38 protein-coding genes, 1 pseudogene and 2 riboswitches (1 of these 41 cut by a window edge) are annotated in these 44,293 nt (G+C 64.6%); of the genes and pseudogenes, 29 read left to right on the forward strand and 10 right to left on the reverse strand.

Annotated elements, in window-relative coordinates; genetic code table 11:
* From ACF8R4_RS13185 to ACF8R4_RS13210, 6 genes are all read left to right on the forward strand, one after another.
* On the forward strand, positions 1–980 hold the 3' portion of the coding sequence (locus tag ACF8R4_RS13185; RefSeq protein WP_060498214.1) for an acyl-CoA dehydrogenase family protein. It extends 253 nt beyond the left edge of the window; 980 of the gene's 1,233 nt are visible here — the last part of the coding sequence; the start codon falls outside the window, past its left edge; it ends in the stop codon at positions 978–980.
* Positions 981–1,157: 177 nt separating this feature from the next.
* Complete coding sequence (locus tag ACF8R4_RS13190) at positions 1,158–2,933, forward strand: ABC transporter ATP-binding protein (protein ID WP_060498215.1); 1,776 nt, start codon at positions 1,158–1,160, stop codon at positions 2,931–2,933.
* The gene (locus ACF8R4_RS13195; protein ID WP_392492657.1) at positions 2,926–4,776 is read left to right on the forward strand and encodes an ABC transporter ATP-binding protein; all 1,851 of its coding nucleotides are present in this window, start codon (positions 2,926–2,928) and stop codon (positions 4,774–4,776) included. The genes ACF8R4_RS13190 and ACF8R4_RS13195 overlap by 8 nt, the downstream gene beginning before the upstream one ends.
* Before the next feature lie 189 nt (positions 4,777–4,965).
* Entirely contained in the window at positions 4,966–6,114 is a 1,149-nt protein-coding gene (locus ACF8R4_RS13200; protein ID WP_164524384.1) for an LLM class flavin-dependent oxidoreductase, read from the forward strand.
* A gap of 17 nt (positions 6,115–6,131) precedes the next feature.
* A complete protein-coding gene (locus ACF8R4_RS13205) occupies positions 6,132–7,196 on the forward strand; it encodes an ABC transporter substrate-binding protein (RefSeq protein WP_164524383.1) in 1,065 nt (354 codons plus the stop codon).
* Entirely contained in the window at positions 7,193–8,251 is a 1,059-nt protein-coding gene (locus tag ACF8R4_RS13210; protein ID WP_164524382.1) for an ABC transporter substrate-binding protein, read from the forward strand. Before ACF8R4_RS13205 ends, ACF8R4_RS13210 begins: the two co-directional genes overlap by 4 nt.
* A 54-nt stretch (positions 8,252–8,305) precedes the next feature.
* On the opposite strand, the gene ACF8R4_RS13215 is transcribed toward ACF8R4_RS13210, so the two are convergent.
* On the reverse strand, positions 8,306–9,505 hold the full coding sequence (locus ACF8R4_RS13215) for a sugar transporter (protein ID WP_104835114.1): 1,200 nt from the start codon (positions 9,503–9,505) through the stop codon (positions 8,306–8,308).
* 205 nt (positions 9,506–9,710) lie between these two features.
* Here ACF8R4_RS13215 and ACF8R4_RS13220 point away from each other — a divergent pair, with 205 nt between their 5' ends.
* Positions 9,711–11,027, forward strand: coding sequence for a hypothetical protein (locus tag ACF8R4_RS13220; protein ID WP_060498221.1), 1,317 nt, complete (start codon positions 9,711–9,713; stop codon positions 11,025–11,027).
* Positions 11,028–11,164: 137 nt separating this feature from the next.
* On the opposite strand, the gene calA is transcribed toward ACF8R4_RS13220, so the two are convergent.
* Positions 11,165–12,217 carry a vanillin reductase gene (calA, locus tag ACF8R4_RS13225; RefSeq protein WP_392492660.1) on the reverse strand — a complete coding sequence of 351 codons (1,053 nt, stop codon included), beginning with the start codon at positions 12,215–12,217 and terminating at the stop codon, positions 11,165–11,167.
* 181 nt (positions 12,218–12,398) lie between these two features.
* Between calA and ACF8R4_RS13230 the strand changes: the two genes are divergently transcribed.
* Positions 12,399–13,304: an AraC family transcriptional regulator gene (locus ACF8R4_RS13230; RefSeq protein ID WP_060498223.1), complete on the forward strand. Its 906-nt coding sequence runs from the start codon at positions 12,399–12,401 to the stop codon at positions 13,302–13,304.
* A 64-nt stretch (positions 13,305–13,368) separates the two neighbouring features.
* On the opposite strand, the gene thpR is transcribed toward ACF8R4_RS13230, so the two are convergent.
* A complete protein-coding gene (gene thpR, locus ACF8R4_RS13235; RefSeq protein WP_060498224.1) occupies positions 13,369–13,914 on the reverse strand; it encodes an RNA 2',3'-cyclic phosphodiesterase in 546 nt (181 codons plus the stop codon).
* A 158-nt stretch (positions 13,915–14,072) separates the two neighbouring features.
* Here thpR and lpxO point away from each other — a divergent pair, with 158 nt between their 5' ends.
* From lpxO to ACF8R4_RS13285, 10 genes and pseudogenes are all read left to right on the forward strand, one after another.
* A complete protein-coding gene (lpxO, locus tag ACF8R4_RS13240; RefSeq protein WP_060498225.1) occupies positions 14,073–14,972 on the forward strand; it encodes a lipid A hydroxylase LpxO in 900 nt (299 codons plus the stop codon).
* A gap of 120 nt (positions 14,973–15,092) precedes the next feature.
* The gene (locus ACF8R4_RS13245; protein WP_013973174.1) at positions 15,093–15,437 is read left to right on the forward strand and encodes a carboxymuconolactone decarboxylase family protein; all 345 of its coding nucleotides are present in this window, start codon (positions 15,093–15,095) and stop codon (positions 15,435–15,437) included.
* Positions 15,438–15,515: 78 nt separating this feature from the next.
* Positions 15,516–16,085 carry a GNAT family N-acetyltransferase gene (locus tag ACF8R4_RS13250; protein ID WP_060498226.1) on the forward strand — a complete coding sequence of 190 codons (570 nt, stop codon included), beginning with the start codon at positions 15,516–15,518 and terminating at the stop codon, positions 16,083–16,085.
* 56 nt (positions 16,086–16,141) lie between these two features.
* Positions 16,142–16,350, forward strand: a riboswitch (cobalamin riboswitch).
* Between the two features lie 108 nt (positions 16,351–16,458).
* On the forward strand, positions 16,459–18,585 hold the full coding sequence (locus tag ACF8R4_RS13255) for a TonB-dependent siderophore receptor (protein ID WP_156868029.1): 2,127 nt from the start codon (positions 16,459–16,461) through the stop codon (positions 18,583–18,585).
* 203 nt (positions 18,586–18,788) lie between these two features.
* On the forward strand, positions 18,789–19,955 hold the full coding sequence (locus ACF8R4_RS13260) for a DUF1624 domain-containing protein (protein ID WP_164524380.1): 1,167 nt from the start codon (positions 18,789–18,791) through the stop codon (positions 19,953–19,955).
* Positions 19,956–20,035: 80 nt separating this feature from the next.
* Positions 20,036–20,235, forward strand: a riboswitch (cobalamin riboswitch).
* Between the two features lie 109 nt (positions 20,236–20,344).
* Positions 20,345–21,355: an ABC transporter substrate-binding protein gene (locus ACF8R4_RS13265; RefSeq protein ID WP_060498228.1), complete on the forward strand. Its 1,011-nt coding sequence runs from the start codon at positions 20,345–20,347 to the stop codon at positions 21,353–21,355.
* A complete protein-coding gene (locus tag ACF8R4_RS13270) occupies positions 21,355–22,371 on the forward strand; it encodes an iron ABC transporter permease (protein WP_164524379.1) in 1,017 nt (338 codons plus the stop codon). The genes ACF8R4_RS13265 and ACF8R4_RS13270 overlap by 1 nt, the downstream gene beginning before the upstream one ends.
* On the forward strand, positions 22,368–23,156 hold the full coding sequence (locus ACF8R4_RS13275; protein ID WP_392492666.1) for an ABC transporter ATP-binding protein: 789 nt from the start codon (positions 22,368–22,370) through the stop codon (positions 23,154–23,156). The genes ACF8R4_RS13270 and ACF8R4_RS13275 overlap by 4 nt, the downstream gene beginning before the upstream one ends.
* A 17-nt stretch (positions 23,157–23,173) precedes the next feature.
* Positions 23,174–23,608 (forward strand): pseudoazurin, encoded by a 435-nt coding sequence (locus tag ACF8R4_RS13280; RefSeq protein ID WP_060498231.1) that lies wholly within the window; start codon positions 23,174–23,176, stop codon positions 23,606–23,608.
* Positions 23,605–24,942 (forward strand): annotated as a pseudogene (locus ACF8R4_RS13285) (OprD family porin). The gene ACF8R4_RS13280 and the pseudogene ACF8R4_RS13285 overlap by 4 nt, the downstream one beginning before the upstream one ends.
* 47 nt (positions 24,943–24,989) lie before the next feature.
* Here ACF8R4_RS13285 and ACF8R4_RS13290 read toward each other — a convergent pair.
* Positions 24,990–25,313 (reverse strand): hypothetical protein, encoded by a 324-nt coding sequence (locus ACF8R4_RS13290; protein WP_060498232.1) that lies wholly within the window; start codon positions 25,311–25,313, stop codon positions 24,990–24,992.
* Positions 25,314–25,434: 121 nt separating this feature from the next.
* Positions 25,435–25,932, reverse strand: coding sequence for a GNAT family N-acetyltransferase (locus tag ACF8R4_RS13295; protein ID WP_104835472.1), 498 nt, complete (start codon positions 25,930–25,932; stop codon positions 25,435–25,437).
* 130 nt (positions 25,933–26,062) lie between these two features.
* Here ACF8R4_RS13295 and ACF8R4_RS13300 point away from each other — a divergent pair, with 130 nt between their 5' ends.
* From ACF8R4_RS13300 to ACF8R4_RS13325, 6 genes are all read left to right on the forward strand, one after another.
* A complete protein-coding gene (locus ACF8R4_RS13300) occupies positions 26,063–26,542 on the forward strand; it encodes a hypothetical protein (RefSeq protein ID WP_104835122.1) in 480 nt (159 codons plus the stop codon).
* Between the two features lie 75 nt (positions 26,543–26,617).
* Positions 26,618–28,189 (forward strand): sensor domain-containing diguanylate cyclase, encoded by a 1,572-nt coding sequence (locus ACF8R4_RS13305; RefSeq protein ID WP_060498235.1) that lies wholly within the window; start codon positions 26,618–26,620, stop codon positions 28,187–28,189.
* Between the two features lie 117 nt (positions 28,190–28,306).
* A complete protein-coding gene (locus tag ACF8R4_RS13310; protein WP_392492668.1) occupies positions 28,307–29,083 on the forward strand; it encodes a ParA family protein in 777 nt (258 codons plus the stop codon).
* A gap of 85 nt (positions 29,084–29,168) precedes the next feature.
* A complete protein-coding gene (locus ACF8R4_RS13315) occupies positions 29,169–29,579 on the forward strand; it encodes a DUF2946 family protein (protein WP_164524376.1) in 411 nt (136 codons plus the stop codon).
* Between the two features lie 68 nt (positions 29,580–29,647).
* On the forward strand, positions 29,648–31,798 hold the full coding sequence (locus ACF8R4_RS13320; RefSeq protein WP_200929315.1) for a TonB-dependent siderophore receptor: 2,151 nt from the start codon (positions 29,648–29,650) through the stop codon (positions 31,796–31,798).
* A gap of 211 nt (positions 31,799–32,009) precedes the next feature.
* Complete coding sequence (locus tag ACF8R4_RS13325) at positions 32,010–33,347, forward strand: MFS transporter (protein ID WP_392492670.1); 1,338 nt, start codon at positions 32,010–32,012, stop codon at positions 33,345–33,347.
* Positions 33,348–33,379: 32 nt separating this feature from the next.
* Here ACF8R4_RS13325 and ACF8R4_RS13330 read toward each other — a convergent pair whose 3' ends face one another.
* From ACF8R4_RS13330 to ACF8R4_RS13340, 3 genes are read right to left on the reverse strand one after another with little or no spacing between them, the layout of a single operon-like run.
* Positions 33,380–36,526, reverse strand: a complete 3,147-nt coding sequence (locus ACF8R4_RS13330) for an efflux RND transporter permease subunit (protein ID WP_104835129.1) — start codon at positions 36,524–36,526, stop codon at positions 33,380–33,382.
* Between the two features lie 16 nt (positions 36,527–36,542).
* Positions 36,543–37,757, reverse strand: coding sequence for an efflux RND transporter periplasmic adaptor subunit (locus ACF8R4_RS13335; RefSeq protein ID WP_060498240.1), 1,215 nt, complete (start codon positions 37,755–37,757; stop codon positions 36,543–36,545).
* Positions 37,750–39,003: a TolC family protein gene (locus tag ACF8R4_RS13340; RefSeq protein WP_060498241.1), complete on the reverse strand. Its 1,254-nt coding sequence runs from the start codon at positions 39,001–39,003 to the stop codon at positions 37,750–37,752. Before ACF8R4_RS13340 ends, ACF8R4_RS13335 begins: the two co-directional genes overlap by 8 nt.
* A 205-nt stretch (positions 39,004–39,208) precedes the next feature.
* Between ACF8R4_RS13340 and aroQ the strand changes: the two genes are divergently transcribed.
* Both aroQ and ACF8R4_RS13350 read left to right on the forward strand, forming a co-directional pair.
* Positions 39,209–39,658, forward strand: a complete 450-nt coding sequence (gene aroQ, locus ACF8R4_RS13345; RefSeq protein ID WP_104835132.1) for a type II 3-dehydroquinate dehydratase — start codon at positions 39,209–39,211, stop codon at positions 39,656–39,658.
* A complete protein-coding gene (locus ACF8R4_RS13350; RefSeq protein WP_060498242.1) occupies positions 39,655–40,503 on the forward strand; it encodes a shikimate dehydrogenase in 849 nt (282 codons plus the stop codon). The genes aroQ and ACF8R4_RS13350 overlap by 4 nt, the downstream gene beginning before the upstream one ends.
* A 119-nt stretch (positions 40,504–40,622) precedes the next feature.
* Here the strand turns inward: ACF8R4_RS13350 and ACF8R4_RS13355 are convergent, their stop codons facing one another.
* Both ACF8R4_RS13355 and ACF8R4_RS13360 read right to left on the reverse strand, forming a co-directional pair.
* Entirely contained in the window at positions 40,623–41,138 is a 516-nt protein-coding gene (locus tag ACF8R4_RS13355; RefSeq protein WP_060498243.1) for a thioredoxin family protein, read from the reverse strand.
* A 10-nt stretch (positions 41,139–41,148) separates the two neighbouring features.
* Positions 41,149–41,424: a DUF2790 domain-containing protein gene (locus ACF8R4_RS13360; RefSeq protein ID WP_060498244.1), complete on the reverse strand. Its 276-nt coding sequence runs from the start codon at positions 41,422–41,424 to the stop codon at positions 41,149–41,151.
* A 220-nt stretch (positions 41,425–41,644) separates the two neighbouring features.
* On the opposite strand from ACF8R4_RS13360, the gene ACF8R4_RS13365 reads away from it, so the two are divergent.
* From ACF8R4_RS13365 to ACF8R4_RS13375, 3 genes are all read left to right on the forward strand, one after another.
* Complete coding sequence (locus tag ACF8R4_RS13365) at positions 41,645–42,385, forward strand: response regulator (RefSeq protein ID WP_003250463.1); 741 nt, start codon at positions 41,645–41,647, stop codon at positions 42,383–42,385.
* The gene (locus ACF8R4_RS13370; RefSeq protein WP_392492674.1) at positions 42,382–43,668 is read left to right on the forward strand and encodes a sensor histidine kinase; all 1,287 of its coding nucleotides are present in this window, start codon (positions 42,382–42,384) and stop codon (positions 43,666–43,668) included. The genes ACF8R4_RS13365 and ACF8R4_RS13370 overlap by 4 nt, the downstream gene beginning before the upstream one ends.
* Before the next feature lie 134 nt (positions 43,669–43,802).
* On the forward strand, positions 43,803–44,285 hold the full coding sequence (locus ACF8R4_RS13375) for a DoxX family protein (RefSeq protein ID WP_060498246.1): 483 nt from the start codon (positions 43,803–43,805) through the stop codon (positions 44,283–44,285).
* Positions 44,286–44,293 lie beyond the last annotated feature (8 nt).

Raw genomic sequence — 44,293 nt, forward strand, 5'->3', positions numbered from 1 at the left:
ACGGCGGCGTCGGCCAGCTGCTGCAGATTCACAACGTGATGCTGCGCGGTATCTTTGCCGGCTACCCGGATGACGTGCGCGACCGGCTGATTGCCGACGTGCTGGCCGGCAAGCGCTTCGGCAACGCCTTGGCCGAAGTCGGTGGCAAGAACAAGTTCGCCCTCAAAACCCGCGTCGAGCGCCGCGCCGATGGCCAGTGGGTGCTCAACGGCAGCAAGTTCTACTCCACCGGTTCCTACCTGGCCGAATGGATCTCGCTGACCGCCGCCAGCGAAGACGGTGGCGTGGGCGTGCTGTTGCACCGCGACACCCCAGGGCTGACCCTGGTCGATGACTGGCAGGCCTTTGGCCAGCAGAACTCGGTGAGCGGCACAGTGAACTTCGACGACATCGTGCTCGACGAGCGCTACCTCACCCGCCGCAGCGGGCCGATGAAACGCACCGGCCTGACCTTCCCGCAAATCCTCCACGCCGCCATCGACACCGGCATCGCTGCGGGCGCCTTGCAGGCGGCTGTCGAGTACCTGCGCGAGCATGCCCGGGCCTGGGTGGAGAGCGGCGTCGAACGCGCCAGTGACGAGCCGCATGTGATTCGCCAGATTGGCGAGTATGCCGTGGCGCTACGCGGCGCCGAGTCGGTGTTGCGCGAGGCCGCGCGGGTGTTCGACGACCACGAGCGCGACCCGGAGAACAAGGCGCTGCAGGATGAGCTGATCTTGTCGGTAGCAACGGCCCGGGCACATTCCGATGCCGCATCGCTAAAAATTTCCAGTGATCTGTTTTCGCTGCTGGGGGCCAGCGCTTCGCTGAGCAAGTGGAACCTCGACCGCTTCTGGCGCAATGCCCGGGTACACACCACCCACGACCCGATCCGCTGGCGGCTGCACAACGTGGGCAACTACTACCTGAACGGGGCTGACCCGGGTGAGTACACAGCGGTGCTCAATGCCAAGGAAACCCAGGGCGCTACTCGCCGTTAAAACCCCATGCGGCCCAATCGCCGGCAAGCCAGCTCCCACAGGACCACATCAGGCCCAAGGCCAGCGCTACCTAAGGAAATGCTCTCAGGATGGCAACAGGCTCAAGGGCACTGCTATCACTGTGGGCGCTGGCTTGCCTGCGATGGGCTGCGAAGCAGCCCCCTTTGAGTGATCTACATGAACCACCCGCTCCTTCGGGCATTGGCCATCTACCGCCAAATGCCTTGGCGCTTCGCCTTGGTCACCGCCCTTTATATCGCCGGCAACCTCGGCCTGGCCTGGCAGCAGTGGCTGATCGGCCATGCGGTCGATGATGTCAGCACCGGCCGCGCCGTGCAGCGCCTGGCCGACGGTAGTCTGGACGCCAGCGTGGGCTGGCACTGGCTGTGGTTGCTGCTGGCCATCGCCCTGGGCCGTGGCCTGCTGCAATATGCCGCCGCCGTGCTGTCACTGGTACTCAGCCAGGCCCTGCTCACGCGCCTGCGTGAACGCATCCTCCTGCAGGTGCAGCGCCTGCACCTGGGGTATCACTGGCAACACGGAATGGGCGAACTGGTTACCCGCACCACCCGCGATGCCGACAAGGTGCGCGACGCGCTGATCACCTTCTGGCGGCAGATCATCGAAACGCCGCTGGTGGTGGTCGCTGCCGTTGGCCTGTTGAGCTGGTATGACCCGTTGCTGGGCCTGATACCCCTGCTGCTGACCGGCGCCGGGCTGTGGCTGTTCGTGATACAGACCGATCGCTTGGTCACGCTGGACCGCGCCGTGGCCGCCGCCTACGACCAGGTCAGCCAGGACCTGGCTGAAGGCATCGGCGGGGTGCGGGTGATCAAGGCGTTTGGCCTGGAACAACAACGCATCGCCCGCTTCGCCAGCCAGGTCGACTTATTTAGCGGCCACGCCCGCGCCGCCCTCGCCTACGCCAGTTCACGTATTCCGCTGCCACAGGCCGTAGTGGCGCTGGGGCATGTGTGGATCCTGGTGTACGGCGCCCATCGCGTGGCGGCCGGCGCCCTGGGCATCGGCGAGCTGGTGACCTCGCTGCTGGTGGCGACCACGCTGGTGTTTCGCATCGAGGGCATTGGTCGGGTGATGCAGACCTTCGCCGATGCCCGGGCCAGTGCCGAACGCATCTGGCAACTGCTGGACGAACGCCCGGCCATTGTTGGCGGCCACGCAACTCTGCCTGCCGGGCCGCTGGGGCTGAAGCTGAACCGGGTGCAAGTGGGTGCCGTTGAAGCTGGCCGGCCTGTCCTGCAAGGCTGCTCACTTACCCTGAGGCCCGGTGAAGTGGTGGCACTGGTAGGCGCCACTGGCACCGGCAAGAGCCTGCTGGCCAGCCTGCTGCCGCGACTGACCGATGTGCAGCGCGGCAACGTGCAGGTTGGCAGCGATGCCGGCGGTTGGCACGACGTGCGCGACCTCGACCTGGCCGACCTGCGCCGCCGTGTGCAGGTGCTGCCGCAAGAAAGCTTTCTGTTCTCCGACAGTCTGGCCGCCAACCTGCGCATGGCCGCGCCGCAGGCCAGCGACGCCCAGTTGCGTGAAGCGTTGCGCCTGGCCGCCGCCGAGGACGTGCTGGAGCGCCTGCCCCACGGCCTCGACACGCCACTGGGTGATCGTGGCGTGACGCTTTCTGGCGGCCAGCGCCAACGCCTGTGCCTGGCCCGGGCACTGCTTGGCGCGCCCGACATCCTCTGCCTGGACGACGCCACCAGCGCCCTGGATGCCCTGGGCGAACGCCAGGTGCTGCATAACATCCGCCGCCTGCACAGCACAGGCAGCCAGGGCCCGACCTTGCTGCTGATTACCAGCCGCCTTTCCACGTTGCTGTTGGCCGACCGCGTGCTGATGCTGGAAAACGGCCGCATCAGCGCCAGCGGCAGCCATGCCGAGCTGAGCGCGCACAACGCCCATTACCGCGACCTGCTGGGTATCGACCATGACTGATGTGCAGCACTCCCCTGCCAGCGATATCGACATCGAGCAACGCCTGGCTCGCCAGGCGCTGGACCGGGGCATGTTCCACCGCCTGTTGCCGCTACTGCGGCCCATTCGCCGGCAAATCGTGGCAGTGATCGGCATCGAGCTGCTGCTGGTGTTCACGGTTTTCCTGCGCCCGTGGTTCGTGCGCGAACTGCTGGACCGGGGCCTGGTGCCCAGCGCCGACCACTGGCTGCTCGACGAGCGCCTGGTGCTGTGGCTGGGCCTGGGGCTGGCAGCCAGCTGGCTGGGGCGCTTTCTGTTGGCGGGCGTGTCGCAGTTCATTGCCGGGCGTGCGGCAATCGGCGTGCTCAACAACCTGCGGGTTAATGTGTTCGCCCATGTGCAAGCACTGTCGGTGAGCTACTTCGACCAGACCCGCGCCGGGCGCATTATCGCCCGTGCCGACCGTGACGTGGATGCGCTGGAGCCCTTGCTGGTGCAAGGCCCGCCCGAGCTGCTGGGCGCCCTGCTACGCTGCGGCCTGGCGGCAGTGATGCTTTGGCGCATCGAACCCGGCTTCTTCTACAGCCTGGCGGCCACGGTACCCCTGCTGGCCGTGGCCACCTGGCGCTTCAAGCGGGTGTCGCAGCGCAACTGGGCCAAGGTGGCCGAGCAACGCAGCCGCTTCACCGCGCACCTGGTGGAAAGTGTCAGTGGCGTGCGGCTGATTCAGCAATGCGGCCAGGAGCAGATCAACCAGGCCCGCTATCGCCGTCTGCTGGAAGACTTCAACCAGGCACTGATACGCGGCAGCCTGCGCGCGGGCTGGTTCGCGCCGTTCACCGCGTTGCTGAGCACCGCCGGCATGGCCGTGCTGTTGCTGGTCGGCGCCCATGGCCTGGCGGAGGGCAAGGTTACGGTTGGCCAGGTGGGTGAGAGCCTGTTCTATGTGTTCCTATTCCTTGGCCCACTGCAGGAGCTGTCGGACCTTTTCGAACGCTATTCCACCGGCAGCGCATCCGCCCAGCGCATCTTCCTGCTGCTCGACACGCGGCCACAAGTGCTCGACCCGTCCGCGCCACACCCACTGGCCAGGGCACGTGGCCAGGTGGACTTTGACGCGGTCGGTTTTGCCTATGTGCCGGACAGCCCCCGGCCAGTGATCGACGGGCTGAACCTGCATATCCGCGCCGGTGAAGTGCTGGCCATCGTCGGCCCCTCGGGGCATGGCAAGAGCACCCTGGTGCAGTTGCTGACACGCTTCTACGAAGTGCAGCAGGGCGCCGTGAAACTGGACGGTATCGACCTGCGTGCGCTGGCCCAGCACGACTTGCGGCGCAACGTGGGTGTGGTGCTGCAGGACAATGTGCTGTTCAGCGGCAGCATCCTCGACAACCTGCGCCTGGCGGCACCGGCTGCCGACGATGCGCAGTTGGTAGCTGCAGCCCGCGAGTTGGGCGCCGACGAGGTACTGGAACGGCTGCCGCAGCGCTACCACACCGAAGTCGGCCCGCTGGGCGCGCACCTGAGCCATGGCCAGCGCCAACTCGTGTGCCTGGTGCGGGCGTACCTCGCCGACCCGGCTGTGCTGGTGCTGGACGAAGCCACCTCGGCGGTGGACGTGCACACCGAACGGCGCATAAAGCGTGCGCTGCGCCGGCTGTGCCAGGGGCGCACGGCTATCATCATTGCGCACCGGTTGGCGACTATTCGCGATGCGGACCGGATTGCCGTGGTACGGCACGGGAAGGTGGTCGAGCAGGGGCCGCATGCCGAGTTGATCGGGCAAAGTGGTGCTTATGCGGCGCTGTACGACGCGTATCTGCGCAGTGCCGGAGAAGTTGCATCCGAGGAGGTCGAGATCTGACTTGCCCGCGAAGAGGCCGGGCCTGCTCATGCTGCTCTCCCAGCATCCACTGCTGCCCGATTGCTGCCTCAGCAGCACCCCATCACATGCCGACCCCGCAAACCCCCACCCCACAGGCCCTGCGCCGTCCATGGCATAGCCGTTGCACCACCCTCCCCACTCGCACACTCTCCCCCTTCAGGAGCCCCCATGACCACCGAATTCTTCTGGCGCCTGCCGCTGGGCACCGACGGTCCGCAGCTGTCCACCGATCGCCACAACCGCGGCAACCCCGTGCATCGCCCCGGCAACATTGCCCCCGGCCGGCTGTCGGGTGGCCAGGCCGACGGTTTCACCTACATCGACTACATCGCCCAGGTAGCCAAGGCTACCGAACTGGCCGGCTTCGAAGGCGCACTGCTGCCCACCGGCCCGGAGCCATGGATCGCCGCCGCTGCGCTGGCCCGCGAAACCCGCCGCATCCGCTTCCTGATCGCCTTCCAGGCCACCTGGACGCTGCCCGCCTATGCCGCGCAGCAGGCAGCGATCCTGCAAAACCTCAGCGGTGGCCGCCTGGACTGGAACATCATCACCGGCGGCAACCCGGCCAGCCAACGGGCCAATGGCGACTTCCTGGAACACGACCTGCGTTACAAGCGCACCGGCGAATTCCTCGACGTGATCCAGGGCCTGTGGCAGAACGACACGTTCTCCTACGCAGGCGATATCTACCGTCTGGAAAACGGCAGCCTGCCGCCGGGCCTGCAACACGAACGCAAACCGGGTGTGTACTTCTCCGGCTTTTCCGATGCTGCGTTGGACGTGGCCGCGCGCCATGCCGATGTGTACCTGAACTGGGCCGAGCCGATTGACAAGCTTAAGCCGCACATCGAACGCGTACGCGAGCTGGCCGACAAGCAGGGCCGCACCGTGCGTTTCGGCCTGAGGGTCGACCTGTTCGCCCGCGAGACCGAAGAACAAGCCTGGCGCGAACTGCGCCAACAGTTCGAGCGCCTGGAAGGCAAGGCCAGCGCCTCGGCCAAAGGCTTCATAACCGGCTCGGACTCCGTCGGCGGTGCACGCCAGGCAGCCTATCACCAAGGTTTGCAGGGCTTTGAGGAACTGATCCTGGCACGCAACCTGTGGGCCGGTTTCGCCAAGGCCAAGCCTGGCCCCACCGTAGGCCTGGTGGGCAGCCACCAGCACATTGCCGAACGCCTGGCCGAATACCGCGATGCCGGTTTCAGCACCTTCATCCTCGCCGCCAACCCGCACCTGGAAGAAGCCCTGCGCATCGGCCAGGAAGTGCTGCCGCTGGTGCAGCAAACCACCCCAGCCCCCTTGCAGGCCAGCGCCTGAACCTACCGGAGCACACCATGAGCCAACCCCTCGATACCCTGTGGTACACGCGCTGTCCGGTGCCCACCGGCCTGGGCATCGCCGTGCAGCAAGGCTGGCTGCAGGACGACCTGGCCAGCCTTGGCACCCAGGTGCAGTCCTTGCGCGAAGCCGACCAGCAGGCCGTGCGCGAATCGCACTTCGACCACAGCTTGCTCAATTCGGTACGCCACGGCGGCAGCATCCCGGCCATCTGGGCCCGCGCCCAAGGGCGTGACACCCGTGTGATCGGCCTGTCGTGGGCCGATGAAGCGCAGTTGATCCTGACGCGACCAGACAGCGGCATCCACACCGTAAAAGACCTCAAAGGCCGCCGCTTTGGCCTGCCTGACTGGGCCTCGGCACAGATCGACTTTACCCGCGCCCAGGCCCTGCGCGGGCTGGAAAATGCCCTGAAGCTCGAAGGCCTGCAAGTGGGCGACGTGGAGCTGGTCAACTACCGCTACGACGGCACATTCAGCGACCGCCCGGTGCGCAACGTGGCCGGTACACCGGTGTCCAGCACCCAGAGCGAAGGCCGCAACCTGGAACTGGCCGGCCTGCTGCGCGGCGAGGTGGACGCCATCTTCCTCAAGGGCGCCAGTGCCGCGCAACTGGCCCACGCCTTTGCCCTGCGCACGGTGATCGACACCGGCAGCCACCCCGACCCGCTGATCCGCAGCAACAATGGCACGCCGCGCACGCTGGCGGTAGACAGCCACCTGCTTGAGCAGCATCCGCAGGTGGTGCGTACCTTGCTCGGCTCGGTACTGCGCGCCGAACATTGGGCCCACCAGCACCCGGATGAAACCCGCCGCTACCTGGCGCGGGAAACCAACAGCAGCGAATACTGGGTGCAAGTGGCCTACGGCGCTGACGCCCACCTGCGCCTGAGCACCCGCCTGGACGAGCAGGCCATCGACGCCCTGCAGGACTTCGTCGAGTTTCTCAAGCGCTGGCGCTTCATCCCTGCCCGCTTCGAGGTGCGCGACTGGATCGCCCGCCAACCCCTGGACCAGCTGCTGGCCCCCCTTCCCATGGACAGGAAACCCGCGACCCCATGACCAAGCCCCTGGAAACCCTCTGGTACACCCACAGCCCCGTGCCCACCGGCCTCGGCATTGCCGTGCAGTCAGGGCGACTGGCCGAGGCCTTTACGCCGTTCGGCACCAATATCCAGTCGTTGCGTGAGTCCAGCGAACGCGAAGTACGCGAAGCCCACTACGACCACCACCTGCAGAACTCGGTACGCCATGGCGGCAACATCCCGGCGATCTGGGCCTACGCCAGTGGCGTCGAGACCCGTGTACTGGGGCTGTCGTGGAGCGATGAAGTGCAGCTGATTCTCACCACCGAAGAAAGCGGTGTGCGCAGCATTCGCGACCTGAAGAACCGCCGCTTCGGCCTGCCCAAATGGGCCAATGTGCAGATCGACTTCACCCGCGCCCAGGCCCTGCGAGGGCTGGAGAATGCCCTAAAGCTGGAAGGCCTGGCGGTGGCCGATGTCGAGCTGGTCGACTATCCCTACGGCGGCACTTACAGCGACGATGCCAAGCAGCACCTGTATGGCGCCGAAGTGAGCCTGGACACCAGCCGCTTCAGCCGTCGCAACAACGAGCTGATCGGCCTGCTGCGTGGCGATATCGATGCCATCTTCCTCAAGGGCGCCCATGCGGTGCACCTGGCCCACGAGTTCGGCCTGCGCGTGGTGGTCGACACCGGCAGCCATCCCGACCCGCTGATCCGCAGCAACAACGGCACCCCGCGCACCCTGACCGTGGACCGGCACTTGCTGGAAAACCACTTCGATGCCAGCTGTACCTTGGTCGATACGGTGCTGCGCATCGAACAGTGGGCCTGGGCCAACCCGGAAGAAACCCGGCGCTTTCTGGCGCGCGAGCTGAACACCAGCGAGTACTGGGTGGCGGCGGCCTATGGCGACGATGCGCACCGGCGTTTGCGCACGACGCTGGACAGCCGCTCGATCGAAGCGCTACAGGACTTTACCGAGTTCCTGTTCAGGTGGGGGTTCATACCGCGCCGCTTCGGTGTCCGGGAGTGGATTGATTTTCGGGTGCTGGAGCATGTGATCGGCTCGACGTCCCGGTTGGCGGTTTGAATGCCGGGGCGCGCCTTGCGCCCCTAAGCCACACACGTGCGCGCCAGGCGCGGGTCAGTGCGCCAGTGCCTGGCGGAACCGTCGGGTGCTGGCAACCGCCAGCACCAGCCCGATGACTGCCACGCTACCGCCCACAAGGCCGATATCCGCCACGTCCATCTGGCTGCTGACGATACTGCCCAGCAGCGCGCCACCACCAATACCGATGTTGTAAATGCCCGAGAACAACGCCATGGCCACATCGGTGGCGTCGGATGCCAGCTTCAACGTCTTCGACTGCAACGACAGGCTGAAACTGAGAATCGCCACACCCCAGAACATGCTCAGTACCGCGAACGCATAGAAGTTGCCCGACAGCGGCAGCAACAACAGCAGGCACGCTGCCAACAGGCCGATCGAACCCACCAGGAAACCATGGGGGAAGCGGTCGCTGTAGCGGCTGAACAGCAACGAACCGAACACCCCGGCACCGCCAAACAGCAGCAGCAACAGCGTGGTGCGCTCACCGCCAATCTGCGCCACATGCAGCGCGAACGGCTCAATGTAGCTGTAGGCGGTGAACTGCGCCGTGATCACCAGCGTCACCAGCGCATAGGTAATGACCAGCGCCTGGCGCTTGAACAGGATCGGCAGGCTGCGCAACGAGCCGGAGTTCTGGCTGGGCAGCAGCGGCAGCGATTTCATCAGGCACAGCATGGTGGCCAGCGCCACCCCGGCAATGCTCAGGAAGGTGATGCGCCAGCCCAGCGCCTCACCCACCACGCGGCCCAGCGGAATGCCCAGCACCATGGCCAGGGTGGTGCCAGTGGCCAGCAGGCCCAGCGCCTTGGCCTGCTGGCCCGGTGGTGCCACGCGCACCGCCAGCGAGGCCGTGATGGCCCAGAACACCGCATGCGCCAAGGCAATACCGATACGGCTGACCAGCAGCATGGCAAAGCTCTGCGACAGCCACGACAACAAGTGGCTGACAATGAACACCAGGAACACGCACAGCAACAAGCGCCGCCGTTCGACGTTACGGGTCAGCAGCATCATCGGCAGCGAGGCCAGCGCCACCACCCAGGCATAGATGGTCAGCATCAGGCCGACCTGGGCAGTGCTCATGTCGAAGCTGCGGCCAATGTCACTCAACAACGCCACCGGCACGAACTCGGTGGTGTTGAAGATGAAGGCTGCCAGGGCCAGGGCGATGACGCTCAGCCAGCTGCCGCCGCCCGCCGTGGGTGGCTGGTGGGTGGGTATGGGTCCGTTCATGGGTGCAAACCGCTTCTCCGCAGACAAGGCAACAGGTCGCACGCCAGCCACCCGCTTGCAGGGGCGCCGACGCACGCTTTGTTATTGATAGGAATGCCCGGCATGGTACGCGTCAAGCCGGAGCCTCACAACCGCGTGGTAGGCAGAAGGAGTACCATGCGCGTTTTGTGTGAAACGCGCGTGCAACAAGGAGCCCGATCCGCTCATGGACAAGCAGCACCCCCAGCAGCAGTGGCAGCAGGCGGTAACTGCCTACGCCCAAGCCGTCAACGACTACGTCGCGCAGGGCCGTGCGCAAGGCTGGGATAACCTGGAAGCGCCACAGGCGCCAGCCACCGGGCACTTGCTGGACGCCTGGCTGGCTGCCCTGCAGGCCGCCAATCGCCCTGGCATCGACGAACAGCAGCGCCGAGCGTTTCGCGAGGCCTGGCCACCCGCACACCACCCCTTGGCACCGTTGCTCGATGACCACGGCCAAGGGATCAGCCATGTCCTGCTGCTGGAGGACGGCAGCCTGCTGGCCCGCATCGGCATGCCTTACGACAAGGGCCAGGTCGTGCGTATCGACTGCCATGGGGTGACGCCGGTGATCGGCATCGAGCACTTCGGCCGCTGCCCGGCCCGCCGCTACTTCGCCCTGGCTAATGCCGAGGGCGTGCGTGTGACCGACGGCTGGGGTGGCCCGCAAGTACAGCGGTTGGCATGGCCAAGCGGGCTTGAGGGGTTGCCGTCGGGGTACCCGTTCGAGCCGTTCGACCTGCCGCCCGCGCCAACCGCGCTGGTCCCCTTCCCGGATGGCCAGCGCGTGCTGCTGGTAAGCGCCGAAGGGATCTTCGTGCTGACCACTCAAGGTGCGACTCGCCTGCTGCCGCAACAAACGCGGGTGCTCGACGAGCTGGCCGAAGGCACCGACCCGGACGACATCAGCCTGAGACTGAGCATGGAGCATGGTGCGGTATCGGCGGATGGCCAGCTGATCGTGGTGGGCGAGCAAGGCACCCGCCACCAGGTGCTGGATGCCCAGCTCAGGCCGGTTGCCGAGATCGGCCCAGGCAGCGAGTACCCGCACTTTGCGTTGTTCAACCGCACGGGTGACCAGTTGATCGTCAATGCCTGCCATTTCCATAGCGGTGCAACGCTGGCAGTGAAGGTGGCGGACTTGCCGGGGCTGGATACCGATTACTACAGCCAGGACCCGCGTACCCCGCTGGTGCAGGACGGCGCCAGGGTCTATGCCGGGGTGGCGCGCGATGGCGAGTACATTGTAGGGGATGCCTATGGCTACCTGCGGGCGTTCGGCGAGGATGGTACCGAACACTGGCAGCATTACCTGGGGTCGACCATCAGTGCGATGGATATCAGCGCCGATGGGCAAACGCTGGTGGCGGCGAGCCATGCGGGGGTTGTGTCGGTGATCGCGCTGGACAGCGGGCGGCCTGAATGGCAGATCGGCACCGGGGCGCATGGCGAGGTGCGGCGGTGGTTGTTCTGGAAGGGTTGGGACAAGGCGATGGCCTGGTAACGGCTCCAGCCGCTTTATTGCCTGTACTGGCCTCTTCGCGGGCAAGCCCGCTCCCACAGGGACCGCACAGACTTTGAAAACTGTGCAGTACCTGTGGGCTTGCCCGCGAAGAGGCCGGTACAGACAACCGAAAATAATCAGCCCTGCAAAGTGGCCATGTCGATTACGAACCGGTACTTCACATCACCGGCAATCATACGCTCGTACGCCTGGTTGATATTGCGAATATCCAGCATCTCGATATCGCAACGGATGTTGTGCTCGGCACAGAAGTCCAGCACTTCCTGAGTCTCGGCAATGCCCCCGATCAACGACCCCGCCAGCACCCGGCGCTTCACCACCAGGTTGGCCGCGTGCACCGCCGGGTCGATCGGTTCGATCAGGCCGACCAGAATGTGCACACCGTCGAACTTCAGGGTTTCAAGGTACGGGTTGAGGTCGTGCTGTACCGGAATGGTGTCCAGCAGGAAATCGAACCGGCCGGCAGCAGCGTGCATCTGCTCGGCATCGGTGGACACGATCACGTGGTCGGCGCCTTGGCGGCGGGCTTCTTCGGCCTTGGCCTGGGACCGGGTGAACAGGGTAACTTCGGCACCCAGGGCCTTGGCCAGCTTGATGCCCATGTGGCCAAGCCCACCCATACCGAGGATGCCGATTTTGTGGCCCGGGCCGACGCCGTGGTGCTTGAGCGGCGAATAAGTAGTGATGCCGGCGCACAGGATAGGCGCCGCGCTGGGCAAGTCCATGCCAGCCGGAATGCGCACCACGAAGTGCTCGCTGACCACGATGCTGCTGGAATAACCGCCCATGGTGTTGCTGCCGTCGACCCGGTCCGGGGTGGCGTAGGTCATGGTCGGGCCTTCCAGGCAATATTGCTCCAGGTTCTTGGCGCAGGCTTCACAGTGGCGGCACGAGTCGACCATGCAGCCGACGCCCACCAGGTCACCGACCTTGTGCGCAGTCACCTGGCCGCCCACCGCCGTGACGCGGCCGATGATTTCGTGGCCGGGCATCAGCGGGTACACGGCAATGCCCCATTCGTTGCGCGCCTGGTGGATATCGGAATGGCACACGCCGCAGTAAAGGATTTCGATGACGACATCGTCCGGGCGTGGGTTGCGGCGCTCGAAGGTGACAGGGGCCAGGGGGCTGGTGGGGGTTTGGGCGGCGTAACCGATGGCGGTATACATGCAGGGCCTCGCAGTAAAGTGAAACGATTCAGGCGGCGCATTTTGCGCGCCGTTTGCTGCCTCGCACACGGCTGATTCTCCGGCATGCATGCCTGATTCTCCGAAGATTCCCCCCAGCATCTGGCGCTACACCTTCAATCTGCGATGATTAGGCTGTCCGATTCTCTGCCCCTGGTTCACCATGCAACTGACCCGCCACGTCGACGCCAACGCGCCGCTCTGCGCGCTGATCCGCAGCCTCGCCACGCGCCCTGGCTTCGTCCCCACGCACCTGCCCCAGGTACAGGTGCTGAGCTGGGACCACTATGTGGCCAGCAGCCCTCAGATCTACGAGCCCAGCCTGATGATCCTGGCCCAGGGCAGCAAGCTGGCGCGCCTGGGGCCGCGTACCCTGGAATATGGCGCCGGGCATTACCTGGTGCAGGCGTTGTCGGTCCCGTTCATGTGTGAAACCTTCGCCACACGTGAAGCGCCCTTGCTGGGCGTGGCGGTAGACATCGACCGTGGCGTGCTGAGTGAACTGGTGCAAAGCATGGACCTGGCACCGGACGCTGCAGTGCAGGCACAAACCCCGCAATCAATGACTTCGGCAGCGCTGGATGCGCCGATGCGCGACAGTGTGGAGCGGCTGCTGCACTGCCTGCAGGACCCGCTGGATGCCAAAGTGCTGGGCCCGGCGCGCGTACGCGAAGTGCTGTACACCGCCCTGCGCGGCCCACAGGCCGGTGTGTTGCGGGCACTGGTGGAGCAACAGGGGCACTTCGCCCGCATCGGCGCCGCCCTCGCCCACCTGCGCGCGCACTACAGCGAGCCGCTGAGCGTGGAGGCACTGGCTGCGCGGGCAAACATGAGCGTTTCGACCTTCCACGAACACTTCAAGCGCTGCACCGACATGGCACCGATGCAGTACCTCAAACGCCTGCGGTTGTTAAAGGCGCAGCAGATGCTGATCGGTGAAGGCCTGGGGGTGGCACAAGCTGCGCACCGGGTGGGCTACCAGAGCACCTCGCAGTTCAGCCGCGAGTACAAGCGCCAGTTTGAACGCAGCCCGGGGGATGAGTCGCCGTATCAGAGCTTGCCGGTGTAGCAGACCATCACCGCGTTTAGAGCCATGGCATTGATTGCGGGCTTGCGCGCAGCTTTGCCCAGCGTCAACTCGAAAGCGGCCACTGTTCCAATGGCCAGTAAGATCCCTTACGCGACTCGTATAGCGTGAAGTGGCGTGCCGAGAGGTAGAACTCCGGCGCGCTGCAGGCTTCGGGCGGTTGCCCACGGTAATCCCTGGACAGCGTCAAGTGCGGGCGATATTCACGGCTGGCGGCCTCCACCCCCAACGGCAGCAACGCCTGCTGCAACCCGTACACCAGTTGCAACAGGGCCGGCGGTGTCTGCTGTGCCTCCAGCACCAAAGCGCTGGCCCGCTGCCACACCTGCAAACGGTCGAGCAACAGCCGTGGCGGCGCAGTCGGCAGCGCCAGTTGATCGACCGCCGCACAGATCGCAGGCACCTGCGCGGCATCCACGTCACCAAGAAACAGCAACGTGACATGAAAGTTGGCCGCCGACACCGGTTTGCCGCTGCGCAGGTTCAAACCCCGGCGCCACTGCGCCAGGGCACGGCGCTGTACATCGCTGACCGGCAGGGCGAAAAACAGCCGTTTGAAGGGGCTACCGCTGGGTCGTGCATCCTGAACCATACAAACTCCCGAACATGAAACGTTTGCGCAAGACTGTAGGGCATTACACCAATGTCGCCCCGTCGTTTCGTAACAATAAGTACAAACTGCCCCCATGATTGTTTATGCTGGCTGGCTTATGCCATGGCGCATGGCCATTTTTCGACAAGTAAACGTCCATGAAAATTGCACTCGTACTTATCTTCGTCCTCTCGATCGCCTATGTTCACCTTCGCGGTCGGGTTCGTCACAAGCTGACCCGCCAGCTGGGCGACCATTCCAGCTTCCTGGCCCCGGTCAACAGCTTCCTGTACCTGTTTTCCAAGCTGCCGGCCAAGCCTTACCTGCCGGTCGAGGCCTTCCCCGAACTCAAGCCGCTGCAGGACCACTGGCAGGAAATCCGCGAGGAAGGGCGCCAGTTGCTGCATGTGGGCGAAATCAAGAAGTCCGACAATTACGATGACGTCGGTTTCAACTCGTTCTTCAAGACCGGCTGGAAGCGCTTTTACCTGAAGTGGTACGGCGAAAGCCACCCGTCGGCAATGGCCCTGTGCCCACGTACCACCGAGCTGCTGCAAGGCATCGGCACCGTCAAGGCCGCCATGTTCGCCACCCTGCCGCCGGGCGCCAAGCTGGTGCGCCACCGTGACCCGTATGCCGGCTCGTACCGCTATCACCTGGGCCTGGATACGCCAAACGACGACGGTTGCTACATCGACGTGGACGGCGAGAAGTACTCGTGGCGCGACGGTGAGGGGGTGATCTTCGACGAAACCTACATTCACTACGCGGCCAATACCACCGAACACAACCGCATCATCCTGTTCTGTGACGTCGAGCGCCCGCTCAAGTACCGCTGGGCAACGGCGTTCAACCGCTGGTTCAGCCGCAACGTCATGGCCGCCGCCGCCGCGCCCAACGGTGACGGCGACAAGACCGGTGGTATCAACCGGCTGTTCACCCGCATCTACAAGATCCGCGAGCGTGGCAAGGCACTGAAGAAGCGCAACCGCATGCGTTACTACCTGGAAAAATGGGCCGTGGTCGCGGCGTTGGTGCTGGTGTTCATCTACATCTGACCGGTTTATGCAGGCCCTTCTACCATCGGCCTGCGTACACCCACCAAAGTACAAGCCTCACACTTGCCACACTTCGACTAGCCTGAAAGCTCCACTCGCAACCACCCCAAGGTGAAGACGATGAGCATGATGGACTGGGACGCCTACCGTAAGCAGTTGATGGCCGGCATCGGCGATCTCAAGCAACTCTCCCCCGACACCGTGGCCGGCTACATGACCGCCAGCGGTGCGGGGGCCAAGACCAACCACCTGGACGCCAAGACCCGCGAGCTGATCTCTCTGGCGGTGGCTGTGACCACCCGCTGCGACGGCTGCATCGCCGTGCATTCGCAGCAGGCGGTCAAGCATGGCGCCAGCCGCGAGGAAATTGCCGAGGCCCTCGGCGTGGCCGTGGCCATGAATGCCGGTGCCGCGCTGGTCTACTCGGCGCGGGCCATGGATGCTGTGGGCAAGGCCAACGGCTGAGCACAAACGGCGCCGCCGCCCTTGCGCGACGGCGCCGCGCGATCCAGACTGGGCGGCTTAGCCCGCGCAGGAACCCGCATGATCCACATTCGCCCCATGACGCTCGACGATTTCGATCGTTTCTGGCCCACCTTCCAGGCCATTGTCCAGGCCCGTGAAACCTATGCCTTCGACCCCGCCCTAAGCTTCGAACAAGCCCGCCAGTTGTGGCTGGAACTGCCCTTGCACACGCTGCTGGCCGAAGAAGATGGCGAGCTGCTGGGTTCGTATTACCTCAAGGCCAATGCTGCCGGGCCTGGTGCGCATGTGGGCAATTGCGGCTACATGGTCTGCGAACAGGCGCGTGGCCGTGGCGTGGCGCGCCTGATGTGCGAGCACTCGCAGAAGCTGGCACGTCAGGAGGGCTTTCTGGCCCTGCAGTTCAACTCGGTGGTGGCCAGCAATGAAGTGGCCGTGGCGCTGTGGCGCAAACTGGGCTTCGAGACCGTTGGCCGCTTGCCCAAGGCTTATCGCCATGCCCGCCTGGGGCTGGTGGACTGCCTGGTGATGTACAAATGGCTGGCGGACGAGCCGGTGGTGGAGAAGCCGCCATTGCTGATCGGGCGCAAGAATATCGAAGCGCGGGTGTCGCGCCGGCGCGGGCGCTGATCGGCCAACCGCGCTCACCCACACCGCGCATTTGACGCCCCGGCGTTTCAATGGTCAGATGCGCGCCAGTTTCAGGTGCCCTGTACCGCCGCGTGCAGGGTGAAACGGGAAGCCGGTGCGTCGTATCGACCACGACAAGTCCGGCGCTGCCCCCGCAACGGTAAGCGAGCGAACCCTTCGACATACCACTGTGCATGAGCATGGGAAGGTGAAGGTTTCATGCCCCTCGCAAGCCCGGAGACCGGCCTGGAGCTTCACTTGGCAACCCGCGGTGGGCGGGCGCAGGCCGGTATCCGTGCGCGCGCCTGCCTGCACGGTGCGCCTTTGCGTGTTTTCCACCGGGATCCATTCATTCCTGCAGCAGTGGAACGACATGTCCCGTATGTTCAAGCTTCATCCCCTGGCGGCCTGCCTGGCCGTCGCCCTGCCAGCCCTGGCCGATGACCAAGGCCGACAGCCCCTGGCCCTGCCCTCCACGGCCATCACCGACACCCTCGACAGCCACGCTATCGACCTGGTCACGCCGACCCAGGCCGGCTCGCGCCTTGGCCTCAACGCCCTGGAGACGCCGGCCAGCACCAGTAGCATCAGCACCGAGCAGATCCAGCAGCGCAACAACCTCACGGTGCAGGACGCCGTGACCCGTTCGCCGGGCATCACCTTTGTCGGCTCCCCGGGCGACGGCGGCACGGGCCTTTCTGCTCGCGGCTTTGCCGGGCACAGCTCGGTGATGACCCTGTTCGACGGCGCACGTCTGTACACCGGCGCCGGCACCCAGACCTTCCCTGTCGACCCGTGGATGGTCGAGCGCATCGACGTGATTCGCGGCCCGGCTTCGGTGCTGCATGGCGAGGGCGCCACCGGTGCGGTGGTCAACGTGATCCCGAAAAAGCCGTTTGCCGGCGAAGTGCGTAACCACCTGCGCCTGGGGTACGGTTCGTGGGACCGCCAACAGCTCGGCCTGGACAGCGGTGGCAGCCTCAGCGAACGCCTGAGCTACCGCCTGACCCTGAACCAGCAAGGGGGCAATGGCTGGGTCGACCGCACCCCTTCGCGCAGCCTGGCCCTGAGCGCCGCGCTGCGTTTCGACGCCAGCGACGACCTCAGTTTCACCCTTGCCCACGACCGTGGCGATGCGGAGCCAGCCAACTACTACGGCACGCCACTGATCGATGGCCACTACCGCAGCAGCCTGCGCAAAAAAAACTACAACGTGCAGAACGACGTGCAGCACTACGTCGATGAATGGACCCGGCTGAACACCGACTGGACGCTGAACGACCACCTCAGCGCCAGCAACCAGCTGTACTACATCAAGAGCCGCCGCCACTGGCGCAACGCCGAAGACTACAGCTGGGACGCCGAGCGCCAGGAGTTGCAACGCGGCAGCTACCTTGAGATCAAGCACAACCAGGAGCAGTTCGGCGACCGCCAGACCTTTACCTTCGACCACACCCTGTTCGGCCTGGCCAGCAAGACCGTGGTGGGCGCCGAGTACAACAAGGTGCGTTTCAACGTCGACAGCAATGCCCCCTACAACGACGTGGGCGGCGACTACATCGACCCATGGCAGCCGCAACCTGGGTGGTTCCACAGCGCCTCGCCCCTGCGCCCGCAAACCTTGTCCACCACCCACACCTTCGCCTTGTTCGCCGAGAACCGCCTGCAGCTGAGTGATCGGTTGTCGTTGGTCACGGGCGTGCGCCGCGACCAGAACCACATCGACCGCGACAACCTGGTCGATGGCAGCCGCAGCGACCACAGCCTGCAAGGCGGCAACTGGCGCGTCGGCCTGGTGTATGCGTTTACCGACGACCTATCGCTGTACGGCCAGTACTCCACCAGTGAGGATGGGGTGAACAACCTCATCAGCCTCAGCCCGGCCCAGATGCACTATGACCTGACCGAGGCGAAGCAGACCGAGGTGGGCCTGAAGCAACGCTTCTGGGACGGTCGCGGTGAATGGACGTTGGCGGCCTACCACATCGTCAAGAAGAAGCTGCTGGTTGACGACCCGATCACCCACGAGAGGCAGCAGGCCGGGCAGCAGACGTCTGATGGCCTGGAAGCAACCCTGGAACTGGCGCTGGCGCATCAGTGGCAGGTGTCGGCGAACGCATCGCTGGTGCGCGCCAAGTATGATGACTTTGACGAAATGGTCGGTGGTGCAGCGCAGGACCGTGCGGGCAATCGCCCGGCCAATGTGCCACGGCGGACTGCCAACCTGTGGCTGAGCAAAGGCTTCGGGCAGCAGGTGGAGGCCGGCATTGGTGCGCGTTATGTGGATGAGCGCTTTGCCAATACTGCCAATACCCAGAGCGCGCCTGGGTACACCGTGGTCGATGCCAGTGTTGCCTGGCAAGTGCTACCGGACGTGCGGCTGGGGTTGCAGTTGAACAACCTGTTTGATCGTGAGTATGTGCAGTCGGCGTTCAGTGGGCAGCAGTGGTTGATGGGGATGCCACGATCGTACTTTGCGACGGTGGATTACAGCTTCTGATTCAGGTTGCCTGTACCGGCCTCTTCGCGGGCTCGCCCGCTCCCACAGGGATATCACAAACATTGAAAACTGTGGTGTACCTGTGGGAGCGGGCAAGCCCGCAAATAGGCCGGCACAGGTAACACAAAACCCTCTACCAACCTCTAACCAATTAGTTATAAGATAACGTTTCACATGACATTCATTCCTATCAGCGACCCTCCATGACAAGCGCCAGCGCCACCCCCACCCTGCTCACCCAGCGCCTGCAGAGCATCGACGCCCTGCGCGGCCTGGTGATCCTGTTCATGCTCCTGGACCACGTCCGCGAAACCTTCCTCCTGCACCGTCAGGTCAGCGACCCGATGGCCATCGACACCACCGAGCCGTCGCTCTTCATCAGTCGCACGCTGGCCCACCTCTGCGCGCCAGTGTTTGTCCTGCTGACCGGCCTTTCGGCCTGGCTGTACGGCGAAAAGCATCAGGGCCGTGGCGATGTGTCGGCGTTCCTGTTCAAACGCGGTCTGTTTCTGGTGGCGCTGGAGTTTACGCTGGTCAACTTCGCCTGGACCTTTCAGCTGCCGCCCAGCGTCATCTACCTGCAAGTCATCTGGGCGATTGGCATCAGCATGATCGCCCTGTCGCTGCTGGTATGGCTGCCACGCGCCGCCCTGCTGACCCTGGGCGCAGTCATCGTCGCCGGCCATAACCTGCTCGACGGCCTGCACTTCGGCGTGGAATCGGCCTTGCATGTACCGTGGGCGATCCTGCATGACCGTGGCTGGCTGGCGTTTTCCGATACCCTGCGCCTGCGCACGTCCTACCCGGTGCTGCCGTGGATCGGCGTCATCGCCCTGGGCTACGGCCTGGGCCCGTGGTTCGCCCGTGGCAGCGAGGCCGGCGAACGTCAGCACCGCCTGCTGCTGGCCGGGCTGGTCGCGTTGCTGGGCTTTGTCGTGTTGCGAATGTTCAACGGCTATGGCGAGGCGCCCTGGAGCGGCTACCCAACCTTCACGCAAACCCTGATGAGCTTCTTCAACATCACCAAATACCCGCCGTCACTGCTGTTCCTGGCACTGACCCTGGGCTGCGGCCTGCTGTTGCTGCGCGCCTTCGAGCGCGCCGGCCAGGCCCGCTGGATCAGCGTGCTGGCGGTGTTTGGTGCTGCGCCGATGTTCTTCTACCTGCTGCACCTGTACGTGCTGAAGCTGCTGTACCTGGCCAGCGTGGCGCTGTTCGGCCTCAACCATGGCGACTATTTCGGTTTCGATGGCATCGCCGCCGTGTGGCTGGGTGCCGTCCTGCTGGCCGCGTCGCTGTACCTGCCGGTGCGCAAGTTCGCCCGCCTGAAAGCGCGCCGTCGTGACATCACCTGGCTGAAGTATTTCTAGCTGCAAGTTGCAAGCTGCAAGAGGTGGCAGCGTACGCCTGCTCGCTTCTGCTTGAAGCTTGAAGCTTGAAGCCGAAGGCGTCTAAGATGCGGGCCGCCGGTTTCCACCACGGAATTAATAGGGAATCCCAGGCCCGCCAACACGGGCCAAACGGAACTGCCCCCGCAACTGTAGGTGCCGAGCCTGCTCCATCGATGCCACTGGGCGTAATAGCCCGGGAAGGCTGGAGCCGGGCCATGACGCACCAGTCAGGAGACCTGCCGGCCTACTTATACCAACCGGCGGGGTGTCCGGGATTGGCCATCTGTGTTGCCCCTGCCAACGGCGGGGCGCGGCGATGCCTGTCCGTGCGTTCCTCACCCGAACTGTCCGATAGGAGATCGCCCAGCATGCTGCCCCGTTTCGCCACCCTGCTCGCCGGCCTCGGCCTGACTGGCCTGGCCCAGGCCGCCGCCACCCATTACCCGCTTACCGTCGAGAATTGCGGCAGGCCGCAGACGTTCGCCCAAGCGCCGCAACGCGCCGTCACCATCGGCCAGGCCGGCACTGAAATGCTCTACGCACTGGGCCTGGGTGACAAACTGGCTGGCACCTCGTTGTGGTTCAACAACGTACTGCCCGAATACAAGGCGCAGAACGACAAGGTGCCGCGCCTGGCCGACAACGACCCAAGCTTCGAGGCGGTAGTGGGCAAGCGCCCGCAACTGGTCGCGGTACAGTTCGAATGGATGGTCGGCGCCCAGGGCGTAGTCGGCACCCGCGAACAGTTCGACGAACTGAAGATACCCACCTACCTGCTGCCGTCGGACTGCGAAGGCAAGGACAACCTGGTCGGCGCCGACGGTACTCGCCTGCAAGCGTTCCAGGTAGGCAGCATCTACAAGAGCGTCAGCCAGCTGGCCGAGATCTTCGATGTGCAAGACCGCGGCACTGACCTGAATGCCGAGCTTAAAGGCCGCCTGGACAGCGCCAAGGCACACCTGGCGGGCAAGGACCTGTCCGCCACCTCGGCACTGTTCTGGTTCTCCAGCGCCGACCTCGACATCGACCCGTACGTGGCCGGCCGCCAGGGCGTCGCCGACTTCATGCTGCGCACCCTGGGCGTGCGCAACGTGGTCGAGTCCACGGAGGAATGGCCCACCGTAGGCTGGGAAACCTTGGCCAAGGCCAACCCCACCTGGCTGATCATCGCGCGCATGGACCGTCGCCGCTTCCCCGCCGACGACTACCAGAAAAAGCTCGAATTCCTGCGTAGCGACCCGGTTACCCGCAACATGGACGCGGTGAAGCATGACCGCATCATCATCCTCGACGCCGACGCCATGCAGGCCGGCATCCGCCTGTTCAGCGGCCTGCAGACGTTGTCTGCCGCCTTTGCCAGCGGTAAAGCGGCCCAGTGATGATTCGCCTGTTACCTTGCATCGCGGTCGCCCTCGCAGCCCTGCTGGCCGCCTTGCTGGCCGGCACCGCCATGGGTGAAACCAACCTGTCGCCCCGTGTGGTTGGCCAGGTGCTGGCCAACCACCTGTGGCAGGCCGGCTACCCGGTCGACCCGATCGACGCCGGCATCGTCTGGAACTACCGCCTTACCCGCACCCTGGTCGCCGCTGCTTGCGGTGCCGGCCTGGCGACGTGTGGCGTGATCCTCCAGGCGCTGTTGCGCAACCCCTTGGCCGAGCCTTATCTGCTGGGGCTGTCTGCCGGCGCCTCGACCGGCGCGGTGCTGGTCGGCCTGCTGGGGCTGGGTGGCCTGGCATTGAGCATGTCCGCCGGGGCGTTCATCGGCGCACTGGCCGCATTCACCCTTGTTCTGGTACTGGCCCGCGCGGCCGGCCCCGGCAACAACAACGCCCAGGTCATCCTTGCCGGCATTGCCGGCTCGCAACTGTTCAACGCGCTGACCGCCTTTCTGATCACCAAGTCGGCCACTGCCGAACAGGCACGCGGCATCCTCTTCTGGCTGATGGGCAACCTCAGCGGGGTACGTTGGCCATCGGTGTGGCTGGCGGTGCCGGTGGCACTGTTCGGCCTGGTGGTGTGCCTGTTGCACCGCCGCGCGCTGGATGCTTTTACCTTCGGCGCCGATTCGGCTGCTTCGCTGGGCATCCCGGTGCGGCGCACCCAGCTACTACTAATCAGTTGCGCGGCGCTGGTGACGGCGGTGATGGTGTCCATCGTCGGTGCCATCGGTTTTGTCGGGCTGGTGATTCCCCATGCCCTGCGCCTGCTGCTCGGCCCCGGGCACAGCCGCCTGCTGCCCGCCAGCGCACTGGGCGGCGCGCTGTTCCTGATTGCCGCCGACGTGCTTTCGCGCACCTTGATTGCAGGCCAGGTGATCCCTGTGGGAGTGGTCACCGCGCTGATCGGGGCACCGGTCTTCGCGCTGATTCTGGTTAGCCGCCGGGGGCGCTCATGACCGTCATGACCGCTGTACAGGTTTCGCCCCTGAGTTGCCAGGGCCTGGGGTTGCAACTGGCCGGCAATACCGTGCTCAGCGGTATCGATCTGAGCGTTGTCGCGGGTGAAACGCTGGGCATTGTCGGCCCCAACGGCTCAGGCAAGTCTTCGCTGCTCAAGTTGCTGGCCGGGCTGCGCAAGCCGGCCAGCGGCAGCGTGCAACTGCTGGGCGAACCGCTGGCACAGCTGCCCCGCCGCCGTGTGGCGCAGGCCCTGGCACTGGTCGAACAACAGGCCGACACCCTCGATGCAATCCGTGTGTTCGACGCCGTGGCCTTGGGCCGTACACCTTGGCTGTCAGCACTGGCTCCGTTCTCACAAGAAGACCGTGTCATCGTCGAGCAGGCGCTGGCTGACCTCGACGCCCTGCACCTGCGCACACGCCTTTGGGGCACATTGTCCGGTGGCGAGCGCCAGCGCGTGCACATCGCCCGCGCCCTGGCGCAACGGCCGCAAGTACTCTTGCTGGACGAGCCGACCAACCACCTGGACATCCAGCACCAGCTAAGCCTGCTGCAACAGGTTCAGGCCCTGCCGGTCACCACCCTGGTAGCGCTGCACGACCTCAACCAGGCGCTCACCTGCGACCGCGTGGCCGTACTCGACAAAGGCCACCTGGTCGCCCTGGGCAAACCCCTTGAAGTGCTCACCCCCGAGCGCCTGCTGAACACCTTTGGCGTTCACGCCCATTACCTTACCGACCCCTTCGACGGCGCGCGCATCCTGCGCTTTCGCGCCCCCTGAACCAGGACGTTCACCCGATGCCGCTGCGCCCTCTCGCCTTGCTGCTTGCCAGCACCCTGCTCGCCCCGGCCGCGCTGGCCGACGTGTACGAAGTGAAAATGCTCAACCGTGGCAGCGAAGGCGCGATGGTGTACGAGCCGGACCACTTGCGCATCGCGCCCGGCGACACCGTGCGCTTCCTGCCCACCCAGAGCGGGCACAATGCGGCCAGCGTGGCAGGCCTGCTGCCCACCGGGGCCAAGCCCTTCAAGAGCAAGCTGAACCAGCCGTTCGAACAGACCTTCAGCGAGCCGGGCATATACGGCATCCAGTGCATTCCGCACCTGGCGATGGGCATGGTGATGGTCGTTCAGGTAGGTGACGCATCGGCGACCGAACTGCCCGCCAACTTGCCGGCGCGGGCCAAGGCCCGCTTTGCTGCCCAGTTGCAGAAGCTTGAGGCCGCGCAATGAGCCGGTTGTTGTTGGCGCTGCCACTGCTGGGGCTGGCGCCCTTCGCCCAGGCCGACTCCGCACAGTCGCAAAGCAACGGTTTTGTCGAGGATGGCAGCTGGAGCATCCTCAACCGCAGCGTGTTCGACCAGCGCGACTACAAGCATGGCGGGCGCAACAGTTCCGCACGAAATACCTACAAGCCACGCAGCGAACGCAGCGGCAAGGCTGAAGAATGGGCCTAAGGTTTGATGGGTACCTTCCAGTCTGGCTTTACTCATGGCCTGATAGGTGTCGGCGTAGATGCCCACGCCTACCTGGGCGTGCAACTGGACAGTGGCGGCGGCCGTGCGGGCAAGGCGCGCTTGCTGGGGGTCGATAACGACGGGCACCCGAAGAACGAATACAGCCGCGCAGGTGCGGCATTGAAACTGCGCATGGCCAATACCGTGTTGTACTACGGTGAGCAGCGGATCAAGACCCCGGTGTTCAGCTCTTCCGACAGCCGCCTGTTACCCGAAACCGCCACCGGTTATTTCCTTACCAGCAACGACTTCAACACGCTCAAGCTGGTGGCCGGGCACTTCAACGAGAGCACCGACCGCAATGCCACAAGCCACGATCAGGGCTTTGTGGTGAACTACTCCAACGGCAAACAGCGCAACAGCTTCGACCTGGCCGGGGTGGTCTGGAACCCGGGCGCCCGCTTCAGCGGCAGCCTCTACACCTCGCGCTACGAGGACAGCTGGAACCAGCATTACCTGGGCAGTACCCTCAGCCATGCGCTGGATAACCGCCGCAGCGTCAGCCTGGACCTCAACCTGTACCGCACCACCGACACCGGCAAGGCGCTGTCCGGGCGCATCGACAACACCACCTGGAGCCTGGTATCGCGCTACAACCAAGGGCCGCACGGGTTCAGCCTGGGCTGGCAACAGGTAGACGGCAACACGCCGTTCGACTATGTGACGCGTGGCGCGATCTTCATTGCGAACGCGGTGCAGATGTCGGACTTCAACGCACCCAACGAAAAGTCATGGCAGGCACGCTATGACCTGAACATGGAGGCCTATGGGGTGCCAGGGTTGAACCTGACGGCGCTGTACGTGCGGGGGTTCGATATCGACGGCACACATGTCGACCCGACTGGCGGGTATGCGTACCTGGGGTATGCCAAGGGTGGCAAACATTGGGAACGCGACCTGGAGGCGCGGTATGTGGTGCAGAGTGGCAAGGCCAAGGGCACCACGTTCTCGCTGCGGCATAACATGCACCGGGGGAACACGGCGCAGGCGGAGTTGGATGGTGACCAAATTCGCTTGGCGGTGGAATGGCCACTTTCGGGTAGTTTCTGAGGTACGGTGTTGCCTGGATGGGGGCCGCATAGCGGCCCCAGTAACTTTCAGGCAACCGAGCTGCCTGCAGGCAGCAACCCCCACTCCACCCGTTCCTGAACGCTCATCGTCGCCAATACCTCGGCAAAGGTCTGCTCAAGCTCCGAACTGACATTGCCAAATACCCGGTAGTTGGTCAGCAGGTAGCGCTTCACCGTCCTCGGCCAGCGCCGTTCCTTGTGCGCCGCATTGATGATGCCTTTGGCATCATGCCGCGTCGCGCCACGCCACAAGTCCATCAACCTGTTCTCGAAATCGCCGAAGGTCCACAGGTCACTGCGGTCCTCGAACTCGTCCAGCAGTTTAAGTTTGTACAGGGCCATGTGTGGCATCGTGAGCCTCCCTCGGTGCAGTGAAAAAGTCTTGCATGAGGGAAGTTAATCAAGCCGGGCCGTCCTGGAAATGAACGCGTCGATCACGCCGAAAAGGCCGCTGTAGGGGCTTTCCCACAAATCACCGCAGCCGCAGCTGCATGTGCGTGGTCTGCCAGACCGGGTCTTGCTCCACGTCCACCACCGCAAACCCATGCCGTTCCCAGAACGCAATCGCACCCGGGAGAAACGGATGCGTATGCAGGTACAGGCAATCGATACCCGCCTGCACCGCCTGCTCGCGCAATGCACTGAACAACGCGCCAGCCAGCCCCTGCCTGCGATAGGCCGGCAGCACGAACAGGCGTACCACCTCCACTACCCGCTCGGCGTGATAGTCAAGCTGGGCAAAACGATGGTCATAGGGCACATAGCCGATCACCGCGACCAGCCGACCGTCATCGCGGGCTTCAAGAAAGCACCCCGCGCCGTCCAGGTAGGTTTCGGCAAAGTGCGCAAGGTCGTGCGGCAAGGGGGCCGCGACAAGCATCGGGAACAGCTCGCGGCGGGCGCTTTCGACAAACGCCACGACTTCGGCAATGGCGACGCGCGGTACAGGTTGCAGGGTCCGGTTCGGCATGGGGCTGCTGGCAATGGTTGGAGGGCTGGGTTCTACACCAGCGTGCCGGTCAAGGCAAATCACGGGGCTCGTCGCGGCCATGCGGACATCGGTATAATCGGCAGTCTTCACTGCCCGACCAGGCCACGCCATGCCTCGCTTCCAGAAGTTGCTGTTGCCCCTGCTGCTGACTGCCGCCCTTGCCGCCTGCGACCAGAAGCCCACCCGTGAACAACAGATAATCGCCCAGCTACCGCTGCAGGATGCCTACACGCACAATATCGAGCGCATGGCCACGCTGCTCGGCCGCACTCACCCGCAGCTGTCGCAAGCCACCATCCAGGGCGTACTGCGCAAATACCTCACCGTCGAGGACCAGCACCAGGACCTGTTCCGCCTCTACAGCGAACAGAATTTCAGCGACGCCGAGTTCGCCACCATCGTCGATGCCACCCAGGACCCGGCCAAGGCCCGCGCGCTGGAAGACACCGAAGCCGGCCGGCGCCTGAGCGAAAAGGTCACTGCCCTGATGCGCGAAACCGCCCGCGATGTGAAGGTGCAGGCGCTGGTCGAGCGACGCATGCAACAGGTGGAAGACGAGCTGAATGCGCTAGACAGGGCAGGCTCCTGAATGCAGCGCCCGTTCACGCGCTAGTGCATATGGCTGTTCCCATTTCTTAGCTATCTTCAAAGCCCGAGGTCAGGATTGCCACACGCCAAGCACGGATTGCGCCTGGATCTACGAACACTCATTCTGGTGCTCTGCGCCCTTACGGCCCTGGTCATGCTGTGCGCCAGCTATTTCGCCAGCTACCGCGTGCAGCGCCAGCTGCTGATCGACCACGCCCTGGAAGCCAACCGGGTGTATGCGACGAAACTGGCGGCCATCACCGAGACCTTCATCGGCAACGCCTTGCAGCAGCTTTCATTCAGCGCCGGCGTGCAGGGCCACCAGTTGAGCGACGCGGCAGCACTGCAGGTGGAGACCGACCGTGTACTGGGCCAGAGCATGGCCTTCAACTCCACGTTCGTGATCGATGCCAACGGCGTGCTGCTGGCGATTTCCCCAGCCTCGCTACGCCACTTTGTCGGCACCCGCATGCAGTCGCCGGGTGTGCAGGAAGCCCTGCACGAACGCCGCCCTCTGGTTTCCACACCCTACCTGTCGGCGGCCAACAACCTGGTGGTGGTGTTGTCGCACCCCATTTTCGACAGCAACGGCCGTTACCTCGGGTACGTGGGTGGCAGCCTGTACCTGCGAGAACGCAACATCCTCAACAGCCTGCTGGGCGAGCACTTCTACAAGGACGGCTCGTACCTTTATGTGGTTGACCGCAACCGTCGCCTGCTCTACCACCCCAACAGCCAACGGGTAGGCACCGTGGTGGAAGGCAACGCGCTGGTCGACCAACTGGCAACACTGGACAGCGGTACCCGGCAACTGACGAACAGCCTGGGCGTGGAAATGCTGGCCGGGTACGCTACCGTGCCCAGCGCCGCCTGGGGCGTGGTGGCGCAGCAGCCGCTGGCACAGACCGTAACGCCGCTGAGCCACCTGATTCTCAACGTAATCGGCACCTCCGCGCCCTTTGCGCTGGTGGGCAGCCTGCTGCTGTGGTGGCTGGCCCTGACCATTGCCCGACCACTCTGGCAACTGGCCGCCGGCGCCCGTTCTATGGACCGTGCCGGTACAGCCGAACGCTTGCACCGGGTACCCGCCTGGTACTTCGAGGCGGCCGAGCTCAAGCGTGCGCTGTTGTTCGGGCTGAACCTGCTGCAAGAACGCATCGGCAGGCTTGACCGTGATGCCCAGACCGACCCGCTGACCGGCCTGGGCAACCGCCGCAGCCTGGAACTTAGCCTGTCGTTGCTGGAAGCCGAAGGGCGGGCATTTGCGGCCATCGCGCTGGACATCGACCATTTCAAGCGGGTCAATGACAGCCATGGGCACGAGATCGGTGACCAATTGCTGCGCCAGCTGGCCGAGCTGATGCGCCGGTGTTGCCGCGAAGGGGACCTGCTGTGCCGCACCGGCGGCGAAGAGTTTCTGATGATGCTGCCGGGGGCCAGCCTGGAGGTGGCCGCTGTGGTGGCTGAGCGGTTGCGGGTTACCGTGCAGGATACGCCGCTGGAACCTGTGGGGGCGGTGACCATTTCGCTGGGGGTGGCGCGCTGGGGTGGCGAGGCAGGCGGAGAGCCTGTGGAAACACTGAGCGAGGCTGACCGGGCGCTTTACCGGGCCAAACAGGAGGGGCGCAATCGGGTGGTCATCGCCTGACCTGTGAGGCGGCAAAGATGAAACATGCAGTTGTAACAATGTCTGTCATAAAAATGTCGTGTTCCCGTCATAGGATTGACCTCAACCTGACATTTTCACTTCATGGATGAGCGTCTCATGCGTCGTGTGGTTTTCAATCAGAAAGGGGGCGTCGGCAAATCCAGCATCGCCTGCAACCTTGCGGCTGCCAGTGCCGCGGAAGGCTACCGGACATTGCTGGTCGACCTCGACCCACAAGCCAATGCCACCTACTACCTGACCGGCCTGGTGAACGACGACATTCCAGCCGGCATCGCCGACTTCTTCCGCCAGACCTTGTCACCGGTCACGGCCGCCGGCAAGAAGCACCGCGTGGCAATCACCGACACCCGCTACAGCAACCTGCACCTGGTCACCGCCAGCCCCGACCTCAGCGACCTGCAAAGCAAGCTGGAGAGCAAGTTCAAGATCAACAAGCTGCGCAAGCTGTTGGTGGAACTGGGCGAGGACTACGAACGGATCTATATCGACACCCCGCCAGCGCTGAATTTTTACACCTTCAGTGCGCTGGTGGCGGCCGAGCGTCTGCTTATCCCGTTCGATTGCGACAGTTTCTCGCGCCAGGCCCTGCACTGTGTCATGGCCGAGGTCGAGGAACTGCGCCAGGACCACAACCCGGGGTTGCAGGTAGAAGGCGTGGTCGTCAACCAGTTCGCCGGGCGTACTGCACTGCACCAGACCCTGGTCGACCAGTTGCGCGGCGAAGGCATGCCGGTGTTGCCGGTCTACCTGAGCAGTTCGATCAAGATGCGTGAATCGCACCAGGCGTCGGTGCCGTTGGTGCACCTGGCACCACGGCACAAACTGGCGATGGAGTTTGTCGATTTGCTGGATGTGCTGGAGCGGGCCGCCTGACAGACCTTGGGGGCTGCTTTGCAGCCCCAAAAACTCGCAGCAAAAGACCTACCCGACCATTCATCCGAATGGTAGATTCCTCGCCATGAAAACCACCCGACACATACGCACGCTGACGGCCTGGACGCTATACGCCAGCGTCCTGTTCAGCCTGCTGCTGTGCGGCCTGCACCATGGCCAGATGGGCGGGCTGCGCCTGGCCGGGCTGGAGGGCGGCTTCTGCTCGGTGAACAGCGAACACGGCGTGGCCATCGACCTGGACGGCGCCGGCGGTGACCAGCACATGGCCCAGCTAGACTGCCCGGTGTGTTCCTCGTTCGGCCTGGCGGTACCGCTCAGCAGCGGCGGCTGGTCGTTCACCGCGACGCAAGCCGTGGCCACCTCGCCCATCGTCGTGCGCAGCTGGGCACAACCGCCGCCGCGCTACCAACGCCCCGCCCTCAATCCCCGCGCCTCCCCCGCCATCTTCCCCGCAGCCATACCTCATTACGCCTGACATCAGCCGGGTGCGCCTGCGCGCGCGCTCGCCGTCAGCCATGACCTTTGCGTGGAAGACACACAAACATGCTTCGCAAGACCTCTCTGGTGCTCCTCATGGGCACCTGCAGCTTCGCCTGCGCCGAAATCGCCCCCGTTGAACTGGGCGCCACCACCATCGACGGCGAACGCGATGCCGCCAGCGGTGTGCAACTGGACGAACCGATCCGCACCGGCTCGCGCCTGGGCCTCACCGCACGGGAAACACCCGCCTCGGTCAGCGTCTCGGACCGCCGCCTGATCGAAGAACGCGGCGCCAAGGACAGCCAGGACGTGATCAACGCCATGACCGGCGTGAACGCCTCGGCCAACCCAGGCTTTGGCGGCTTCGTGGCCTACCGTGGCTTTACCCAGAACCAGGTCACCCAGTTGTACAACGGCATCAACCTGGGCTACAGCAGCGCCACCCGGCCAGTGGACGCCTGGGTACTCGACCGCGTCGAGCTGATTGGCGGGCCGTCTTCATTCCTGCATGGTGCCGGTGCCGTGGGCGGTTCGATCAACTACATCACCAAACTCGCCAGCCGCGACCAGCAGACCATTGACGGGCGTATCCGCTATGGCAGTTTCGACGACAGCGAGGTGGCGTTCGGAATCAACCAGGCGCTGGCCAGCAAGCCCGCTGACGCCCGCCATTTCATGCGCCTGGACTTCAGCCGCGGCCAGGGCAACGGTTACGTCGACCGCAACGAACGGCACACCGACAGCCTGGCCTTTTCGCTGCTCAGCGACCTGGCCCCCAACCTCACCCACACCCTGGCGCTGGAGTACCAGGAAGACCGCGAAGACAGCCCCTACTGGGGTTCGCCGATCCTGCCGGGGCGCAGCACGATGAAGATCGACAACAGCCGCCGCTTCGAAAACTACAACGTCGCTGACGGCCGCTATGAGCAGCGCGTACGCTGGCTGCGCTCAATCCTCGACTACCAGGTCAGCGACAGCACCAGCGTGCAAAACACGCTGTACCACTACAACGCCCAACGCGACTACCGCAACCTTGAACGCTATGCCTACACCCCCACCGGCCAGGTGCGACGCAGCAGCCCTTACCTGCAGCGCCACGACCAGAACCTGCTGGGCGACCGCATCGAGCTGCGTCACGACAACCAGCTGTTCGGCCTGGCCAGCCAGTGGTCATTGGGGCTGGAATACTCACGCATGCGCCAGACTCTCTACCCCACTTCCGGCAGCTGGAGCGACGTGGTCGATGCCGAGCACTTCAACCCTGGCAGTTTCGATGACATCCCCGGGGTGAATGCCGGCCTGACCAAACTACGTCGCCACGAGGTGATCAACCGTGCGGTGTTTGCCGAAAACCGCCTGCAACTCACCGAGCGCCTGGCCCTGCTGACCGCCTTGCGCTACGACTACCTGGACATGGAAGTCACCAACTACGGCGCCGTGACGCCCACCTCGCCGGCCTATTTCGAACGGCGCTGGGAGCCGCTGTCCGGGCGTATCGGCCTGACCTATGCACTGACGCCTTCGGCCAGCCTGTATGCGCAATACAGCACCTCGGCCGACCTACCCGCCGGCTCGCTGGCAGCCGCGACTTACTCCAATGTGGGGTTGTTCGACCTGTCCAAGGGCGAGCAATGGGAAGTGGGCAGCAAGTTCGACTTCCTCGACGGGCGCGGTGCGGCCACCCTGGCGCTGTATCAGATCGTGCGCAAGGACTTTGCCGTGCGCGACTCGAACGACGCCAACCTCACGGTCCAGGCCGGGCAGCAGACTTCACGCGGGGTGGAGCTGTCCGGGCGCCTGCAGGTAACGCCAAAACTGCTGGCCGAAGCCAACTACGCCTACGTCGATGCGCAGTACGACGAATTCAACGAGGCCGTCAACGGGGTATCGGTCTCGCGTAAGGGCAATGCACCAACCAACGTACCGGCCAATGTCGCCAACCTGTGGCTGACCTACAGCCTGTCGTCGGCGTGGTCGGTGGGCGCGGACGGGCGCTACGTGGGTTCGGTGTATGCCGACAACGCCAACAGCCTCAAGGCCCCGGCCTACACGCTGTTCGGCGCGTTTGCCCGCTACCGGCTGGACGAGCACACCACGCTGACCGGGCGGGTGCGTAATCTGACCGACGAGGTGTATGCCAAGCAGGCCTACAACAGCCAGTACTACATGGGGCCGCCGCGCACCTTCGAGCTGGCGTTGGACATGCACTTCTGAGCCAATGGCCTGTCTTGCATGAACATCCCGGCCTGAATTGGCTCTTGTGTGCGGCCTTGCGAACCACTCGCGGTTGATTCAGGTATCCCGAGGTCGCCCTCGACAAAGCACGCTCCAGCGCCCGGCGATCTACTGGCAAGCACAACAATGAGGGCGCGGCCCGACCGCGCCACATTCATCATGCCTGCCAATGGAACCGGAGAGCACTCGCATGTCCGCACCTCATGAGGTATCCCCCGCCACCCTGCGCAGGGTGATCGCCGCCTCGGCCATCGGCAATTTCGTCGAGTGGTTCGACTTCGCCGTCTATGGCTTTCTCGCCACCTTGATCGCCAGTCAGTTCTTTGCCAGCGAAGACGCCGGCGTGGCCTTGCTCAAGACCTTTGCAGTCTTTGCCGTGGCCTTTGCCCTGCGCCCGCTGGGCGGGATCGTGTTCGGCGCGCTGGGCGACCGCCTGGGGCGCAAGCGCATCCTGTCGCTGACCATTTTGCTGATGGCAGGCTCCACCACCCTGATCGGCCTGCTGCCGACCTACGCCACCATCGGCTTGGCCGCCCCTGCGTTGCTGACCTTGGCGCGCTGCCTGCAGGGTTTTTCTGCCGGCGGCGAGTATGCCGGGGCCTGCGCGTACCTGATGGAGCATGCGCCCAACGACAAGCGCGCCTTCTATGGCAGCTTCGTGCCGGTCTCGACCTTTTCTGCCTTTGCCTGTGCAGCGGTCATTGCCTATGGCCTGGAGGCCAGCCTGTCGAGCGAGGCGATGAATGCCTGGGGCTGGCGCATTCCGTTCCTGATCGCCGCTCCGCTGGGGCTGGTCGGTTTGTACCTGCGCTGGCGCATGGAAGAAACCCCGGCGTTCCGTGAAGCCATCGCCCAGGGCAAAGCGCACGAGCATTCGCCGCTCAAGGAAACCCTGCGCAATCATGGCCGGGCCATTCGCAACCTGGGGGCGTTCATTTCGCTGACTGCGCTGTCGTTCTACATGTTCACCACCTACTTCGCCACCTACCTGCAACTGGTGGGCAACCTGACCCGCGCGCAATCGCTGCTGGTGACCACCGTGGCGCTGCTGTTCGCCGCCGTCGGCTGCCCGTTGGCCGGGGCGTTCTCGGACCGGGTGGGGCGACGCAAGACCATCGCTTTTACCTGCCTGTGGGTGATGCTGTGCGTGTTCCCGGCGTACTGGCTGGCCAGTTCGGGCTCGATGTCCGGCGCGCTGATCGGGGTGATCCTGCTGGCGGTGGGGGCGTTGTGCAGTGGTGTGGTTACCGCAGCGCTGCTGTCGGAAAGTTTCCCTACCCGCACCCGCTATACCGCTTCGGCAATTACCTACAACGTGGCCTACACCCTGTTTGGCGGTACGGCGCCGCTGGTGGCAACCTGGCTGATCGGGCAGACCGGCAGCAGCCTGGCACCGGCCTTTTACCTGGTGGTGATTGCGCTGGTGGCGTTGGTGGGGGGGTTGGCGTTGCCGGAGACTTCACGGATTTCGTTGCATGATGAAGTGGGAGCCGACCGCGTGCAGCCTGAAGCCCGTAGTACCGTTTGAGATATGTGGGGCTGCTTTGCAGCCCCAAATTTTCAGCCTTCCTGCACCTCTTCACGCCGATACGCCCACTGATACAACGCCGGCAACACCAGCAACGTCAAAGCAGTCGAAGACAGAATCCCGCCAATCACCACCGTCGCCAGCGGCCGCTGAACCTCCGCCCCGGTCCCGGTCGCCAAGGCCATCGGAATGAACCCCAGCGACGCCACCAGCGCGGTCATCAAGACTGGCCGCAAGCGCGTCAGCGCGCCCTCTTCCACGGCCGCCCGCAGGGTACGCCCTTCTTCGCGCAACCCACGGATAAAGGCAATCATCACCAGCCCGTTGAGCACCGCCACGCCTGACAGCGCAATGAACCCCACACCCGCCGAGATGGACAGCGGAATGTCCCGCAACCACAGCGCCAGCACCCCGCCGGTCAAGGCAAACGGGATGCCGGTGAACACCAGCAGGCCATCCCTGAGGTTGTTGAACATCATCAGCAACAGCGCCATGACCAGCAGCAATGCCACCGGCACCACCACCTGCAAGCGCTCGGCCGCCGACTGCAGCTGCTCGAACTGGCCACCCCAGCGCGTCCAGTAGCCCGGTGGGATCTGAACCTGGCCAATAAGTGTCTGTTCAGCCTCTTCGACAAACGAGCCCAGGTCGCGCCCACGCACGTTGGCACTGACCACCACCACGCGCTTGCCATCCTCGCGGCTGACCTGGTTCGGCCCCAGTTGCAGGTTCAACGTGGCCACCTGCGACAGCGGAATAAAGCCGATTTGCGCAGCGCCGGCTGTGGCACTGGCCGGCACCGGAATCAGCAGGCTGCCCAACCCGTCCACATCGGTGCGCAAGGTTTCGGGCAGGCGCACCACCATGTCGAAGCGGCGGTCACCTTCATACAGCGTGCCTGCCGTGCGCCCCCCTACGGCGATGGCGATGGCGTCCTGCACGTCACCCACGTTCAGGCCATGGCGGGCGGCCTTGTCACGGTCGATGTCGATGGTCAGCACGGGCAGGCCGGTGGTCTGCTCAACCTTCACCTCAGACGCACCCGGCACGCGCTGCAGGCTGCTGGCGATTTGCGCGGCGGTGCGGTTGAGCACGTCCATGTCGTCTCCGAACAGCTTTACCGCCACATCGCTGCGCACCCCGGAAATCAGCTCGTTAAAGCGCAACTGGATCGGCTGCGACAGCTCGTAGTTGCTGCCCGGTACGCTGGCCGCCGCACGTTGTACTTCGGCAATCAGCTCGTTACGCGGCTTGCCCGGGTCCACCCACTGCTCGCGTGGGCGCAACATCACGTAGGCGTCGGAAATGTTCGGGGGCATCGGGTCGGAGGCGATCTCGGCGGTGCCGGTGCGGGCAAACACCCGCTCCACTTCCGGCACCTGGGCGATGATCGCCTGCTCCAGGCGCTGTTGCATGTCCACCGACTGCGACAGGCTTGTACCCGGCACGCGAAGGGCCTGCAAGGCAAAGTCGCCCTCGCTGAGGCTGGGGATGAACTCGCTGCCCATGCGGCTGGCCATTACACCGGACAACAGCACCAGAGTGGCCGCTGCGGTAAACGCCAGCTTGCGCCGGCCCAGCACCCAGGCCAGCACCGGGGCATAACGCTGGCGCGCCGTGCGCATCACCAGGCCTTCTTCTTCCTTGACCTTGCCGGTGACGAACAGGGCGATGGCCGCCGGCACAAAGGTGACCGAGAGAATCATCGCACCCAGCAGGGCCATGACCACGGTAAAGGCCATGGGGTGGAACATCTTGCCCTCGACCCCGGTCAGGGCAAAGATCGGCAAATAAACCACCATGATGATCAATTGCCCGTAGATCAGCGGCCGGCGCGCTTCGCGGGCGGCGGCAAACACCTCATGGAAGCGCTCGCTGCGGGTCAGCATGCGGCCATGGCGTTGCTGGGCGTGGGCCAGGCGGCGGATGGCGTTTTCCACGATCACCACGGCGCCATCGACGATGATGCCGAAGTCCAGCGCGCCCAGGCTCATCAGGTTGGCGCTGACCTTGTTGCTGAACATGCCGGTGAAGGTGAACAGCATCGACAGTGGGATGACCATGGCAGTGATCAGCGCAGCGCGGATGTTGCCCAGGAACAGGAACAGCACGGCGATGACGAGAATGGCGCCTTCAACCAGGTTTTTCTTCACCGTGGCGATGGCTTTTTCCACCAGGTTGGTGCGGTCGTACACGGTCACCGCCACCACGCCCTTGGGCAGGTTGCGGTTGATCTCGACCAGTTTGGCGGCAACTGCCTGGGACACTGTGCGGCTGTTTTCACCGATCAGCATGAACACCGTGCCCAACACTACTTCACGGCCGTTCTCGGTGGCCGCGCCCGAACGCAACTCTTCACCCAGGCCAACCTCGGCCACATGGCTGACGCGGATCGGCGTGCCGTCCACGCTGGATATGACGATATTGGCGATGTCTTCGGCCGAGGCCACCTGGCCCGGCGCCCGGATCAGCAACTGCTCGCCATTGCGTTCGATGTAACCGGCACCCACGTTGGCGTTGTTGCGCTCCAGCGCGCCGATCAGGTCGTTGAGGGTGAGCTTGTAGGCCGCCAGCCGCTTGGGCTCCGGTGCAATCAGGTACTGCTTGGCATGGCCGCCGATGCTGTTCACTTCGGCCACCCCCGGCACATTGCGCAGCTGCGGCTTGATGATCCAGTCCTGGATCACCCGCAGGTCGGTAGGTGTGTAGGGCGTGCCATCCTCCTTCAGGGCGCCCTGTTCGGCTTCCACGGTCCACAGGAAGATCTCGCCCAAGCCGGTGGAAATTGGCCCCATGCCCGCCTCAATACCCTCGGGCAACTGCTCGCGGGCCACTTGCAGACGCTCGTTGACCAGCTGGCGGGCGAAGAACAGGTCGGTGCCGTCATCGAAAATGACCGTGACCTGCGACAGGCCCGAGCGCGACAGCGAACGGGTCTGCTTCAGCCCTGGCAGGCCCGCCATGGCCGTCTCGATGGCAAAGGTAATGCGCTGCTCGGTTTCCAGCGGCGAGTAGCCGGGTGCGGCGGTGTTGATCTGCACCTGGACGTTGGTGATGTCCGGTACAGCGTCGATCGGCAGTTTCTGGTAGCTGTGGATACCCACCGCGGCCATCAGGACCACGGCCAGCATCACCACCAGGCGCTGCTCGATGGCGAATTGGATCAGGCGTTCGAACATGCAGGCGTCCCCGTGATCAGTGGCTGTGCTCGGCCGAGCCTTTGCCCAGTTCCGACTTGAGGACAAAGCTGCCGGCGGCGGCCACCTGGGTACCGGCGGCAAGACCGTCAATGATTTCTACCTGGCCAGCGTCGCGTCGGCCGGTTTTCACCGGGCGAGCCTCGAAACCTTCTTCAGTGCGGGCAAACACAACGGTTTGCTCTTCCCAAGTTTGCAGGGCATTTTCCGACACCACGACAGCAGCATTGAAGCGTTCGACGCTGACAGCCACATTGACGAACAACCCGGGGCGCCAGGCGCCGTTGGGGTTGGTCAGGGTGGCACGCACAGTGGCGGCACGGTTCTGCTCGCCAAGCAGGCTGCCAACGTAGTTGACCTTGCCCTCGACCTGGGCACCCAGGTCCGGTGCGCTGACCGTGACATTGCGGCCGGTCACCACCTTGTCCAGGTCACGCGGGGCCACGGCGAAGGTAGCCCACACCCGGCTCAGGTCAGACAACGTGAACGCATTGCTGGTCTCATCGACCACTTCGCCCACGGTCAGGTGCTTTTCCACCACCACCGCATCGAACGGGGCGCGCAGCTCATAGCGGTTGCCAGCGCCAGCCGGGCCCACGGCGGCGACCTTCTGCCGGGCGTTGGCCAAGGCGATCTCGGCCTCCTGCAACGCCTGGCGTGCCTGCAGGTAATCCTGTTCGGCGCTGATGCGTTCCTGCCACAGCTGCTGTTCGCGCTGGAAGGTCAGGCGCGCCAATTCCAGGCGGCGCTGGGCGGCCTGCTGCTCGCTGCGCAGGTCCGAAATCTGCTGGCTGGCGATCACCGCCAGTACCTGCCCGCGCTTGACCGCCTGGCCCAGCTCTGCCTGCACCGCCTCGACCACGCCGGGTACACGCGGCACCACGTGGGCCGTACGGTCTTCGTCGAAGCGGATTTCCCCCGGAAAACTGATAGCGGTACCCAGTGCCTGAGGGCCGGCGGTAACCAACTGCACACCGGCGGCCTCGATCTGGGCGATGGACAGGTGCAACTGGCCCTCTTCTTCGCCGTGGCCCTCCTCTTCGTGGCCTTCGCCGGCTTTCTCGGTGCCATGGCCGTGGTCGTCTTCGCCGTGGTCATCGTGCCGGGCTTCTGTTTTCGACGCCTGGCCGAGGTTGCCGGTCCAGGCCAGGCCGCCCAGCCCGAGCGCGGCCATAGCGGCAACCAGAAGGGCTATCTTGCGTGGGTTAGTCATTGTTGCTCCTGCTGTTCAAGGGGGTGCTCAGGCCATCGATGTCGCCATAGATCCGCTCGACCTGCGCCCGTGCATCGGTCGCCGAGGCCAGTGCTTCGAGGTACAGCCCGCGTGCCTCGATCAGCGTGCGCTGGGCGTCAAGCACATCGAGGAAGGCGAACTTGCCCATCTCGAAGCCACGGGTGGCGGTGTCCACGGCCTGCTGCGCAGCCGGCAGAATGGTGCGGTCGTAGGCGTCCACCTCCTGCATCGCCGTGTGCCACTGGCTGACAGCGCTACGGGTTTCACTGCGCAGGCGCAGCTCCACGGCGTTACGCAAGTCACGCGCCTGGTCGGCGCGGCGTGCGGCTGACATCACGTTGCCCTGGTTGCGGTCGAACAATGGCAAGGGCATCGACAGACCGACCACGTTGACGCGTTCGCGGTCCTCGCGGCTGTACTGGCTGCCGAGGCTGACGGTGAGGTTGGGAATGCGCTGGGCCTTTTCCGATCCCAAGGCGGCTTCACCACGCTCGACCTGGGCGGCGGCCAGGCGCCATTCGACCGTTTGCTCGATCCGGTCGAGCAAGGTGTCGGCCCTGGGCGCAACGCCAGGTGAAAGGTTGGCGGCCTGCAACCGGTCGAAACCTGCCAACGGGCTGCCGGTCAGGCGTGCCAAGGCCTGGTAGGCCACACCGCGCTGGGTTTGCGCGCGCCGCACTTCGGCCTGGGCCTGGGCCAGTTGCACCTGGGCACGGGTGGCCTCTACGGGTGATGACTGGCCAGCGGTGACGCGCCCCTGTACCACCCGCAACCCACGCTCGGTCAATGCCTGCGACTGCTGCGCCAGTTCCAGCGCGGTCTGCGCCCGCAAGGCGGCATGGAAGGCCTGCACCACATCAGCCCGCAGGCCATTGCGCTGGCGCTCCAGGTCGAGTTGGGCAATGGCCTGGCCGGCACCGGCCACCGCAATACGTGCGCCGCGCTTGCCGCCCAGTTCCAGCGGCTGGCTGAGGGTGACGGTGGTGGTGCTGGTGTCGCGGCGAGTGTCTTCGACCTCCCAGGACAACTCAGGGTTGGGGATCAACCCTGCCTGGCGCCGCTCGCCGTCGGCAATGCCGACTTCGCGGCCGGCGGCGGCCAGTTCCGGGTTCTGGGCAAAGGCGGCGGCAAGCGCCTGGGGCAGGCTCAGGCTCTGGCTGGCCTGGGCGCTGGTGGCGCTGGCCAGCAACAGGCAGAGCAAGGCGATCTTGCGGGGGATGGGCACGAACAAATCCTCGTCGACGCGTGTAGGCGAGGGACTGTAAAAAGCCGTGCTTATCGAGGCGGTGTCGGGAACATTACAATTTTGTAAGGTTTGGCTGCGTTCGATAATCGCCCACTTTCCCGGTGCGACGGTCTCGCCCAATTGACGGAACTAACCAGTCAGTACAAAACTACGCGCATCCAACAACAACAAAGCGACGCCCGTCATGAAGCCCCTTATTCTTGTGCTCAACGGCCCTAACCTGAACATGCTGGGCACCCGCGAGCCTGCCCAATATGGCCACGAAACCCTTGCGGATCTGGCGCAAAGCTGTGCCGATACTGCCCATGCCCACGGCCTGGAACTCGAATTCCGGCAAACCAACCACGAAGGCGAACTGATCGACTGGATTCACGCCGCCCGCAACCGCTGCGCCGGTATCGTGATAAACCCCGGCGCCTGGACCCACACCTCGGTGGCCATCCGCGACGCCCTGGTGGCCAGCGAACTGCCGGTCATCGAAGTGCACTTGTCCAACGTGCACAAGCGTGAGCCGTTCCGTCACCTGTCGTTCGTATCGTCCATCGCCGTCGGTGTCATCTGCGGCCTGGGCAGCCATGGCTACCGCATGGCCCTCAGCCACTTCGCCGAACTGTTCCAGGAGCGCATGGCATGAGCCAGCACGCCATCCTCGCCGGCCTGATCGGCCGTGGCATCCAGCTGTCGCGTACCCCTGCCCTGCACGAACACGAAGGTGATGCCCAGGCTTTACGCTACTTGTATCGGCTGATCGACGCCGACCAGTTGCAGCTGGACGACAGCGCCCTGCCCGGCCTGCTCGATGCCGCGCAGCACACCGGCTTCACCGGGCTCAACATCACCTACCCGTTCAAACAGGCGATTTTGCCGCTGCTCGACGAGCTGTCGGACGAAGCCCGGGGCATCGGCGCGGTGAATACCGTGGTGCTCAAGGACGGCAAACGGGTCGGCCACAACACTGACTGCCTGGGCTTTGCCGAAGGCTTGCGCCGTGGCCTGCCCGACGTGGCACGCCGCCAGGTGGTGCAGATGGGTGCCGGCGGCGCCGGTTCGGCGGTGGCCCATGCCCTGCTGGGTGAAGGGGTCGAGCGGCTGGTGCTGTTCGAAGTGGACGCGGCCCGTGCGCAGGCACTGGTGGACAACCTGAATGCCCATTTCGGCGCAGGGCGCGCCGTGGTTGGCAGCGACCTGGCCACGGCTTTGGCCGAGGCAGACGGACTGGTCAATACCACGCCGGTGGGCATGGCCAAACTGCCAGGCACGCCGCTGCCGATCGAGCTGCTGCATGCGCGCTTGTGGGTGGCTGAGATCATCTACTTCCCGCTGGAAACCGAACTGCTGCGCGCGGCCCGGGCGCTGGGATGCCGCACGCTGGATGGCAGCAACATGGCGGTGTTCCAGGCGGTGAAGGCGTTCGAGCTGTTCAGCGGGCGCCAGGCGGATGCGGCACGGATGCAAGCGCACTTTGCCAGTTTTTCCTGACTGATCGGTGTTGGCTGCTTCGCGGGCTTGCCCGCTCCCACAGGTATTGCGCAAAATTCACTGATTGCGCATGTCCTGTGGGAGCGGGCAAGCTCGCGAAGAGGCCGGCACAGGGCCAGTCACCCTTTCTCATCCAGCAAAGCCTGTATCACCCGTTCCTGCCCGCCATAATCCCCTTCGCCAAAGTGCACATGGCGCACCTGCCCCTTGCGGTCGACAAAGTAATGCGCCGGCCAGAACTGGTTGCCCCAGGCATTCCACACGTCGTAATCGTTGTCCACCGCCACCGGATAACCGATCCCCAGCCCGGCCACCTTGTCCCGCAAAGTGCCTACATCATGCTCGTAGTCGTACTCCGGCGTATGCACGCCCACCACCACCAGCCCCTGGTCGGCATAGCGCCGCGCCCAGTCGTTCACATGCGGCAGGCTGCGCTGGCAGTTGATGCAGTCCCAGGTCCAGAAGTCCACCAGCACCACCTTGCCCTTGAGCGCCGGCCCATCCAGCGGTGTCGAGTTGATCCACTGGCTGGCCCCCGACAGCGACGGCATCGCACCGTAGCTGTCGCGGGCCATCAGGTGCCCGGCCAGACCAAGTCCCGTCAGTGCCAGGGCAATACCCCCCACCTTCAGCATCAGGCGGCGATCAATTCTCATGGCAACCGCCGGTGGCGTAGGTGCGGTACTGCACGCTTTGCTGCTGGCCCTTGGAGTCGAGGTAGTCCATGCGGGTGTTCACCAGGCCGCAGGCGTTGCTCTGGTCATCCTGCACCGAGAGCACTTTCCTCACATCCAGGTGGTCGCCGTAGCGGTACTGCATGGCACCGGCATCGCCCATGGGGGCGGTGGCGGCCTGGGCGGCGATAGCGCCGAAGCTGAGCACGGCGAACAGGCTGGCGCTGGCGAAGGTCTTGACGTTCATGGCATCTCTCCTGAGTAACACTTAGGTATGGGAAGTTGTGCTTCCCGGTCGAGAGCCATTTCACGCCTGCCAGGTATCCCGTATGTGTCGTCCGAGGCTGTGATGTGCTTCCTGCTGTATCTGTACAAGTGCCAGATACACTGCAATACAAAACCCGGCAGGCAAGCGCGAACGCGCTCGGTACACTGCGCCCACCCCCCTTTACACAGGAACGCTGCGCATGGAACACGTCGATCACATCCTGATCGTCGACGACGACCGCGAGATTCGCGAACTGGTCGGCAACTACCTGAAGAAGAACGGCCTGCGCACCAGCATCGTCGCCGACGGCCGGCAGATGCGCGCCTTTCTGGAAGCCAACAGCGTCGACCTGATTGTGCTCGACATCATGATGCCCGGTGACGACGGCCTGCTGCTGTGCCGCGAGTTGCGCGCCGGCAAGCACCGCAACACCCCGGTGTTGATGCTCACCGCACGCAACGACGAAACCGACCGCATCATCGGCCTGGAAATGGGCGCCGACGACTACCTGACCAAACCGTTCTCCGCCCGCGAGCTGCTCGCCCGCATCAACGCCGTGCTGCGCCGCACGCGCATGCTGCCGCCCAACCTGACCATCAGCGAAAGCAGCCGCCTGCTGGGTTTCGGCCAGTGGCGCCTGGACACCACCGCGCGCCACCTGCTCGACAGCGAAGGCACCCTGGTGGCCCTTAGCGGCGCCGAGTACCGCCTGCTGAGGGTGTTCCTCGACCACCCTCAGCGGGTACTCAGCCGCGAACAGTTGCTCAACCTGACCCAAGGCCGCGAGGCCGACATTTTCGACCGCTCCATCGACCTGCTGGTCAGCCGCCTGCGCCAACGCCTGGGCGACGACGCCCGCGAGCCCAGTTGCATCAAGACCGTGCGCAGCGAGGGCTATGTGTTCTCGTTGCCCGTGCAACTGCTCGAGTCGCCATCATGAAGTGGCCACGCACCCTGGCATCACGCCTGGCGCTGATCTTCTTCACCGGCCTGGTGCTGGCGTACGGCCTTTCGTTCGGCTTGCAGGCCTACGAGCGCTACATCAGCAGCCGCTCGATGATGCTCACCAACCTGGAACAGGATGTGGCCACGTCGGTCGCCATCCTCGACCGCCTGCCCGCAGCCGAACGTGCCGCCTGGCTGCCACGCCTGGAGCGGCGTACCTACCGCTACCGCCTGGACCACGGCCTGACAGGCGAGGCGATGCCTAGCAGCGACCCGCCCATGGCCGCCGAGTCGATCGTGAAGGCCATTGGCAGCGACTACCGCCTGACCTTTCAGGAAATACCTGGGCCGAACGCGCACTTCCAGGCGCACCTGAGCCTGGCCGACGGTGCGCCGCTGACCATCGACGTGACCCCGTCGCCGGTCCCGGTGGCCCGCTGGCTGCCCGTGGTATTGCTGATTCAGCTGGCCGTGCTGCTGCTGTGCACCTGGCTGGCAGTGCGCCTGGCCATCGGCCCCCTCACCCGCCTGGCCCACGCCGTGGACAACCTCGACCCGGACAAACCCGGTGTGCAACTGGATGAAAGCGGCCCGCGCGAGGTGAAGTACGCCGCCGTGGCCTTCAACGCCTTGCAGGCGCGCATCGCCGCCCACCTCAAGGAGCGTATGCAACTGCTGGCAGCCATTTCTCACGACCTGCAAACGCCGATCACACGCATGAAGCTGCGCGTTGAAGTGATGGACGATGGGGTCGAGAAAGACAAGCTGTGGAGCGACCTGGGTGAAATGGAGCACCTGGTGCGCGAAGGCGTGGCCTATGCCCGCAGCATGGACACCAGCACCGAAGCACCCTGCCGGGTCAACCTCGATGCCTTTCTTGATAGCCTGGTGTTCGACTACCAGGACAGCGGTGCCCAGGTCGAGCGCCACGGCAGCACGGGCAGCCTGCTGGAAACCCGCCCGCATGCACTGCGCCGGGTGCTGGTGAACCTGGTGGACAACGCCCTCAAGTTTGCCGGCACCGCCGAACTGGAGGTGTGCCGCGAGGGCGGCACGACCGTAATCCGTGTGCTCGACAACGGGCCAGGGATTCCCGGCGGCGAACTGGACGAAGTGCTCAAGCCGTTCTACCGGGTAGAGGGTTCACGCAATCGCAGTACGGGGGGTACCGGGCTGGGGTTGGCCATTGCCCACCAGTTGATCCAGGCGATGGGCGGCCGGCTGACCTTGAGCAACCGAGAACGTGGCGGATTGTGCGCGCAGATCGAACTGAAATGACTGGCTTTGGTGAGGGCGGGTGTCGCCTGAGGCTTCGGTACAAACCGATACACAACCCCATCACCCCCGACACACTGCAGATACTCCACCCCCACACACTCCCAGCCACATAACCTGATTCTGGGAGCCACTTGATGAAAGCACTTACTTTGGCCACCTTCGACCGCTTCGGCACCTGGAGCGCCGACCTGCCACTGCGGCTGTTCCTGGCTTGGGAGTTTTTTGAATCCGGCCTTGAGAAGTTCAATGGCAACAACTGGTTCGCCGACCTGCAAGGCCGCTTTCCGCTCCCCTTCAACCAGCTGCCCGCCGAACTGAACTGGCAGCTGTCGATGTGGGCCGAGCTGGTGCTGCCGTTGCTGCTGTTGCTGGGTCTGGGGACGCGGCTGGCATCGCTGGGGCTGATGGTGGTGACCGTGGTGGCAATTGCTGCGGTGCATTGGCCGGCACACTGGTCGAACCTGGCCGAGCTGGCGCAGGGGTATGCCATTACTGACCAGGGCTTTGGCAACTTCAAGTTGCCGCTGATTTATCTGGTGGCGTTACTGCCACTGCTGCTCAAAGGGGCTGGGCGGTTGAGCCTGGATCATTGGCTGCGGGTGCGCTTCAACAGGTGATATCGCCG

This window comes from Pseudomonas sp. FYR_2 (assembly GCF_043106425.1).
GTDB lineage: Bacteria > Pseudomonadota > Gammaproteobacteria > Pseudomonadales > Pseudomonadaceae > Aquipseudomonas > Aquipseudomonas monteilii.

Bases quoted from the DNA above. Each gene is read 5' to 3' on its own strand.
- ACF8R4_RS13190 (WP_060498215.1), top strand. From the start codon at position 1,158: ATGAACCACCCGCTCCTTCGGGCATTGGCCATCTACCGCCAAATGCCT.
- ACF8R4_RS13195 (WP_392492657.1), top strand. From the start codon at position 2,926: ATGACTGATGTGCAGCACTCCCCTGCCAGCGATATCGACATCGAGCAA.
- ACF8R4_RS13200 (WP_164524384.1), top strand. From the start codon at position 4,966: ATGACCACCGAATTCTTCTGGCGCCTGCCGCTGGGCACCGACGGTCCG.
- ACF8R4_RS13205 (WP_164524383.1), top strand. From the start codon at position 6,132: ATGAGCCAACCCCTCGATACCCTGTGGTACACGCGCTGTCCGGTGCCC.
- ACF8R4_RS13210 (WP_164524382.1), top strand. From the start codon at position 7,193: ATGACCAAGCCCCTGGAAACCCTCTGGTACACCCACAGCCCCGTGCCC.
- ACF8R4_RS13215 (WP_104835114.1), bottom strand. From the start codon at position 9,505: ATGAACGGACCCATACCCACCCACCAGCCACCCACGGCGGGCGGCGGC.
- ACF8R4_RS13220 (WP_060498221.1), top strand. From the start codon at position 9,711: ATGGACAAGCAGCACCCCCAGCAGCAGTGGCAGCAGGCGGTAACTGCC.
- calA (WP_392492660.1), bottom strand. From the start codon at position 12,217: ATGTATACCGCCATCGGTTACGCCGCCCAAACCCCCACCAGCCCCCTG.
- ACF8R4_RS13230 (WP_060498223.1), top strand. From the start codon at position 12,399: ATGCAACTGACCCGCCACGTCGACGCCAACGCGCCGCTCTGCGCGCTG.
- thpR (WP_060498224.1), bottom strand. From the start codon at position 13,914: ATGGTTCAGGATGCACGACCCAGCGGTAGCCCCTTCAAACGGCTGTTT.
- lpxO (WP_060498225.1), top strand. From the start codon at position 14,073: ATGAAAATTGCACTCGTACTTATCTTCGTCCTCTCGATCGCCTATGTT.
- ACF8R4_RS13245 (WP_013973174.1), top strand. From the start codon at position 15,093: ATGAGCATGATGGACTGGGACGCCTACCGTAAGCAGTTGATGGCCGGC.
- ACF8R4_RS13250 (WP_060498226.1), top strand. From the start codon at position 15,516: ATGATCCACATTCGCCCCATGACGCTCGACGATTTCGATCGTTTCTGG.
- ACF8R4_RS13255 (WP_156868029.1), top strand. From the start codon at position 16,459: ATGTCCCGTATGTTCAAGCTTCATCCCCTGGCGGCCTGCCTGGCCGTC.
- ACF8R4_RS13260 (WP_164524380.1), top strand. From the start codon at position 18,789: ATGACAAGCGCCAGCGCCACCCCCACCCTGCTCACCCAGCGCCTGCAG.
- ACF8R4_RS13265 (WP_060498228.1), top strand. From the start codon at position 20,345: ATGCTGCCCCGTTTCGCCACCCTGCTCGCCGGCCTCGGCCTGACTGGC.
- ACF8R4_RS13270 (WP_164524379.1), top strand. From the start codon at position 21,355: ATGATTCGCCTGTTACCTTGCATCGCGGTCGCCCTCGCAGCCCTGCTG.
- ACF8R4_RS13275 (WP_392492666.1), top strand. From the start codon at position 22,368: ATGACCGTCATGACCGCTGTACAGGTTTCGCCCCTGAGTTGCCAGGGC.
- ACF8R4_RS13280 (WP_060498231.1), top strand. From the start codon at position 23,174: ATGCCGCTGCGCCCTCTCGCCTTGCTGCTTGCCAGCACCCTGCTCGCC.
- ACF8R4_RS13290 (WP_060498232.1), bottom strand. From the start codon at position 25,313: ATGCCACACATGGCCCTGTACAAACTTAAACTGCTGGACGAGTTCGAG.
- ACF8R4_RS13295 (WP_104835472.1), bottom strand. From the start codon at position 25,932: ATGCCGAACCGGACCCTGCAACCTGTACCGCGCGTCGCCATTGCCGAA.
- ACF8R4_RS13300 (WP_104835122.1), top strand. From the start codon at position 26,063: ATGCCTCGCTTCCAGAAGTTGCTGTTGCCCCTGCTGCTGACTGCCGCC.
- ACF8R4_RS13310 (WP_392492668.1), top strand. From the start codon at position 28,307: ATGCGTCGTGTGGTTTTCAATCAGAAAGGGGGCGTCGGCAAATCCAGC.
- ACF8R4_RS13315 (WP_164524376.1), top strand. From the start codon at position 29,169: ATGAAAACCACCCGACACATACGCACGCTGACGGCCTGGACGCTATAC.
- ACF8R4_RS13320 (WP_200929315.1), top strand. From the start codon at position 29,648: ATGCTTCGCAAGACCTCTCTGGTGCTCCTCATGGGCACCTGCAGCTTC.
- ACF8R4_RS13325 (WP_392492670.1), top strand. From the start codon at position 32,010: ATGTCCGCACCTCATGAGGTATCCCCCGCCACCCTGCGCAGGGTGATC.
- ACF8R4_RS13330 (WP_104835129.1), bottom strand. From the start codon at position 36,526: ATGTTCGAACGCCTGATCCAATTCGCCATCGAGCAGCGCCTGGTGGTG.
- ACF8R4_RS13335 (WP_060498240.1), bottom strand. From the start codon at position 37,757: ATGACTAACCCACGCAAGATAGCCCTTCTGGTTGCCGCTATGGCCGCG.
- aroQ (WP_104835132.1), top strand. From the start codon at position 39,209: ATGAAGCCCCTTATTCTTGTGCTCAACGGCCCTAACCTGAACATGCTG.
- ACF8R4_RS13350 (WP_060498242.1), top strand. From the start codon at position 39,655: ATGAGCCAGCACGCCATCCTCGCCGGCCTGATCGGCCGTGGCATCCAG.
- ACF8R4_RS13355 (WP_060498243.1), bottom strand. From the start codon at position 41,138: ATGCTGAAGGTGGGGGGTATTGCCCTGGCACTGACGGGACTTGGTCTG.
- ACF8R4_RS13360 (WP_060498244.1), bottom strand. From the start codon at position 41,424: ATGAACGTCAAGACCTTCGCCAGCGCCAGCCTGTTCGCCGTGCTCAGC.
- ACF8R4_RS13365 (WP_003250463.1), top strand. From the start codon at position 41,645: ATGGAACACGTCGATCACATCCTGATCGTCGACGACGACCGCGAGATT.
- ACF8R4_RS13370 (WP_392492674.1), top strand. From the start codon at position 42,382: ATGAAGTGGCCACGCACCCTGGCATCACGCCTGGCGCTGATCTTCTTC.
- ACF8R4_RS13375 (WP_060498246.1), top strand. From the start codon at position 43,803: ATGAAAGCACTTACTTTGGCCACCTTCGACCGCTTCGGCACCTGGAGC.